At 58.5% G+C, this 55,488-nt stretch carries 50 protein-coding genes; 46 read left to right on the forward strand and 4 right to left on the reverse strand.

All coding sequences use genetic code 11. The features are described 5' to 3' along the window. The first annotated feature begins 190 nt into the window (after nucleotides 1–190). The 9 genes from menC (at nucleotide 191) to hprK (ending at nucleotide 12,112) form a co-directional block, all read left to right on the forward strand. On the forward strand, nucleotides 191–1,324 hold the full coding sequence (gene menC, locus AMA01_RS10555) for an o-succinylbenzoate synthase (RefSeq protein ID WP_067850749.1): 1,134 nt from the start codon (nucleotides 191–193) through the stop codon (nucleotides 1,322–1,324). 169 nt (nucleotides 1,325–1,493) lie between these two features. After that, nucleotides 1,494–2,180, forward strand: coding sequence for a cell division ATP-binding protein FtsE (ftsE, locus tag AMA01_RS10560; RefSeq protein ID WP_067850751.1), 687 nt, complete (start codon nucleotides 1,494–1,496; stop codon nucleotides 2,178–2,180). Then, nucleotides 2,173–3,060 carry a permease-like cell division protein FtsX gene (gene ftsX, locus AMA01_RS10565; RefSeq protein ID WP_269447900.1) on the forward strand — a complete coding sequence of 296 codons (888 nt, stop codon included), beginning with the start codon at nucleotides 2,173–2,175 and terminating at the stop codon, nucleotides 3,058–3,060. Before ftsE ends, ftsX begins: the two co-directional genes overlap by 8 nt. Before the next feature lie 40 nt (nucleotides 3,061–3,100). Further along, nucleotides 3,101–4,390: a PDZ domain-containing protein gene (locus AMA01_RS10570; RefSeq protein ID WP_067850755.1), complete on the forward strand. Its 1,290-nt coding sequence runs from the start codon at nucleotides 3,101–3,103 to the stop codon at nucleotides 4,388–4,390. A 14-nt stretch (nucleotides 4,391–4,404) separates the two neighbouring features. Further along, nucleotides 4,405–5,205 carry a flagellar motor protein gene (locus tag AMA01_RS10575; protein WP_067850757.1) on the forward strand — a complete coding sequence of 267 codons (801 nt, stop codon included), beginning with the start codon at nucleotides 4,405–4,407 and terminating at the stop codon, nucleotides 5,203–5,205. Then, on the forward strand, nucleotides 5,183–5,998 hold the full coding sequence (locus AMA01_RS10580; RefSeq protein WP_067850759.1) for a flagellar motor protein MotB: 816 nt from the start codon (nucleotides 5,183–5,185) through the stop codon (nucleotides 5,996–5,998). Before AMA01_RS10575 ends, AMA01_RS10580 begins: the two co-directional genes overlap by 23 nt. A 252-nt stretch (nucleotides 5,999–6,250) precedes the next feature. Continuing rightward, nucleotides 6,251–8,242, forward strand: coding sequence for an excinuclease ABC subunit UvrB (gene uvrB / locus AMA01_RS10585; protein WP_082744136.1), 1,992 nt, complete (start codon nucleotides 6,251–6,253; stop codon nucleotides 8,240–8,242). A 25-nt stretch (nucleotides 8,243–8,267) separates the two neighbouring features. After that, nucleotides 8,268–11,141 (forward strand): excinuclease ABC subunit UvrA, encoded by a 2,874-nt coding sequence (uvrA, locus tag AMA01_RS10590; RefSeq protein WP_067850761.1) that lies wholly within the window; start codon nucleotides 8,268–8,270, stop codon nucleotides 11,139–11,141. A 23-nt stretch (nucleotides 11,142–11,164) separates the two neighbouring features. Further along, the gene (gene hprK / locus AMA01_RS10595; protein WP_067850763.1) at nucleotides 11,165–12,112 is read left to right on the forward strand and encodes an HPr(Ser) kinase/phosphatase; all 948 of its coding nucleotides are present in this window, start codon (nucleotides 11,165–11,167) and stop codon (nucleotides 12,110–12,112) included. Between the two features lie 86 nt (nucleotides 12,113–12,198). Here the strand turns inward: hprK and argS are convergent, their stop codons facing one another. Next, the gene (gene argS, locus AMA01_RS10600; protein WP_082744138.1) at nucleotides 12,199–13,899 is read right to left on the reverse strand and encodes an arginine--tRNA ligase; all 1,701 of its coding nucleotides are present in this window, start codon (nucleotides 13,897–13,899) and stop codon (nucleotides 12,199–12,201) included. 191 nt (nucleotides 13,900–14,090) lie between these two features. On the opposite strand from argS, the gene AMA01_RS10605 reads away from it, so the two are divergent. The 8 genes from AMA01_RS10605 (at nucleotide 14,091) to AMA01_RS10640 (ending at nucleotide 21,178) form a co-directional block, all read left to right on the forward strand. Next, complete coding sequence (locus AMA01_RS10605) at nucleotides 14,091–15,848, forward strand: tetratricopeptide repeat protein (protein ID WP_231862926.1); 1,758 nt, start codon at nucleotides 14,091–14,093, stop codon at nucleotides 15,846–15,848. Between the two features lie 224 nt (nucleotides 15,849–16,072). Next, complete coding sequence (locus AMA01_RS10610) at nucleotides 16,073–16,594, forward strand: NUDIX domain-containing protein (RefSeq protein WP_269447901.1); 522 nt, start codon at nucleotides 16,073–16,075, stop codon at nucleotides 16,592–16,594. Then, nucleotides 16,591–17,457 (forward strand): RNase adapter RapZ, encoded by an 867-nt coding sequence (rapZ, locus tag AMA01_RS10615; protein WP_067850769.1) that lies wholly within the window; start codon nucleotides 16,591–16,593, stop codon nucleotides 17,455–17,457. The genes AMA01_RS10610 and rapZ overlap by 4 nt, the downstream gene beginning before the upstream one ends. A 3-nt stretch (nucleotides 17,458–17,460) precedes the next feature. Further along, nucleotides 17,461–18,627: a gluconeogenesis factor YvcK family protein gene (locus AMA01_RS10620; protein ID WP_067850770.1), complete on the forward strand. Its 1,167-nt coding sequence runs from the start codon at nucleotides 17,461–17,463 to the stop codon at nucleotides 18,625–18,627. 11 nt (nucleotides 18,628–18,638) lie between these two features. Continuing rightward, nucleotides 18,639–19,628: a DNA-binding protein WhiA gene (gene whiA / locus AMA01_RS10625; protein ID WP_067850772.1), complete on the forward strand. Its 990-nt coding sequence runs from the start codon at nucleotides 18,639–18,641 to the stop codon at nucleotides 19,626–19,628. Between the two features lie 67 nt (nucleotides 19,629–19,695). Then, nucleotides 19,696–19,962 (forward strand): HPr family phosphocarrier protein, encoded by a 267-nt coding sequence (locus AMA01_RS10630; protein WP_195868014.1) that lies wholly within the window; start codon nucleotides 19,696–19,698, stop codon nucleotides 19,960–19,962. Between the two features lie 88 nt (nucleotides 19,963–20,050). Then, entirely contained in the window at nucleotides 20,051–20,578 is a 528-nt protein-coding gene (locus tag AMA01_RS10635; protein WP_231862921.1) for a hypothetical protein, read from the forward strand. A gap of 84 nt (nucleotides 20,579–20,662) precedes the next feature. Further along, nucleotides 20,663–21,178, forward strand: coding sequence for a hypothetical protein (locus tag AMA01_RS10640; RefSeq protein WP_067850777.1), 516 nt, complete (start codon nucleotides 20,663–20,665; stop codon nucleotides 21,176–21,178). Nucleotides 21,179–21,236: 58 nt separating this feature from the next. On the opposite strand, the gene AMA01_RS10645 is transcribed toward AMA01_RS10640, so the two are convergent. Continuing rightward, on the reverse strand, nucleotides 21,237–21,452 hold the full coding sequence (locus tag AMA01_RS10645) for a hypothetical protein (RefSeq protein ID WP_067850779.1): 216 nt from the start codon (nucleotides 21,450–21,452) through the stop codon (nucleotides 21,237–21,239). A 78-nt stretch (nucleotides 21,453–21,530) separates the two neighbouring features. On the opposite strand from AMA01_RS10645, the gene mutY reads away from it, so the two are divergent. The 8 genes from mutY (at nucleotide 21,531) to AMA01_RS10685 (ending at nucleotide 29,340) form a co-directional block, all read left to right on the forward strand. Then, on the forward strand, nucleotides 21,531–22,694 hold the full coding sequence (gene mutY, locus AMA01_RS10650; RefSeq protein ID WP_231862922.1) for an A/G-specific adenine glycosylase: 1,164 nt from the start codon (nucleotides 21,531–21,533) through the stop codon (nucleotides 22,692–22,694). Between the two features lie 35 nt (nucleotides 22,695–22,729). After that, complete coding sequence (locus tag AMA01_RS10655) at nucleotides 22,730–23,383, forward strand: Bax inhibitor-1/YccA family protein (RefSeq protein ID WP_067850781.1); 654 nt, start codon at nucleotides 22,730–22,732, stop codon at nucleotides 23,381–23,383. A gap of 166 nt (nucleotides 23,384–23,549) precedes the next feature. Continuing rightward, nucleotides 23,550–25,955 carry a leucine--tRNA ligase gene (gene leuS, locus AMA01_RS10660; RefSeq protein ID WP_067850783.1) on the forward strand — a complete coding sequence of 802 codons (2,406 nt, stop codon included), beginning with the start codon at nucleotides 23,550–23,552 and terminating at the stop codon, nucleotides 25,953–25,955. Nucleotides 25,956–25,997: 42 nt separating this feature from the next. Then, nucleotides 25,998–26,696 (forward strand): FadR/GntR family transcriptional regulator, encoded by a 699-nt coding sequence (locus tag AMA01_RS10665; protein WP_231862923.1) that lies wholly within the window; start codon nucleotides 25,998–26,000, stop codon nucleotides 26,694–26,696. Between the two features lie 182 nt (nucleotides 26,697–26,878). After that, nucleotides 26,879–27,307, forward strand: a complete 429-nt coding sequence (locus AMA01_RS10670) for a hypothetical protein (RefSeq protein ID WP_067850832.1) — start codon at nucleotides 26,879–26,881, stop codon at nucleotides 27,305–27,307. Between the two features lie 179 nt (nucleotides 27,308–27,486). Further along, nucleotides 27,487–27,690, forward strand: coding sequence for a hypothetical protein (locus AMA01_RS10675; RefSeq protein WP_067850834.1), 204 nt, complete (start codon nucleotides 27,487–27,489; stop codon nucleotides 27,688–27,690). Nucleotides 27,691–27,724: 34 nt separating this feature from the next. Then, a complete protein-coding gene (gene ytvI / locus AMA01_RS10680; RefSeq protein WP_231862927.1) occupies nucleotides 27,725–28,843 on the forward strand; it encodes a sporulation integral membrane protein YtvI in 1,119 nt (372 codons plus the stop codon). Next, on the forward strand, nucleotides 28,840–29,340 hold the full coding sequence (locus tag AMA01_RS10685) for a DUF402 domain-containing protein (RefSeq protein WP_067850787.1): 501 nt from the start codon (nucleotides 28,840–28,842) through the stop codon (nucleotides 29,338–29,340). Before ytvI ends, AMA01_RS10685 begins: the two co-directional genes overlap by 4 nt. Here the strand turns inward: AMA01_RS10685 and AMA01_RS10690 are convergent. Continuing rightward, nucleotides 29,311–29,850, reverse strand: a complete 540-nt coding sequence (locus AMA01_RS10690) for an RsfA family transcriptional regulator (protein WP_067850789.1) — start codon at nucleotides 29,848–29,850, stop codon at nucleotides 29,311–29,313. The two genes, AMA01_RS10685 and AMA01_RS10690, sit on opposite strands and share 30 nt — an antisense overlap. A 165-nt stretch (nucleotides 29,851–30,015) precedes the next feature. Here AMA01_RS10690 and AMA01_RS10695 point away from each other — a divergent pair, with 165 nt between their 5' ends. The 9 genes from AMA01_RS10695 to AMA01_RS13940 all read left to right on the forward strand — a co-directional run bounded on the left by AMA01_RS10695 (nucleotide 30,016) and on the right by AMA01_RS13940 (nucleotide 40,130). Continuing rightward, nucleotides 30,016–32,298: a DEAD/DEAH box helicase gene (locus AMA01_RS10695; RefSeq protein ID WP_067850791.1), complete on the forward strand. Its 2,283-nt coding sequence runs from the start codon at nucleotides 30,016–30,018 to the stop codon at nucleotides 32,296–32,298. 2 nt (nucleotides 32,299–32,300) lie between these two features. After that, nucleotides 32,301–33,554, forward strand: a complete 1,254-nt coding sequence (locus AMA01_RS10700; protein WP_231862924.1) for a ribonuclease H-like domain-containing protein — start codon at nucleotides 32,301–32,303, stop codon at nucleotides 33,552–33,554. 32 nt (nucleotides 33,555–33,586) lie between these two features. Continuing rightward, on the forward strand, nucleotides 33,587–34,240 hold the full coding sequence (locus tag AMA01_RS10705) for a YktB family protein (RefSeq protein ID WP_231862925.1): 654 nt from the start codon (nucleotides 33,587–33,589) through the stop codon (nucleotides 34,238–34,240). A 12-nt stretch (nucleotides 34,241–34,252) separates the two neighbouring features. Continuing rightward, entirely contained in the window at nucleotides 34,253–35,704 is a 1,452-nt protein-coding gene (locus AMA01_RS10710) for a bifunctional metallophosphatase/5'-nucleotidase (protein ID WP_067850793.1), read from the forward strand. Beyond that, on the forward strand, nucleotides 35,692–36,354 hold the full coding sequence (nth, locus tag AMA01_RS10715; protein WP_067850795.1) for an endonuclease III: 663 nt from the start codon (nucleotides 35,692–35,694) through the stop codon (nucleotides 36,352–36,354). The genes AMA01_RS10710 and nth overlap by 13 nt, the downstream gene beginning before the upstream one ends. Before the next feature lie 17 nt (nucleotides 36,355–36,371). Beyond that, complete coding sequence (locus AMA01_RS10720; RefSeq protein WP_067850796.1) at nucleotides 36,372–36,962, forward strand: DUF2140 family protein; 591 nt, start codon at nucleotides 36,372–36,374, stop codon at nucleotides 36,960–36,962. Between the two features lie 81 nt (nucleotides 36,963–37,043). After that, on the forward strand, nucleotides 37,044–38,843 hold the full coding sequence (locus AMA01_RS10725; RefSeq protein WP_067850798.1) for a spore germination protein: 1,800 nt from the start codon (nucleotides 37,044–37,046) through the stop codon (nucleotides 38,841–38,843). Then, entirely contained in the window at nucleotides 38,840–39,964 is a 1,125-nt protein-coding gene (locus tag AMA01_RS10730) for a GerAB/ArcD/ProY family transporter (RefSeq protein ID WP_067850800.1), read from the forward strand. Before AMA01_RS10725 ends, AMA01_RS10730 begins: the two co-directional genes overlap by 4 nt. Next, a complete protein-coding gene (locus AMA01_RS13940; protein ID WP_195867083.1) occupies nucleotides 39,957–40,130 on the forward strand; it encodes a hypothetical protein in 174 nt (57 codons plus the stop codon). Before AMA01_RS10730 ends, AMA01_RS13940 begins: the two co-directional genes overlap by 8 nt. A gap of 473 nt (nucleotides 40,131–40,603) precedes the next feature. Here the strand turns inward: AMA01_RS13940 and AMA01_RS10735 are convergent, their stop codons facing one another. Beyond that, a complete protein-coding gene (locus AMA01_RS10735; RefSeq protein WP_067850802.1) occupies nucleotides 40,604–41,386 on the reverse strand; it encodes a DeoR/GlpR family DNA-binding transcription regulator in 783 nt (260 codons plus the stop codon). A 367-nt stretch (nucleotides 41,387–41,753) separates the two neighbouring features. On the opposite strand from AMA01_RS10735, the gene AMA01_RS10740 reads away from it, so the two are divergent. From AMA01_RS10740 to AMA01_RS13635, 12 genes are all read left to right on the forward strand, one after another. Further along, the gene (locus tag AMA01_RS10740; RefSeq protein WP_067850804.1) at nucleotides 41,754–43,259 is read left to right on the forward strand and encodes a CoA-acylating methylmalonate-semialdehyde dehydrogenase; all 1,506 of its coding nucleotides are present in this window, start codon (nucleotides 41,754–41,756) and stop codon (nucleotides 43,257–43,259) included. A gap of 18 nt (nucleotides 43,260–43,277) precedes the next feature. Further along, nucleotides 43,278–44,105, forward strand: coding sequence for a 5-deoxy-glucuronate isomerase (iolB, locus tag AMA01_RS10745; RefSeq protein ID WP_067850839.1), 828 nt, complete (start codon nucleotides 43,278–43,280; stop codon nucleotides 44,103–44,105). Nucleotides 44,106–44,122: 17 nt separating this feature from the next. Further along, nucleotides 44,123–45,112, forward strand: coding sequence for a 5-dehydro-2-deoxygluconokinase (gene iolC / locus AMA01_RS10750; RefSeq protein ID WP_347401667.1), 990 nt, complete (start codon nucleotides 44,123–44,125; stop codon nucleotides 45,110–45,112). Nucleotides 45,113–45,122: 10 nt separating this feature from the next. Beyond that, entirely contained in the window at nucleotides 45,123–47,033 is a 1,911-nt protein-coding gene (iolD, locus tag AMA01_RS10755) for a 3D-(3,5/4)-trihydroxycyclohexane-1,2-dione acylhydrolase (decyclizing) (RefSeq protein WP_067850807.1), read from the forward strand. Nucleotides 47,034–47,050: 17 nt separating this feature from the next. Next, nucleotides 47,051–47,953 carry a myo-inosose-2 dehydratase gene (iolE, locus tag AMA01_RS10760; protein WP_269447899.1) on the forward strand — a complete coding sequence of 301 codons (903 nt, stop codon included), beginning with the start codon at nucleotides 47,051–47,053 and terminating at the stop codon, nucleotides 47,951–47,953. 35 nt (nucleotides 47,954–47,988) lie between these two features. Continuing rightward, the gene (locus AMA01_RS10765; RefSeq protein WP_067850812.1) at nucleotides 47,989–49,029 is read left to right on the forward strand and encodes a Gfo/Idh/MocA family protein; all 1,041 of its coding nucleotides are present in this window, start codon (nucleotides 47,989–47,991) and stop codon (nucleotides 49,027–49,029) included. A gap of 145 nt (nucleotides 49,030–49,174) precedes the next feature. Then, the gene (locus AMA01_RS10770; RefSeq protein ID WP_067850814.1) at nucleotides 49,175–50,044 is read left to right on the forward strand and encodes a class II fructose-bisphosphate aldolase; all 870 of its coding nucleotides are present in this window, start codon (nucleotides 49,175–49,177) and stop codon (nucleotides 50,042–50,044) included. A gap of 241 nt (nucleotides 50,045–50,285) precedes the next feature. Beyond that, the gene (locus AMA01_RS10775; protein ID WP_067850816.1) at nucleotides 50,286–51,638 is read left to right on the forward strand and encodes an extracellular solute-binding protein; all 1,353 of its coding nucleotides are present in this window, start codon (nucleotides 50,286–50,288) and stop codon (nucleotides 51,636–51,638) included. A gap of 51 nt (nucleotides 51,639–51,689) precedes the next feature. Continuing rightward, complete coding sequence (locus AMA01_RS10780; RefSeq protein WP_067850818.1) at nucleotides 51,690–52,613, forward strand: carbohydrate ABC transporter permease; 924 nt, start codon at nucleotides 51,690–51,692, stop codon at nucleotides 52,611–52,613. Further along, on the forward strand, nucleotides 52,610–53,431 hold the full coding sequence (locus tag AMA01_RS10785; protein ID WP_067850820.1) for a carbohydrate ABC transporter permease: 822 nt from the start codon (nucleotides 52,610–52,612) through the stop codon (nucleotides 53,429–53,431). Before AMA01_RS10780 ends, AMA01_RS10785 begins: the two co-directional genes overlap by 4 nt. 158 nt (nucleotides 53,432–53,589) lie before the next feature. After that, nucleotides 53,590–54,453 (forward strand): sugar phosphate isomerase/epimerase family protein, encoded by an 864-nt coding sequence (locus AMA01_RS10790; RefSeq protein WP_067850822.1) that lies wholly within the window; start codon nucleotides 53,590–53,592, stop codon nucleotides 54,451–54,453. Nucleotides 54,454–54,484: 31 nt separating this feature from the next. Further along, complete coding sequence (locus AMA01_RS13635) at nucleotides 54,485–55,414, forward strand: sugar phosphate isomerase/epimerase family protein (RefSeq protein WP_082744142.1); 930 nt, start codon at nucleotides 54,485–54,487, stop codon at nucleotides 55,412–55,414. The last annotated feature ends 74 nt before the right edge of the window (nucleotides 55,415–55,488 follow it).

Genomic DNA, 55,488 nt, shown 5'->3' on the forward strand with positions numbered 1-55,488 from the left:
TGAACCTCTACAGAGGCATTGTTGTTGTGACAAGTGGTGCTAAGAATGGGCCACGGACGGACACACGACGCGTTGACGTACGCTTGTGTCGTTGCAACATCTCTTGTCTTGAAATATACGTCTACGCTGATTCCAACATGGAATTCTGTTCTGTCTGTGCTTTCCGTGGTGCCACGAGAGAGGGGCCTGTATGCTTCGGACTTGCACTTTGTATCGGTTATCTCTGCCTCTGCGGCTTCCGATGCGTACCGCTCATGGGGATATCCGTGACAAGCAGGCGATTCTTGTCCAACTGAAGGATGACGACGGAATTGAGGGCTGGGCGGAGTGCGTTGCACTCGCCGAGCCAACCTACACAGAGGAGTGCGCCGATAGCGCCTGGACTGTGCTTGTACATCACTTGCTTCCGAGAATGGCGAGATGGCTTCGCGCGGTTGGCGAAGATGTGGATCCTCGGAATGCCTGCGAGGCCTTTCGTGACGTGCGTGGCAACCGCATGAGTGTGGCTGCACTGGAGATGGCCATTTGGGATTGGCAGGCCGCGAGGAAAGGGCAGCCCCTCATCGAACTGCTGGGGGGTGGTCGGGACCGCGTGGACGTGGGTGTGACGCTCGGGATGTCGGAGTCGCTTGATGCGCTCATTCAGTCTGTGGAAACGGCGGTGGAGCAAGGATTCCGCAGGGTGAAACTGAAGATTGAACCGGGCCACGATCTCGCTCCTCTTCAGGCAATCCGACATCGTTATCCCGACCTTGCAATTGCCGCGGACGCGAACGGGAGCTATCGTGCGGAACATGCTCACATCCTCCAACAACTGGATGTGTACAACTTGGAATTCATTGAACAGCCGCTCGCGGAAGATGACTGGTTCGATCTCGCCGAACTACAGGCTACACTGCGGACGCCAATTTGCCTCGACGAAAGTATCCGCTCTGTGAGTGAATTGAGACTTGCTGCGAGGCTTGGAGCGGCCCGGACGCTCAATGTGAAGCCCGGGCGGCTGGGCGGGTTTGCAGCCACGTTGCAGATTTTAGCCGCGGCCCACGAGGCGGGAATTGCCACTTGGGTGGGTGGAATGTACGAAACAGGCGTCGGGCGCTTGCATGGGTTGATGGCGGCGTCGCTGCCATCCATGAATCATGAGACCGATCTCGGCCCAAGCAGTCGGTATTTCGAGCGAGATCTGCTGAAGGAGCCCATTGTTTTTGCCGAGCCCGGCGTCATTCAAGTGCCGCGATGCTGCGGCGTGGCGGACTGGGTTGACCGAGAAGCCGTGCGCCGCTTTTCCACCGCAATCTGGAGCGCCGATCTCAGAACGCTATGAGCCAAGTTCGCATCTTGGACACCATTTGCCAACAGGATTTTTGCTGCTCGGTGTCGAAGTGGGTCAGTATGTGTCGTGGGGGTCAATGTGCGTCGGGGCAAGAAGGTCACAAGAGACGAGAGACAAGCACTTGGTCACTACATCATGGGATGAGGGGTAGATCCGTACAGTGATTGAAATGCAGGACGTCTGGAAGGAGTATCCCAACGGGACCCAGGCCCTGAATGGCATTTCGGTTCACATTCAGAAGGGCGAATTTGTGTATATCGTCGGTCCGAGTGGAGCCGGAAAATCGACCTTCATCAAGCTGATGTACCGCGAGGAGCGACCTACGCGCGGCCACATCTTCATCAACGGATTTAACATTGAGAAGCTGAAGGATCGCAAGATTCCTCTGTTGCGCCGGACCATCGGCGTTGTGTTTCAGGATTTCAAGTTGCTCCCCAAGCTGACGGCGGCTGAAAACGTGGCATTTGCGTTGGAAGTCATCGGCGCGCCCCCCAAGTACATTCGCAAGCGGGTGCGGGAAGTACTTGAACAAGTTGGCTTGGAAGAGAAAATGAGCATGTATCCTCATCAGTTGTCTGGCGGTGAACAGCAGCGGGTGGCCGTCGCGCGGTCGCTTGCAAACAATCCAGCGGTTCTTATCGCGGACGAGCCGACCGGCAACCTAGATCCGGAGACGTCGTGGGACGTCATGCGCCTTTTCCAGCGGATCAACGATCTCGGCACGACCATCGTGATGGCGACACACAACCGAGAGATTGTGAACACCATGCGAAAGCGCGTCATTGCGATTGAGAACGGCGTGATCGTGAGAGACGAGGAGAAAGGGTATTACGGCTATGATGACTAGATGGTTGCGGCACGTACGCGAAGGATTTAAAAATGTCATCAGGAACGGATGGATGTCGTTTGCGGCGTTAAGCGCTGTGATTGTGACACTGGCGGTGCTCGGTTTTTCGCTTATCCTCACCTTCAACGTGGCGCAGATGTCAAACAGCGTCACGGGGCAGCTGGAGTTCAGCGCGTTCTTGAACGTCAACGCGTCCGAACAGCAGGGAGAGCAGGTGGCGCAGGAAATACGCGCGCTTCCTGGGATCGCGTCGGTGCAGATCATCTCCAAGAACGAAGGTCTTCAGCAGATGAAGCAAGAACTTGGCCAGGAATTGAGCGACGTGTTGAACGCGTTCAAGCAAAATCCGCTTCCGATTCAGATTGTGGTCAAACCACAGGATCCGCACCAGATCGACCGGTTGGCCAAAGAGGTGAGCGAGATCCCAGGGGTGGCGGCGGTGCGCGATCCTCACAAGCTCGCGGCCGCCATCTTCCGTACCCTGGCCGTCGTGCGGGACATTGGTATTGTGTTTGTGGTGGGGCTCGTCGTTACGTCTATGTTCCTCATTTCGAACACCATCCGCATGACCATTTTTCACCGGCGCCGGGAGATCGAGATCATGAAGCTGGTCGGCGCCACCAACTGGTTCATTCGATGGCCGTTCATCATCGAGGGCATGATCATCGGGCTCATCGGCAGTGCAATTCCAGTCGTGCTTCTCGTGTATGGCTATCGCTCGCTCTACGTCAAGGCGAAGGGCGTGTTCAGCGGACTGGCATTTCCGCTTGTCCAGGCAGGTCAGATCGAGGTCAAGCTAGCGGTGATCCTGATTGCCATGGGGCTTCTCATCGGCATGTGGGGAGGCGTCATCACCGTCCGGCGCTTTCTGCGCGTGTAAATATGGCTTCACCGCTGGCTAGAGAAAGGGATACGCTTTCATGCATGTGACGGCGAATGGCTGGTGGGCGCTCGTCGGCCTGTTGCTCCTAAGCTTTGTGCTCAATCCTTATCACTACTTGGCGACAGGTTTCGTCATTTGGGACCTGGTGAGAAACGTTCGCCGAGAGCGCATGTGGTTTGGTTTGCGCATCACAAGAATCGGGAAGACGCTCCTCCTTCGCTACGGGCGAGCTGTCGCCGTGGGAGTTGTGGCGAGTGTTGCGCTGCTTGCCGTCGGCGTCCGGGTCACCATCTCTTCGGCGCTGTATGTGTTCGCCGTGTCGATTGTGCTCGGCGTGATCCGATCACGTTTGGCCGCTGCGCCCACCGCCATCTCGATTTCCGTCTTGCTTTCTGCGCTTTTGCGCGCGTATCACGGCTCCGTGCCTGCGGCGATTTTGCCCGTTTGGCGAGCCATCGTGGAGATGCCGCAGGCGGATTGGCTGGCTATCGCCGCCGCCGCGGCGCTGGCCGAGGCTCTGCTGAGCCTGTGGGGGACTCGGGATGCAATCCTTCCGGCTCTTGTGACGTCGCGGCGAGGCCGCCGCATGGGCGCGATGAAACTTCAGTTCGGCTATGTGGTGCCTGTGGCGGTGTGGATTACGCCAGTCGCGCGCCCCGAGTTTGTATTCGTCTCGGGTTGGCATCCCTGGCACGCGCCTTTGGGCCAACCCTTGGAGTGGTTCGCTGTACCATTAGCGCTTGGCTGGCATGCGCTTCTGACCTCGCTGCGCGTGGAGCGCGCGCTGAATCATCTGCGTTGGCTCGACATATTTCGCGGGCTCATTTTGGCCGCGGGTTTTGCGTGCGCCTACCTCTGGCGCTCGCAGGCAGCGCTTTATGCGGCGGGCGCGTCAATCGTTGTGACGGAGCTGTTCCGTATTGTTATACGGCGAATGGATCGGAGCTTGGAGCCTCAGTTTGCCCCGGACAGTCAAGGTGTTCGCGTCCTGTATGTCATCCGTGGTTCGCTTGCAGAACGGCTCGGCATTCGGCCCGGGGAGCTCATCACGCACGTGAACCAAGCACCCGTTCACACGGAGTACGATTTCCACTTCGCGCTGGAACAGAATCCGGCCTATGCCCGCTTTCAAATTGCGGACCATCACGGCGAACCCAGGCTGGTGTCGAGCCCCGTCTTCGAAGGCGAGCGCCACAATCTCGGCCTTATCTTCGTCTTGCCAGGGGAAGAACCAGCTTTTCGGCTGAAGCGCCCGTTCGGCTTTCTTGAGACACTGTACCTGCGCGCGCCGGGCTTGATGAGGCGCGATGACAGATCTCGTTCGTAGAGGGAGGCGTTCCCATGGACCTCGCAACGGTACTCGGATTGCTCCTCGGCATTGGCGGTCTCCTCGGGGGGTATATCCTCGACAAGGGCAACATCGCGGCGCTGATCCAGCCTTCCGCCATGATGATTGTGTTCGGCGGCACGCTCGGCGCCACGATGTTGTCGAGCTCCCTGAAGGTGTTTCTTTCTCTGCCGAAGTACCTGCGAATCGCCTTCTTCGCGCCCAAGCGAGACCCACGCACGCAGATCGACCAGTTGGTCGATCTCGCCGTCATGGCCCGCCGAGAGGGCATTCTGGCGCTGGAGGACCACGTCAACTCGTTCGACGACGCCTTCATGCGCAATGGCGTTCGGCTGATCGTGGACGGGATCGACCCGGAACTGGTCAAGGACATGTTGCAGACGGAGCTCGCGCACATCGAGGAGCGGCACGAGGTCGGGATTGCGATGTTCGAAGCTGCGGGCGGATTCGCCCCGACCATGGGCATCATCGGCACAGTCATGGGGCTCGTGCACGTGCTCGGAAGTCTGAGCGACGTGAGTTCATTGGGACCCGAGATTGCGACGGCGTTCATCGCCACGCTGTACGGCGTCGCGAGCGCAAATATCTTCTGGCTCCCGGTTGCCAACAAGCTGCGGTCGCGATCGCAGGAGGAGATGCTCGAACGCGAGATGACGCTGGAAGGCATCCTGTCCATCCAGGCTGGCGAAAATCCGAACGTTCTGCGGCAGAAGCTGCTCTCGTTCCTGGCGGCGTCCGATCGCGACGAGAAGGAGAAGGCGGGGGTCCAGAGTGGAGCGGCGCAAGAAGCCTAAGCACAAGCAGAACCACGAGCGTTGGTTGGTGACGTATTCCGATCTCATTACGCTTTTGCTCGTGTTCTTCGTCGTGATGTTCGCCATGTCGACCATCGACAAGACTCGGTTTGCGACGCTCGCCGAGTCGCTGTACCAGGCGCTTCATCCAGGCCAGCAGATTCCGCTGAATATGGGGACGACGGCGCTCCTGGAAAGCGGCGACCAGAACAACGGCCAGCAGTTTCCCGACAACCTGCAGAACCCGAACAGTCCTACGAACTCGACGACGCAGAATCAGCAGTCGAACCAGGACCTCACCGACGCGAAGCAGCTCGACATGTTATATCGGGAAATTCAGCAATACATCGCGAACCATCACCTGACGGGCGAAGTGCAGGTAGTGGATGAGGCGCGCGGTGTGCAAATTACGATGCGGGATGTGGCGCTCTTCAACACGGGACAGGCCGTCCTGCTGCCCAAGGCCAAGGCCATCATTCAAGGGCTGATCCCGTTTTTCAAGCAGATATCCAACGACATCGTGGTGGAAGGTTACACGGATACGCAGCCCATCAACACGCCCGTTTACCCGTCCAACTGGGAGCTTTCCGCCGCGCGCGCCATGAGCGTGGTGCGCTTTCTGGCCGATCACGGCATCAACCCCACGCGCCTGGCCGGCATGGGGTACGGACAATACCATCCGGTGGCGTCGAACGCGACACCCGCGGGACGCCAGGCCAATCGCCGCGTGAATATCGTTATCCTGCGCAAGATGTACGCGCCGGGAACTGCCCCGGCCCTCCCTACCAGTTGATGTCCAAAGTCCCCGGTGACGGTGAGAAACTCCGCCTTGCGAACGCGCGCCTGTACAGGCCGAACGCGCGAGAAGAGGCGGGGTTTTCTTTGCACGTGGCGGTGTCCCTTTTTATAATGAACAGGTGATAGCAAACTGACTGCATCGCAACTTGGAAGGGAACGTTTGTTCCCTTTTTCTCGTTCGGTGTGATAGAGTGAAGCTGTGTCCATCTCCGTCCTCGGATGAGTGAACGAGCAAGGAGGGCGTAGCGTGTCCCAATTACCTGGCAAATTTGAGCTCGTGACGGACATGAAGCCTCAGGGAGACCAGCCCCAGGCCATCGAGGCACTCGTCGACGGGTTGTACAGTGGCCTCCGTCACCAGACGTTGCTTGGCGTGACGGGATCGGGCAAGACGTTCACCATGGCCAACATCATTGCGGAGATCAATCGCCCAACGCTCGTCATCGCGCACAACAAGACGCTCGCCGCACAGCTGGCGGCGGAGTTTCGCGCGTTCTTCCCAAACAATGCGGTGGAGTACTTCGTGAGCTACTACGATTATTATCAACCGGAGGCGTACATTCCGTCGACGGATACGTATATCGAGAAGGATGCGAAGATCAACGACGAGATCGACAAACTGCGCCACTCGGCGACGGCCGCCATTTTAGAGCGCAACGACGTGCTTGTGGTGGCAAGTGTATCCGCCATCTACGGCCTCGGCAATCCTGAGGAGTATCGGCACCACGTGCTGTCGCTTCGCGTCGGAGCGCCGATGGAACGCAATCAGGTGCTTCGCAAGCTGGTGGATATGCAATATACGCGCAACGACGTCAACTTTACGAGAGGCACCTTCCGAGTGCGAGGAGACGTCGTCGAAGTCTTCCCGGCGTCGCGCGATGAGAACGCCATTCGCGTCGAATTTTTTGGGGACGAGATCGACCGAATCTCGGAGATCAACGTGCTGACCGGCGAAGTGGTGGCGCGGAGGGCGCATTTCAGCGTGTTTCCAGCGTCGCACTATGTCACATCGCGCGAGCGGTTGGAGAGGGCCATCGAGCGGATCCGAGCGGAGTTGGAGGAACGGCTCTCGGAACTGCGCGCTCAGGGCAAGCTGCTTGAGGCGCAGCGGCTCGAGCAGCGGACCAACTATGACATCGAAATGATGCTCGAGATGGGGTTTTGCTCCGGAATTGAGAACTATTCTCGTCACCTGGAGGGCCGCGAAGCCGGCGAGCCTCCGTACACGCTGCTCGATTACTTCCCGCCGGGCTTCGTCACGTTCATCGACGAGTCGCACGTCACCCTTCCGCAGTTGCGCGGCATGTACAACGGCGACCGGAGCCGCAAGCTGACACTCATTGACCACGGGTTCCGACTGCCTTCTGCGGCAGACAACCGGCCGCTCAAGTTCGAGGAGTTCGAGCGGGCCGTGGGTCAGTGCATTTACGTCAGCGCCACACCAGGGCCTTACGAGCGGCAACATCAGCAGCGCATTGTCGAGCAAATCATCCGCCCGACAGGGCTCGTGGATCCGGAGATCCACGTGCGGCCCATCAAGGGGCAGATTGACGATCTCGTCGGAGAAATTCGCGAGCGCATCCGGCGCGACGAGCGCGTCCTCGTGACCACGCTGACGAAGAAGATGGCGGAGGACCTGACCGATTATCTGAAAGAACTTGGCATCAAGGTCCGCTACCTCCATTCGGACATCAAGACCATCGAGCGCATGGTGATTTTGCGCGATCTCCGGCGCGGCGTGTTCGACGTGCTCGTGGGCATCAATCTCTTGCGAGAGGGGCTGGATCTGCCGGAGGTGTCGCTTGTCGCCATCTTGGACGCGGATAAGGAAGGGTTTCTCCGGTCGCACACGTCGCTCATTCAGACCATCGGCCGTGCGGCGCGCAACGCGAACGGCACGGTCATCATGTACGCCGATACCATCACCGAGTCGATGCGCATCGCCATTGAGGAGACGGAGCGCAGGCGGCAAAAGCAGATTGCGTACAACCGAGAACACGATATCACGCCGCAGACCGTTCGCAAGGCGGTGCGGGACGTAATTGAGTCCACGAAGGTGGCGGAGTCGGAAGAGGACTATGTGGCCGTTGCGGAAAAGGCGCAAACGATGTCGGGCCGCGAGCGCAAGGAGCTCATCGCGAAGTTGGAGCAGGAGATGAAGGCGGCCGCGAAAGCGCTCGACTTCGAGCGCGCCGCAGAGCTTCGGGACATGATCATGGAACTCATGGACGCGTCGTGAGGCGCGAAGGAAGAAGGAAGACGGCATGCCACAGGACTACATTCACGTGCGCGGAGCGCGCGTGCACAATCTGAAAAACCTCGACGTCAAGATTCCGCGCGACAAGTTCGTCGTGATCACCGGCCTCAGCGGATCCGGCAAATCGTCGCTCGCCTTCGACACCATCTACGCCGAGGGACAGCGGCGGTACGTCGAGTCGCTCTCGGCTTACGCCCGCCAGTTCCTGGGCCAGATGGACAAGCCGGACGTCGACGCCATCGACGGTCTGTCGCCGGCGATTTCCATTGACCAAAAGACGACCAGCCGAAATCCTCGATCGACGGTTGGCACGGTGACCGAGATCTACGACTATCTCCGGCTCCTGTTCGCGCGGGTGGGGCAGCCCTTCTGCCCCCATTGCGGCATTCCGATTCAGTCCCAGACCATCGAGCAGATGGTCGATCGCGTCCTCCAATTGCCCGAGCGCACCAGGCTCCAGGTGCTGGCGCCGGTGGTCCGAGGGCGCAAGGGCGAGCATCAGCGGGTATTCGAGCAGATGCGGAAGCAGGGCTTCGTCCGGGTGCGCGTCGACGGCGAAGTGCGCGATCTCGACGAGGACATCCAGCTCGAGAAGAATCGCAAGCACACCATCGAGGTGGTCGTCGACCGCCTCGTCGTGCGCGATGACATCGCGAGCCGGTTGGCGGATTCGCTGGAGACGGCACTCGCCCTGTCCGGCGGCATTGTCGTGATCGACGTCATCGACGGCGAGGAAATGCTGTTCAGTCAGAACGCCGCATGCCCGCACTGCGGTTTTCAGGTGGACGAGTTGGCGCCGCGCATGTTCTCGTTCAACAGCCCTTTTGGCGCCTGCGAGACGTGCACAGGCCTCGGTGTCAACCTGGAAGTGGACGAGCAGCTCGTCATCCCAAATCCGTCGCTGACCATCGAAGAAGGCGCCATCGCGCCCTGGAGCGGATCGTTCTCGAATTACTACCCGGAACTGCTGCGAGCGGCGTGCAGGGCGTTCGGCATCCCGACGGACGTGCCGGTGGCGGAGTTGCCGGATGAGGCCGTACAGCTTCTGCTGCGCGGAAATGGCGAGTCGGTTCGATTCTCGTATGAGAACGATTTTGGCCAGCACAAGACGGCCCACATTCCGTTCGAAGGCGTGATTCCCAATCTGGAACGCCGATACCGCGAGTCGACGTCCGAGTCCATCCGCGAATTCATCGAGTCTTTCATGAGCGCGAAGCCGTGCCCCGCTTGCCACGGTCGGCGTCTCAAGCCGCAGAGCCTGGCCGTCCGCGTGGGCGGGAAAAACATCGCCGAAGTCACGGAGATGACGGTCGGCGAGGCGCTCGAGTTTTTCCGGGGGCTCGAGCTTTCCGAGAAGGAGATGCACATCGCTCGCCAGATTTTGAAAGAGATTGAGAGCAGGCTCGGATTTTTGCGGGATGTGGGCCTCGATTACCTGACCCTGGCGAGATCGGCTGGTACGCTGTCGGGCGGGGAGGCGCAGCGGATCCGGCTCGCGACGCAGCTCGGCTCTTCGCTCATGGGCGTGCTGTACATCCTCGACGAGCCGAGCATCGGCCTCCACCAGCGGGACAACGAGCGCCTCATCCGCACGCTCGAGCACATGCGCGATCTCGGCAACACGCTGATCGTGGTGGAGCACGACGAGGACACCATGCTCGCCGCGAATCACATCATCGACATGGGCCCGGGCGCGGGCATTCACGGCGGCGAGGTGGTGGCGCAGGGGACGCCGGCCGAGATCATGGAAAATCCCGCTTCGCTCACGGGGCAATATCTGTCCGGGCGGCGGTTCATTCCCGTTCCAGAGGAGCGGCGAAAGCCGGACGGTCGCTGGCTGGAGGTGCGCGGCGCGCGCGAGAACAATCTGAAGAACATCGACGTCCGCATTCCCATCGGGCTCTTCACGTGCGTCACGGGCGTCTCCGGTTCGGGCAAGTCCACGCTGGTGAATGAGATCGTCCACAAGGCGCTGGCGCGTGACCTGAACCGCGCGCGCGTCAAGCCGGGCCATCACGACGTCATCTTAGGGCTCGAGTACCTGGACAAGGTGGTCGATATCGATCAGTCGCCGATTGGGCGCACGCCGCGATCGAACCCAGCTACGTACACGGGCGTGTTCGACGACATCCGCGACTTGTTTGCCGCGACGAACGAGGCGAAGATGCGCGGCTACAAGAAAGGGCGCTTCTCATTCAACGTGCGCGGCGGACGGTGCGAGGCGTGCAAGGGCGACGGGATCATCAAAATTGAAATGCATTTCCTTCCCGATGTATACGTGCCCTGCGAGGTGTGTAAGGGCAAGCGGTACAACCGCGAGACGCTCGAGGTCACCTTCAAGGGCAAGAATATCGCGGATGTGCTCGACATGACGGTGGAGGATGCGTGCTCTTTCTTCGAAAATATTCCGCGGATCCGGCGCCGCTTGCAGACGTTGGTGGACGTAGGGCTCGGTTACATCAAGCTCGGCCAGCCGGCGACGACGCTCTCGGGCGGCGAGGCGCAGCGCGTGAAACTGGCGTCCGAGCTGCATCGCCGGTCGAACGGGCGCACGCTGTATATTCTGGACGAGCCCACGACGGGGCTGCACGTGGCGGACATCGAGCGGCTCTTGACGGTCCTTCACCGCCTGGTCGAGAATGGGGATACGGTGCTCGTGATTGAGCACAACCTGGACGTCATCAAGACGGCGGACTATCTCATCGATCTCGGCCCGGAGGGTGGCAGCCGCGGAGGCCAGGTCGTGGCGGCCGGCGCGCCTGAAGACATTTGCCGCAACTCCCAGTCGCACACCGGGCGGTTCCTCGGGCCCATCCTGGAGCGGGATCGCGCTCGGATGGCCGCACGGCGGGCGTTGGATCTGGAAGCGGCCCGCGACTGAGCGCCGGGAAGGGAGGATGGGCCGTGTCGAATCCGCGAGGAGTCAGCGTCAGGCAGCTCGTTCGCGATCTCGATTTGCACGTGTTCAACGAGGACGCGGATCTGGATCGCATGATTTACACGCGCGACATCAATCGCCCAGGGCTGGCGCTGGCCGGCTACCTTCGCTATCACCCGGCGGAACGCGTTCAGATCTTGGGACGAACGGAATTGTCGTTTTTGCGCGGTCTGAACGAGAAGGAACGGGCACTGCGCGCGTTTGCCTTCTGCTCGTATCAGCAGACGCCGTGTATCATCATCACGCGTGGCGACTCGCCACCGCCGATGTTGTTGGACGAGGCGGCTTCGCGCCGCATCCCCGTGCTCGGCACGACCATGGTGACGACGCGCCTGACCGCGCGCATCTCCAACTACCTTGAGGACAAGCTGGCCCCGGAGACGCTGCAGCACGGCGTGTTGGTCGACGTGTACGGCATCGGGATGCTCATCATCGGCTCGAGCGGGATTGGCAAAAGCGAGACGGGGCTTGAGCTCATCAAACGAGGGCACCGGCTTGTGGCGGACGACGCGGTGGTCATCCGGCAGATCTCCGACGATTACCTTGTCGGCAGCGCGCCGCCCTTGTTGCAGAACCTCATCGAAATCCGCGGCCTGGGGGTCCTGAACGCCATGACACTGTTTGGCGCAGGGGCCGTGCGGACGCACAAGCGCATCTCGATGGTGGTGCACCTTGAGGCTTGGCGAGATAACCACGCGTACGACCGCCTCGGGATCGAGACGGAGACCATGAAGATCCTGGACATCGAGCTGCCGAAGGTGACGGTGCCCGTGCGGCCCGGTCGTAACCTCGCGGTCATCGTGGAGGTGGCGGCGATGAACTTCCGCCTCAAGGGCATGGGGCTCGACGCGGCGAAGCAGTTTGCGGCGGAGCTGGAGCAGATGATCTCGTCACAGTCCGAGGGAAACACCTGAGCGGCGCGACGGACCGCACGGTCGGCCAACCCGTCCGCGGTGCGTGCACGGTGCAAAGCAAAAGCGGCGGACATCTCCGCCGCTTTTCACATTTCCTCTGGTGCTTCGATGCCAAGAAGATAGAGGGATTTCGCGAGCGCATCGCGCACCGCCCGCGTGAGCGCGAGTCTCGATCTGCGCGCTGGCTCGTCTGCCTGCAGGATAGGGTGGTCGTGATAAAAGCGATTGAACGCGTGACAAAGCTGCAGAGCGTAACGGGCGATCACGGACGGATCGTACGTATCAACCGCGCGCTCCAAGGACTCGTTGGCCTGCGCGAGAAGGAAAATGAGCGCCCACTCCGCGTCATCCGGCGCATAGCTTGGGTCCCACGCGACCTGGTCCGCCTCCGCCTTGCGCAGTACGCTCGACGCGCGGGCATGGGTGTACTGCACGTACGGGCCGGTCTCGCCGTCGAAATTGAGCACGTCCTCGTACCGAAAATCCACTTCATGAACTCGGTACGTCTTGAGATCGTTGAAGATCACAGCGCCCACGCCGACCTGGCGGGCGATGGCTTCCTTGTCTTCGAGCCCAGGATTTTTCTCGTCAATGATGGCGCGCGCTTCCTCGATGGCCTTCTGCAGGACGTCTTCGAGGTAGACCACGTGCCCGCGCCGGGTCGAAAGGCGCTGACCGTTGAATTTCATCAGCCCAAATTGGACATGCACGCAGTTCTTCGCGTAGTCCCGCCCCATGAGTTCGAGCACCTTGAACACCTGCTCAAAGTGCAACTTTTGCTCCGCGCCCACGACATACAGGAGCGTGTCTGCGCCAAACGCGTGATGCCGATAGTCAGCCGCGGCGAGATCGCGCGTGGCGTAGATGGACGTGCCATCCGACTTGACGATGATGCAGGGCGGCATGTCGTACTTGGACAAATCCACCACTTCCGCACCCTGGTCTTCCATCAACAGCCCCTTGGCGCGCAACTCCTGCACAATGGCGTCCATCTTATCGTTGTAAAAGCTCTCGCCGATGTAATGCTCGAACTCCACGCCCAGGAGGTCGTAGACCTGCTTAAACGCGCGCAGGCTCTCGTCGATGAACCATCGCCACAGGCGTGTCGCCTCCGGATCGCCATCTTCCAGCTTTTTGAACCAGAGGCGTCCCTCGTCTTCGAGCTCGGGCGACGACTCCGCCTCCTGATGAAACCGGACGTACAGGCGGAACAGCTCCTTGACCGGATCCCTGCGCACCTCATCCTCGCTGCCCCACTTGAGATAGGCCGCAATCACCTTGCCAAACTGCGTGCCCCAATCTCCCAGGTGGTTGACGCCCTCCACCTTCCAACCGTCCTCGCGCATCATGCGCTTAAGCGCGTGGCCGATGATGGTGGAGCGCAGATGCCCGACGCCAAATGGCTTCGCGATATTGGGTGACGAGTAGTCGATCACGGCTGTCCGACCGCGTCCCCGTTCCTGTGAAAACAGGTCATGCACCGAGGCGATAGCCTGTCCCACCACGCGCTCCGCGAACGGGGCCCGCGCCAGCCGGATGTTCAAAAAGCCCTTCTCGGCCTGCGCGCTCTCCACGCCATCGACTTGCCGGACGCGATCCGCCAAATCCTGCGCGATTTGCACTGGATTTTTGCGCATCTCCCGCGCGAACTGGAAGCAGGGCAGCGCGAGATCGCCAAGCGCCGGGTTTGGCGGATACTCCAGCATGCGGGCGATCTCGTCCGTCGGCCGCACGACGACCTCTGCAATCGCATGTGCGATGGCACGTTTGATCGATTTCACGTTCATCCCCCTGTACAGTCCTCGAAAAGCGTCTATTCATTATAGCATGTACAAATTTCTTGAGGAACTTCGCCATTTTTGGCCCGCTGTGCTATACTTTTTCCACCAGTTGCGAGCGCGACAAGCGCGTATGCTCGACGACCCTCGAGTGCGTGTGCCGTTGGAAGATGCAAAGGGAGGCGCTGCACAAGGTGCAAATGGACAAACGTCGCCATCGCTACAGCCAGATGGACCGACCCGAGAACGTGATCGCGATGAAGCAGGACGCGTCCTACTTTTTTGAGCGCGGCATGCGCTTTCTGCAGCGGAATGATCTGGCGCGCGCGGTGAAAGCGTTCCAGAGGACAGTCGAGTACGAACCAGACAATCCGGTCAATTACTGCAATCTTGCGGGTGTGCTCGCGGAACTCGGTGACTTTGAAGCGTCGAACGAGTTATTGCACTACGTGCTTGAACATATGGATCCGCACATGTCGGAATGCTGGTTTTACCTTGCCAACAACTACGCCAATCTCGGTGACTACGACGCGGCTGAAGAGCATCTCCTCCGCTACCTGGATCATGATCCGGATGGCGAATACGCCGCTGAGGCCGAGGAGATGCTCTCCATTCTCATCGACGAGTTTGGCGGCGGCAAGGCGATCGAGCGCAGAAGGCGCGAGGAAGCGCGCGCGGAAACGATGCAGGCCATTCAGGACGGGCGCTACTTTCTCGAAAACGGGCAGTTCGAGGTCGCTGTGGAGTGGCTGGAGCAGGTGGTGGAGGCTGATCCATCTCACATCGCGGCGCGCAACAATCTGAGCCTGGCGTATTATTACACCGGTCAGTACGAGAAGGCGCTTGCGATGGCGGAGAGCGTGCTCGATCGCCAGCCGGACAATCTCCATGCGCTTTGCAACCGAGCGATATTGTTGCAACATTTCGGAGATGAAGCGCGGCTCGCGCGAGCGGTGGAGCCGCTCCTCAAGGTCATCCCGCTTCATCCGGACATCGCGTTGAAAGTCGCCATCACGCTCGGGTTTGTCGGCCGCCACGCGGATGCGCTCTTGGCCTTTCGCCGCCTGGCTCGTCTCGTACCGCCGGATCACCCGATGTTGTTGCACGGGTTGGCCGCGGCGCACGCCAACCTGGGCAACCTGCGCGCTGCGGAATCCCTGTGGAGGCAGTTGGTGCGGCTCGAGGACTGCGCGCGCGTCGCGGACTATCACCTCGAGCGGGTGCGGCAAGCGCGGGCGGCGGGTCTTCTCACCGTGAGCGCTGGTTACCAGCTCGACATTCCCGTCGAGATGCAACTCGCCGAAGTCCGAGATCGTCTGCAGACGTCGTCTCCTGACGAATGGAAGCGGGATCCTCTGCTTCGGGCTTCCCTGTACTGGAGTTTGCGCCATGGCAACCGTGAGGTGCGCCAGCGCGTCATTCGCGCGCTCGCGGTGGTCGGGGACAATGACGCCGAACAGGCGCTCAAGTCGTTTTTGGCTCGGTCCGATATTGACGCGTCGCTTCAGGAGCAGACTCTCGTGGCACTCAAGCGGATGGGTGCGAAGGGCGCTGTCCGGATTTGGCGCGCCAACGGGTCCACGGAAATTCGCCTCGAGGATGTCCGCAAAGACATCATTCTCGACCTTCAGCCTCAGTGGCGTGAGGTCTGGGACCTGGCGGAGACGTGGCTCATGGCTCGCGGTCTGCGAGATCTCGTGGGCCAGGCGCGCAGGTTTTGGCTGACGTACTTGTACGACGAGCTGTTCCTCGATCTGAAAAAGCGCATCGTGAAACCCGAGACCTGGGCATCCGGGCTTCTGTACGTCGTATTGCGCTATGCGAGCGTGCCCGTCGTGCAGCGCGATCTCGCCGCGCAATTCAACGTCTCCGCATCGTCGCTCAGCAAGTGCAGCTCGCGCTTGGAACAGGTCGTTCTGCGCGCGGGGTGGCATGCCCGGCGCAGCCGAGAGGAATGAGCAGCGTCGGAAAATGTTCGGCGGTCATCAAAATTTCACGAGGATGTAACACGGTTGAAACATGCGCGGTCTACTCTATAGACGTAGCACATTTGACCCCCTTTTGATATAGAGGTTCTTGGGCACTCGGATTCCGAGTGCCACTTTTTTGTGTCGACCGCATCCCTGGTATACTTTTGACGGAGCATGCTATGCTGTTCACAAATGGGGTGGGCGCCTTGCAGGTGATCGTCAACTGCTATGCACCGTTTGACGGCGGGTTCGTGATGTTGCGCAAACCGCGCCGCGGATGGTGGTACCTGCCGGGCGGCAAGGTCGAACCAGGAGAATCGTGGAGACTCGCAGCCATGCGCGAGTTCGCGGAGGAAACGGGCCTCGAACTCGACGACGCGGACCTTCGCGGGGTGTACGAGATCCACATCGCCGCAGGGCCTGATGAAGGCGAGAAACGGCGTATCATCGCACAGTTCTTCGGCCGAGGCGCCTCGGGGAGTCTCCATACCGTCCATCGAGAGGGCACGCTCGCTGTCGTCACGAAGATGGAACTTTCGAGCCTGCCCATGGACGAAGGAGATCGCATCATGCTTCTGCACGCCATCGCCGCCGAGGAGCGCGGGGATGACCGAGTGTTCTTTGGCAGCTTCTCTTATGACGCGGAGCATCGCCTGCTTCGCTATGAGATGGATCCCGACGGCTATCCGCTGGAGCCGCTGTTTGCGCGCAGCCAAGAGGGGGATGTGCTGTGACCAATCGCTTGCAGGCGATCGTGCTGACCGGGATGTCAGGTGCGGGCAAGTCCACCGCGATGCAGGCGTTCGAAGACTTTGGCTTTTTCTGTGTCGATAATTTGCCGCCTGCGCTCATGCCGCGCCTCATCGATATGGCCGAGCACGCGTCGGGCAAGCTCAGCAAGATGGCGTTTGGCTGTGACTTGCGCGGAGGAGAACTCTTCGAACCGCTGCTGATGACCGTTCAGGAGATCCGAGATCGCAAAGACGTCACGGTCACGCTCGTGTTTCTTGACGCAGACGACGCGACGCTCGTGCGGCGGTACAAGGCTTCTCGCCGCCGCCATCCGCTTTCGATGGGCGGCAGGTTGCTCGAGAGCATCCAGGCTGAGCGCCAGAAGCTCGCGGGCGTTCGGCAGGCGGCCGACGTCGTGATCGACACATCTAACCTGTCCGCCAATCAACTGAAGCAGGAACTGAGTCGCCGGTTTGTCGAACACGCCGTGCGCCTGCCGGTACACGTCGTGTCGTTCGGGTTCAAGTTCGGCGTGCCCCTCGATGCGGATATGGTGTTCGACGTGCGTTTCTTGCCCAATCCTCACTATATCGACCATCTTCGTCCCTACACCGGGGAAGATGAACCGGTGTACAACTACGTGATGCAGTGGCCGCAGACGCAGTCATTTCTACAGAAGGCGGAAGAGATGCTCGATTTTCTGATCCCGGAGTTTCAGCGGGAAGGAAAGAGCCATCTCGTCATCGGCGTGGGCTGCACAGGCGGTAAGCATCGTTCCGTGGCGGTCGCCAAGCACATTGCGGCGCATCTGCGGGATATTGCCGTCGTCGATCTGACGCACCGGGACTTCAGGCGGGAGGATTAGCCCATGCGACAGTGGTGGTTGCTCGCGTGGACCATCGCCTGTTTCGGCATGGGCCTTTTGACGGGCGTTTTGCGGCTGTCGCGCTGGCCGCACGCTGCCGAGATCGGCGTCGCGGTCGTGCTCGCGGCGGTGGTGCTGCTTGCGTTCGGCTGGTGGTCCGACATTCGGCGCCAGCGGCGCATCCAAAAGTGGCGAGAGCGCAGGCTGAAGATTGTGTGCATCGGCGGGGGGACCGGACTGTCGACCATTCTGCGCGGCCTCAAGGAGTACGACGTCGATCTCACCGCCGTTGTGACCGTGGCGGACGACGGCGGGAGTTCCGGTCGACTGCGGCATGACTTCGCCATGCCGCCGCCCGGGGACATCCGCAACTGCCTGGTCGCCCTGGCGGACACGGAGCCGTTGCTGGAGCGCCTCCTGCAGTTTCGCTTTCCCGCGGGTGAAGGACTCGAAGGTCATAGCTTTGGCAACCTGTTCCTTGCGGCGATGACGCACATCATGGGTGACTTTGAGTCGGCGATTCGCGAGACGAGCCGCGTGCTGGCGGTTCGCGGGAAGGTTTTGCCAGCCGTGCGCGAGGACGTTCGCCTTCGCGCGTACCTAGAAGATGGGCGCGTGGTCGAGGGAGAATCAAGAATTCCGGAGGCCGCCGGGCGGATCGAGCGCCTTGAACTCGTGCCGCCGAACCTCGAACCCCTGCCGGACGTCCTTTCGGCCATCGAGTCGGCGGACGCGATCGTCGTGGGGCCAGGCAGTTTGTACACAAGCGTATTGCCAAACCTGCTGGTGCCTGGTATTGCGGATGCCATCGCGTCGAGCCGAGCCTGTAAGATTTACATATGCAATGTCATGACCCAGCGCGGGGAGACCGACGACCTGTCGGCCTCGAGTCACGTGCGCGCGATTTATCGCCATGTGGAGCACCGGCTGTTCAATTACGTGCTCGTGAACGCGGCCCCGTTGCCCGAGGAGGCTCTACGGCGCTATCAGGAGCAGATGAGTTATCCGGTACGGGTGGACATGGAGGAACTGCACAAGCTCGGGCTCAAGGTCATCGCCCGCGACTTCATTCACTACGCGACTTACGCCCGTCACGATAGCCGGAAGGTAGCCGAGCAGATTGTGAGCCTCCTGGGCTATGAGCGGGATGCAAAGCGCCCGACGAGATAGGAGAGGTTACGATGTCGTTTGCCGCGGAGACCAAAAAGGAATTGACGCAGATCGCCTCGGATCCCGCGGCAACTCGGTACGAGCTCATGGCGGTGTTCGCCTTGAGTGCGTCGTTTCGCCCGAAGGAGGGCGGGGGCGCGCTCGTCATTGAAACCGAGAACGTAGCCACGGCCAGGCGCGTCTACACGTCCATCAAGCAGCTGTTGGGTATTCGTCCGGAGGTCGTGGTGCGGCGGAAGATGCGACTCAAGAAGAATCACGTGTATACCCTGCGGTTGAGCCGTGCGCAGGCCGAGCAGGCGTTGGCGGAGCTCGGATACGGCGGCGAAATGGCGGACGGGCCTTTGGCTGCCGCATGGGCGCTGCCGCGTAAGGATGACGCCCGGCGCGCGTTCCTCCGCGGGGCATTTCTCGCTGGCGGCTCTGTGAACGCGCCGGGGAGCTCGTCCTATCACCTGGAAGTTTACGCGCATTCCCTCGATCTCGCCGAATGGCTGATGCGATTGATGAACCATTTCGGCCTGAACGCACGTGTGGCGGGCCGAAAAAAGGGGTACATCGTTTATATCAAAGAGGTCGAAAAGATCGTGGAGTTCTTGAGCGTGATTGGCGCGGTGCGGGCGCTGCTCCAGTTCGAGGACCGGCGGATCGTGAAGGGGATGCGAAATCAGGTGAATCGACTGGTGAACTGCGAAACGGCCAACATGAATAAAACCATCTCGGCAGCCATCCGGCAACTGGAACACATTCGCCGGATCGAGCATACCATAGGCCTGGAGAGCCTGCCGGAGCACCTGCGCGAGGCCGCGTTGTTGCGACTTCAGTATCCGGAGTCAAACTTGCAGGAGCTGAGCGCGGCCATTGGGGGGCGGGTGTCGAAGTCGGGGCTGAACCACCGGTTTCGCAAGCTGGAGGAGATCGCGGATCGGCTGCGAGATCGTTCAGGAAATGGTCACGCGGCTGTCGATAAATCGTCAGAAATGACCCATAAAGAGCCGTGAAACCGCTATCTTTCAGGGTGCGTGGAGTGGTATACTCAAGATCAATCCTGAGGACTTGGTGATGAGAATGTTTGAGAAAGAGACGATTGTCCGCTTGCGCGGCGGTTTGTTTGCTCGCGCGGCCGCCAAGTTCGTTCAAGAGGCGACGCGTTTCAAGTCAGAAGTGTTCGTGGAGAGGGACGGCAAGGCGGCGAACGCCAAGAGCATTATGGGTGTCATGAGCCTGGCCATCCCGCCCGGTGAGCGCGTTGTCATTCGGGCGAGCGGCACAGATGAGCAGGCGGCTGTTCAGCAGTTGACAAAGCTCGTCGAATCCGAAGAATTGTTCGTTTGACGCCGCGTGTCCGCACTCGTTCTCTCCGTCCGTTCCGGTTCATAGAATCCACCCAGGAGAACCGGAGGTGTGGCGGATGGCGAGGAGGATGCGTCTCGGAAACCGGCGGCGGGCGCCTGTATGGCTGATGATTGCCGCAGGCCTGGCGCTTTTCCTCACAGTTTACGAAGGCTACCGCTTGATCATGCCCTTCGTTGCGAGAGATCCCCTGTATCATGAGGTCAACTTCGGCCAGCGCGTGATCGACGACTGGCAATACGAAGGCGAAAATGAAGAGGGCTATCTCCTCTTCTACAACCCCATAAATGGCGACCGCGCCATGCTGCCGCCTCAGAGTCGGCTGTTTGGTGCAGACGGCAAGTGGGTCGTCATTGAACATGCGGACGCGGCCTCGCTGACGTACGCCGAGCCTCTGGAGGCTGCCCCGTGGTACGTGTACTTTCTGCTGTTGGCGGCCTTCGGCGTTGGCGCGTGGTGGGCTGTCAAGCGCGCCCGGGTTGTGCGGGGCAAGCGAATGCGCATCCGCTCGTCCCGCAGCCGTGGCTCCGTTGCGCCTGCAGCCGGGCGGCATGCAAGGCGGAGATTCAAGCCGCGCCGCGGACCGCGGCCGTCGTGACGCCCTTCCTTGGCTTTGTGATTTACGCAACTCATGGTAGTCTATATGGAAAGCGGATCTTATGGACAGGCAGGAGGGGCGTTCGTGGCGCTACGAGAAGGCCGCGTTCAACAAATTCACAAGCGCGAAGAACGCGGAATCGACCGCTCGAATGAGCCTTTCGTGATTGAAAAGCTCGTTCGCAGACCAGGGTTGGTGGTCGTGCAGCGCCCCGCATTCGAACAGGGATACACGAATCACCTGCGCGAGATCTATCCGCAGTGGGGGATTGCCGTCAGCACGTGTATGGACAAGGGCGTACCGGTAAAGCATCCCCGCTTGCGCTTTGACCATTACGTGGATCTCGTCAAGGTGTGGGAAGATCAGGAATGCATTTACGTGGAAGACATGTACGTGGATGTCCTGTTGTACGAGCGGTCGTACTACCACGTCATTGACCTTGAGGAGTTCGGCCAAGCCATTTTCTCAAGGCAAATGAGCCTGGCGGAGGCGAGGCGCGTGCTCGACAACACGCAGCGATTCGTGGACAGTTTCAAGCGCAGCCGTCTGTCGTACCAGGTCTGGAAACACAAATACGGCGTCCATCGGCGTTATCCGTAGCGTCATTGCGGGGCGACTTCGAACAGGCCCGCGTCCCCGTGGGGCGCGGGCCGCAGTTCTATTCGCGGATTTCGTCCATCATTTGTTGGGCAAGCTCCTGTGCGCCGCTCGGCATCGAAGATTTGTTCTGCATCTGGCGCACGGCCTCCCAGGCCGCAATGCCCACGCTTGCGCCGATGAGAAGGGCTGTCATGGTCCCCATTCCGTGATCTCGCCGCCGCCAGTTCATTCTGCCTCGCGCCATCCCGCTCATCGCGTTCATCATGTTCCACATAGCCAGCCACCTCCCCATGCGTATTGTTCTCTTTGGCGGCGGACGGTATGAGGTGAACGCGTTCCAGGGGAGGCGCGATTGGGAAGGAGCGTCATCGACATCGTGCAAGAAAGCTTGGCGGCATTCGCACATACACTAGAAGCGTGGTACGCCCAGTCGAGTCGTGATCTTCCCTGGCGCCACACGGGCGATCCGTATGCCATTTTGGTCAGCGAAACCATGCTTCAGCAGACGCGCGTCGAGACGGTCATCCCGTATTATCTCCGGTTCATGGAGCGCTTTCGCACGCCGCGCCATCTCGCGGATGCCGAGATGGACGACGTGCTCAAGATGTGGGAAGGCCTGGGGTATTACCGCCGCGCCCGCAACCTCAAGGCGGCGATGGAGGTGGTGCGAGATCGCCACGCAGGGCGGATTCCGGATGAACCCGACGAGCTCAAAGCCCTTCCGGGTATCGGGCCGTACACGCTTGGGGCGGTCTTGAGCATCGCCTTCAACCAGCCCCATCCGGCGGTGGATGGAAACGTGCTACGCGTGATGTCCCGGTACCGCGGCATCGAAGAACCGGTCGATTTGCCGACGGTCAAGCGCCGGATCGAACAGGAAGTCGCCGAAGCGTTGAGGCACGGCACACCGCGGGTTCTCACGCAGGCCATCATGGAACTGGGGGCGCTTGTGTGCGTTCCCAACAGGCCGCATTGCGATGTATGCCCTCTGGCCGAAAGTTGCGCTGCGCGAGATCGCGGCCTGGCGCACACATTGCCCAACCGCCTCCCGAAGCGCGCACGCCGCAGGCAGACGGTGGTGGCACTTTGGATCACGCGGGGAGACTCGTTCTGGGCCGAGCGGCGGCCTGACGGAGGTCTTCTCGGCGGAATGTGGCAGTTGCCCGCCGTGGAGCTCGATGAGCCGTCCGCTTCCTTGGAATCGCACGCGCGATCTCGCCTGGCGGAGCTTTGCCTTGGGCATGGACAAGGCGAAGCGGTTCGGGAATTCCAGCCCGTTCACTTCGAGCGCGTGTGCGAAGCGTCGCATGGGTTCACGCACTTGGACTGGACGGTTGTCGTGTTTGCGCCGGTCGGGTATGATCAAACTGAAGGCCAGCGTTTGGAGCTTCATCCGAGCCATGAAGGGGCGTGGGTGAGTTTCGAGGAGATTTCGAACTTCGTGTGGCCTAAAGTATATCAGGACGTTGTGCGCCAATTGATCGCGCGAAATGCTAAGCAGTTAACGTTGTTTTAATGCGACAGTTGCATCCCACTGGAGGTGGTGTTTCGATGCAGCAGACGTATACCATCACGCAAAACAAGATTTTGTCGCGCGTGTTTCTCGGGCTGTGCGTCTCCCTCGTGACGGCCGGGGTCGGCGTGGTCGTGGGCACGCGGCTGCCGTATGGGCTCACGCCCATCCTGTGGCTTGTCGAGCTTGGGATGATTATCTACGCGATGTTCCGCCAGTACACGCGCGCCATCGGCTATCCGTTCGTGTTCGCCTTCACGTTCATTTCGGGCATGACGTTGTCGTACGCGATTCTGTCGTACGCGTCTGTTTTCGGCATGGGGCTGGTTCTGAAGGCGTTGGCTGTGACGGCGGGCGCGTTCCTCGTTGCGTCGCTGGTCGCATCGCGCACGTCGATGGACTTCTCGTTCCTCGGCGGTTTCCTGATGATCGGCACCTTGGCGCTCCTTCTGATGGGCCTGGTGGCCATGTTCACGGGGTTTTCCTCGGCCGCGAGCTTGGTGTATGCATATCTCGGCGTGGCGATTTTCATCGGGTACGTCCTGTTTGACGTCAACCGGCTGGCCCAGTATGGCGTGGCGGAGCAGCACGTGCCTTGGATGGTTTTGTCGCTGTATCTCGACTTCATCAACCTGTTCCTGTTCATCCTCCGGCTGATGGGCATCATGAGCGGCGGGAGCGACCGGCGGTAAACGCCGCACAAAGCGGGGGCGCGCAGGCGCCCCTTTTTTATGAGCTGAGGCCGCGCGAAAAAGGCGGAAGTGGCATTCCGAGTATTTGGCGTCCTATAATACGGGACGAGAGTCTGCATGAGCGGAAGGCGGCCAGGCCGCAACCGATGGCACAGGAGGACAGCCGATGGAATATCGCCCACAAGAAATTGAACAAAAATGGAAGTCTAGGTGGCGTTCGCAAAGCGCGCACCGGGCTCGCGGGAAGAGCGGAAAACCAAAGTACTACTGCTTGGACATGTTTCCGTACCCGTCCGGGAGCGGCCTGCACGTGGGGCATTGGCGCGGATACACCATTTCCGACGTCTGGAGCCGCTACAAGAAGCTGCACGGCTATGAAATTCTCCATCCGATGGGATGGGACGCATTTGGCCTTCCCGCCGAAAACTACGCCATTCAAAATGGTATTCACCCGCGTATTGCCACCGAACAAAACATCGCCAACTTCAAGCGCCAGCTCGAAGAAATCGGCGCGATGTACGATTGGGATCGCGAGGTGAATACCACCGATCCGTCATTTTACAAGTGGACGCAGTACTTCTTTGTCAAAATGTTTGAGCGCGGCCTCGCCTATCGCAAGAAGATGCCCATCAACTGGTGTCCAAGCTGTAAAACCGGTCTGGCGAACGAAGAGGTGGTGGATGGCTGCTGCGAGCGGTGTGGTGCACCGGTCACGCGCCGCGAGATGGAGCAGTGGATGCTCAAGATCACCGACTATGCGGACCGGCTGCTGAACGACCTGGACAAGCTCGACTGGCCGGAGCACGTGAAGCGCATGCAGCGCGCCTGGATCGGCCGAAGCGAGGGCGCACGCATTCGCTTCCGACTCGTCGATCACGACGGCGAGATCGAGGTGTTCTCGACGCGGCCGGACACGATTTACGGCGCCACCTACATGGTGCTTGCGCCGGAGCACCCGCTCGTGTCTCGGATCACCGCGCCGGATCGGAAAGCGGAAGTCGAGGCGTACGTCGAACAGGCGCTTCGCAAGTCGAATATCGAGCGCCAGGTGGTGGACAAGACCAAGACGGGTGTGTTCACCGGCGCCTATGTCCAGCATCCGCTGCTTGACAAACGCCTGCCGGTGTGGATCGCCGACTACGTGCTGATGGACTACGGCACGGGTGCCATCATGGCGGTGCCGGCGCACGACGATCGCGACTTCGAATTTGCTGAGCAGTTTGGGCTCGAAATCGTCGAGGTGGTGCGCCCGCGGGATGGCGCGACGGAGCTTCCGTTCACCGGAGACGGCGTGCTCGTCAATTCGGGCGCGCTCGACGGGCTTTCGGTGGACGAGGCGAAGAAGCGGGCCATCGAGCTCATGGCGGCTGCGGGCCAGGCGGAGCCGGCAGTCTCCTATCGCCTGCGCGATTGGGTGTTCGCGCGCCAGCGCTACTGGGGCGAGCCGATTCCCATCGTCTATTGCGAGGTCTGCGGCACCGTGCCGGTGCCCGAAGACCAGCTCCCGGTGCTTCTGCCCGACGTGGAGCGATACGAGCCCACGGGCACCGGCGAGTCGCCGCTCGCCGCCATCGAGTCGTTCGTCAACACCACCTGTCCGAGATGCGGCGGCCCCGCCAAGCGCGAGACCGACACCATGCCGCAGTGGGCCGGATCGTGCTGGTACTTCCTGCGCTACGCGGATCCGCACAACGACAAGGCGCCGTTTTCGCGCGAAGCCGCCGATTACTGGCTGCCCGTCGATATGTACATCGGCGGCGTGGAGCACGCGGTGCTTCACCTGCTGTATTCTCGCTTTTACGTGAAGTTCATCCACGATCTCGGCCTGATCGACTTCGACGAGCCGTTTCAACGCCTGTTCACCCAGGGCATGATCACGCTGAACGGCGCGAAGATGTCCAAGTCGAAGGGCAACGTGGTGAATCCGGATGACATCATTGCGCGGCACGGCGTGGACGCGCTGCGTATGTACGAGATGTTCGTTGGCCCTCCTGAGGAAGAGGCCGAGTGGAGCACCAATGGCCTTGAGGGCGTCGCGCGCTTCCTGGCCCGTGTGTACCGCCTGTATGTACAGCACCTGGACAAACTGGTGCCGGAGCGCCAGTCCTTGACGAAGCTTCGCCATCGGTTCGTCGCGACGCTCACGGAGCGCATGGAGAGCTTCCGCCTCAACACCGCGGTGAGCGCGTTCATGGAGTACGTGAACAATCTTCAGCAGGAGGCGAAGGACGGGCTGGACCGGGCCACGCTGGAGACGCTCGCCATCGCCATCGCGCCCTTCACGCCGCATCTCGGCGAGGAGCTCTGGGAGATGCTTGGGCACACCGATTCGGTCTTCGAGCAGTCCTGGCCGACTTACGATGAGGCGTGGCTCCGCGACGACGAGGTCGAGATCGCCGTGCAGGTGAATGGCCGCGTCCGTGGGCGTTTGACCCTTCCGGCCGACATCAGCGCTGAGGACGCCATCGCTCGCGCGAAGGAACTTCCGGAAATCGGCGAGTGGCTCGAGGACAAGCAGGTGGTCAAAGAGGTGTTTGTCCCCGGGCGGATTGTCAATCTGGTCGTCAAGTGACGGGGCCGTCGGGCTGCGCTCGACCCGAAGGGAGAGGCGACCATGCGCGAAGCTTCGAGCAAGCTGTACATGGCGATCGCTGAGGAGATTCGAAGGCAGATCGAAGAGGGGGTATTTCGGCCGGGCGATCGCCTGCCGACTCTTCGGGAGCTCGCGGATCGGTTTGGCGTGAGCCGCGCCACGGTCCGCGAGGCCTTGAGCGCGCTGCGCGGTCAGGGGCTGGTCGAATTCCGCCACGGTATGGGCACCTATGTGCGAACGGCCTCAGTGGAGATGTGGATGCAGCCGCTGGACGCGGCGATCCTCCTCAGTTACGACAACGTGCGCGATCTCGTCGAGCTCCAGACGGCTGTGCTGGCGCAGATCGCGTACCGGGCAGCCGCAAAGCGCATGGCGTCTGACTACACCTCGTTGGCGCATGCGCTGTTTGAGCTCGAGGCTTCGCCGCGCCGCAGTGAGCACCGGATTGCGAGTGAACTGAAGTTCTTCAGCGTCCTGGCCGAGCTCAGCGGAAACCGTTTGCTTGAGAATGCCCTGCGTGTTCTGCAGGAGGCGCTGCGTTCGAGCCTTCGGCTTCTAAACCCCAAAATGGAACTCGGTGTTCAGGCGTGCCGTGCGATTTACAATGCGGTGCAGACAGGCCGGCCCGGCGACGCCCGGGACGCCGTGTACGCGTACGGCGAAGCCATTCTGAAAGCGATCGCGGACAAGAGAGGAAACGGGCACTCAGCAACGATGTGAGGTTCCTTTGCCGAGCTGTCTGTGGTATACTGATGATGTAAGCGCTATCAAAACGAATGCGCCGAAATACGAGGATCAACGAGGATGAAATAGATGAACTTGGCCTGTAAAACGGTGCGTGGTGATGCAGGATGAAGCGTAGAAGCCAGGAGACTCAGCGGACAAATGAAAGGTTGGTTTACGTGGGACACAAGCTGTTGATGGTCGCCTGCTCCGACGCAGACCGATGGTTTGTCGATAGGGCACTGGCTGCGGGGCTTGACGTCCGCTTGCTCGTCTGTTTCGAGGATGTTCAGCATAAAATGCGGGCGTGGCACCCGGAACGGCTGCTCGTCGTCCCGGCGCACAAGGCCAGCGTGACGGAAGCAGTGCGCACGGAGGGGTTCGAGGGGGCGCTTGTCTGCGAGCTCGAAGACCCGATTCGCACCGCGCTGGTGGTGCAGGCTATTCGCGATGCGAACGTCCCGCGCGTCGTGGTGATATCGCGCCATCCGGCGCGCACGCAGCTTTACACGAGATCGGGGGCGCACGACGTGCTTTGTGCGGACGACCGCGAACATCTCTGGTCCGCGTTCGCCCATGGCATGAACGTGCGGGAGCCCGCATCATGAGCTCAAGCCAGGAGAACGGCACAAATCAGTTTCGCCGCCGCAGCCTGCGACGGCGACATTTTTTGCTCTTGATCCCCTAATTCGCTCCATCTTGTCGAGCGCGTGGGACTTGTGTGGTATGATGAGAGTGATGTAGCAGTACCCTCTTTTCTCGCGAGATGGGAGGCATCGGATATCACATGTCCGTGCAGATCCGGATTCTGTTTTTTCTCATCGCCCTTTTCACCATGGGCGGCCTGGCCGCTGGTGCGGTTCTCATGGCGCAGGGCCATCACGGCTGGCTTTCCGCCGGGTGTTATGTCGTTGCGCTCTTGCTCGCCGGGGTGGGTTTCATGCTCCGCCGGCGCTTCGTGAAACCGATGGCGGTTGAAAGCCAGCAGTAAATCAGCCTTCGAAGGAGAGCTGCCGTTGCGACGTATGGCACGAGATGCCCAAATGCGCCGCTACCTATGGCGAGTGCTGGAAATCGTCATCTTGCTGGCGTTTATCGCCGCGTTCATTCTGGCGCTCGCATGCCTGATGCAGTACATCTTGCCGTTTGTCATCGGTTGGGTCTTCGCCATCCTGCTCATCCCTATTGTCCGATGGCTAGAGCGCCGCGGCTTGGCGCGGTTGTGGTCCGTCCTCTTGGTGCTCGGCGTGAGCGTGCTTCTCATTGTCGCCATTTCGGCGGGCATCATCATCGGCGCGCTGCGCGAGGCCACGTCGTTCGTCGCGCACAGCCAGGTGTTTTTCCGGGTACAGCTCTCGCAGGTCGAAAGCGAGATTGAAAACAGCGAATCGCTCTATGGACAACTTCCCCCTCAGGTGTCGAATGCGGTTCAGTCCGCGCTGACGCAGTTTGCGCATGGGCTGGAGGGCAGCGTTCACAAGATCATCACGGGGCTCATCGGTATCGTGACTCACCTCCCGGACACGCTGTTTATCGCCGTGATTTCAGTCGTGACCGCGTTTTTCATCCTGCAGCGGCGCGAGCGCATGGTGGCGCGTTTCTACCGGATGATGCCCCCGGGATGGGCGCCGAAGTTGAACGCCGTGTTTGAGGACATGGAGCGCGCCTTTCTCGGCACCATCCGTGTGCAGTTCATCCTGATGTGCCTGTCGATGTTCCTCGGCATGATAGGGATGTTTGTGCTCGGTTTCCCCTACGCCATTTTGCTCGGCATCCTGTTTGGCCTGTCGGGGCTCGTTCCCATCGTCGGATCGGCCATTCTCACTGTGCCGTGGGCCATCGTGGCGCTCATTACGGGGCATGTGGCAGTGGCCGTCAAAGTGTTGGCGCTCCAGGTCGTCATCTCGATCATTCGGCACGCCGTCGAGCCGAAGATCCTGGCAGACAGCGTGGGCCTGGATACGCTGGCGACGCTGTTCGGCTTGTACGTCGGCCTGAAAGTCATGGGCTTCATCGGGCTTTTCATCGGCCCGATTCTCCTCATTGGGGCGAAGGGACTCCTTCGCACGCGATTGTTCAGTGACTTTCTCCCCGCGGAGGCAGGTGCGGAACCTGTTCCAGATCCCGGAGGGGATGAAGGTTGAGGCTCATCAGCCTGCGGTCGGATGGAACCGTGCACCGAAGGTGGTCAGCGGCGGAGCCGGGGAGGTTTGGCGGATGGTGGATCCCGCCTGGAACGCTCGTGGAAGATGATGGCGGTTCGTGGAGTTCGCCCTATCCGGTGGCCGCCATCGCTTGGCCCAAAGCGTGGTTTCAGGTATTCGTGTTGCTCAAGACGGACTCGACCGATTACTACGTGAACATCTGTACGCCACCGTGTATAGGCGCGGACGTCGTGTGGATCGACCTCGATCTCGACGTGCGCGTGGAGGGTGGGCGCGTGTGGGTGGCTGACGAGGACGAGTTTCAGATGAGGAGTCGAGGGTATCCACGAGCCTGGTGCACCGCCGCGCAGCAGGCGGTCGTGGACGTGCAACACGCGGTAAAATTCGGCGCGCACCCGTTTCGGCCGTCGTATGCCGATGCGCTGCGCGCCGAGTGGATGCTTCGATCACGTCCCGGCGGAACGGTTCTCCGCTAGGAGTTTGCGCGCACGCTCCATGATGGCAAACAGCGTGCGCGAATCTTCCTCGAGTTGCTCGGGCGACAGCGGCACCTCCGGCCCTCCTTCGCGCAGTTGCGATTCGAGGGCGCGCACGCGCGCTTCCAGCTCGGCCTTCTCCTGCTCGATGGCCGACACATAGTCGCGTAACCTCTGATACTGTTCGTCGTACGTCTGCAAAAATCGAATAACTTCCTGCATGGACGCCGTAGGCGCGGCGCTCGCCTTCTGCGGCTGTGATTTCATGTGATAGGCTTTGCGCTCGGCCTTTGCCGCCTCAATCTCATCCCGGTATTGCTTGCGAATCACGCCGTTCCAACGGTATCCGCACGCCGCGGCCGTCCTGCCGAGTTGCTCGGCGGCCTCCTCAAACGCCTTCAGCTGGGTGCTGCCGGTGCGAATGTGTCGAAGCACCAGTTGCGCGAGGCGCTCATCGTCCTCAGGTGTCCACGCATCCGAGCGCACAGTGCTTTTCTCGACGGATGCCAAGGTGATTCCTCCCTTGTCTCAGTACTATACTTATGGCCATGGCGTAGACGTTTCATACGCATCCTACCTGTCGCTTTGCTACATGGTATGATTGAAATCTGATTTCGTGACTGAAGAGACAGGCGTTGCAGTTCGTTTCCTCTTGAGTCTCTCTCATAGAAGCGGATGATGCAGATGAACCTGGAACAGCTGTTGGATGAGTGGCGGCGCGACCCGCAGTTTCGAAATCAGGTCTCGGCCTGGCGCGTCGTGCCCGCGCGCATCGGGCGCTACGAAGATTTTCCCGCCGAGCTTCACCCGGAATTGCGCGCATCCCTGGCCGCGCGCGGAATCGAGCGATTGTACGCGCATCAGCGGGAGGCTTGGGACCTCATTCAGGCTGGCCGCGATGCCGTGATTGCGACGCCGACCGCCAGCGGCAAGACGCTGTGCTATAACCTGCCCGTGCTCCAGGCCATCCTGCGCGATCCCAGCGTGCGCGCGCTCTACGTGTTTCCCACCAAGGCGCTTGCACAGGACCAGGTGGCGGAATTGCACGATCTCGTCCGGAACCTGAAGACGTCGGTGCACACCTTCACCTACGATGGCGACACGCCGGTTCACGCGCGCCAGAAGATTCGTGAGGCGGGCCACATCGTCGTGACCAATCCCGATATGTTGCACGCCGCCATCCTACCGCACCACACCAAGTGGCTGCGGCTGTTCAAAAACTTGCGCTACGTCGTGATCGACGAGGCGCACATCTATCGCGGCGTGTTTGGCAGCCACGTGGCGAACGTCATTCGCCGGCTCCTGCGCATCGCGTCGTTCTACGGCGCACGCCCGCAGTTCATCTTCTGTTCCGCGACCATCGCCAATCCAGGTGAACTCACGTCCCGGCTCCTGGGGCGGGAGACGGCGGTCGTCTCCGAATCGGGCGCGCCGGAAGGCGAAAAGCACGTGATTTTGTACAATCCGCCTGTGGTCGATCCGTCGCTCGGCCTGCGCCAGTCGGCGCTGCGGGCGGCGAGGCGGCTCGGCGCGCGCTTGCTTCAACATGAAATTCCGACCATCCTCTTTACGCGCACGCGCAACCAGGTCGAGCTTTTGGCGTCCTATCTGCGGCGCGATGCGCGGGATCGCGTCCGATCCCGCATCGTCAGCTACCGCGGCGGCTATCTGCCGAACGAGCGCCGCGCGGTTGAACGGGGTCTGCGAGAAGGCCAGATCTTAGGCGTCGTCAGCACCAACGCGCTGGAACTCGGCGTCGACATTGGCTCCTTGCAGGCGGCCATCACGGTTGGCTATCCGGGCTCCGTGGCTTCCACCAGGCAGCAGATGGGGCGGGCCGGCCGCCGCAAGGGGACCTCCGCCGCCATTTTCGTAGCCACGAGTTCCGCGCTGGACCAGTGGATGGTGCGCCACCCTGAGGCCCTACTGGACGCGTCGCCCGAGGCGGCTCGCATCTACCCGGACAACCTCCTCATTCTGATGGACCATCTCAAATGCGCTGCCTACGAGCTGCCGTTTTCCGCGGACGAGCGGTTTGGCGTCGAGACGACGGAGGAGCTCCTCGGCTACTTGGTCGACACGCGCGTTTTGCACCGCGCCGCGGATGGCCGCTACTTTTACATGGCGGACGACATGCCGGCGCACGCCGTGTCCCTGCGCAGCGCCGCGCAGGAGAATGTCGTGATCGTCGATCAGTCCGCGCATCCACCGGTCGTCATCGGCGAGATGGACCGGTTCAGCGCGCTGACGATGCTGCACGAGGAGGCCATCTACCTGCATCAGTCGCAGATGTATCAGGTGGAAAAGCTGGACCTCGAGAACGGGAAGGCGTTTGTCCGCCCTGTGGACTGCGACTATTACACGGATGCGGAACTCGCCGTGCACCTGCAGGTGCTCGAGGAGAACCAACACACCGACGAGGGCCCGCTTCGCCATTACGCGGGCGATCTCGCCGTCCACGCGACGCCCACCCTGTTCAAGAAGATCAAGCTCGAGACGCACGAGAACGTCGGCTGGGGCAAGATCTATCTTCCGGAGGCGGAACTGCACACATCGGGCTACTGGGTGACGTTTGACCGATCCGGCTGGTCTGCATCGGACGACGAGTGGGAGGCGGCGCTCAAAGGCTTGGGGCACGTGCTCAAACAGGCCGTGGCGCTGCACGCCATGTGCGCGGCGTCCGACGTGCACGTCGCTGTCGAAGTGCGCGATCCGCAGTACGCACGGCCGTCCGTGTACGTGTACGACGCGTACCCAGGCGGCGTGGGCATCGCGGAGCGCGTGTACCGCGACCGTGATCAGATCTTTGCGACTGCGTTCGACATGTTGCAGGGCTGTCCGTGTGAGTGCGGATGCCCGAGTTGCGTCGGGCCGCCGACGAGCGGGGAGCCGCTCAGACAGTGGGTGGAGGCGCTCCTCGGCTCCGTCGCCGGGGCGGGCACACCGCGGGGGGCGTGACCATGGCGCGGAGTTTGTTGGACAAGCTGAAAGACCTCGAGCGAACCGCGGGGGTGCGCAGGTCGAGCGGCGAAGCTGCGCCAGCGGACGAGGCGCGCGATGCCGCACCCGCGGCGCAGTTGTGCAACGTCGAGAACCATCGCGAGGGCGAACTCGCCGAGGCCGGATTCCAAAAGCTTTCAACCCCCCATGGGCCGGTGTGGGTTCGGGAAACGGGCTTCGACCTCTGCACATCCTACGGAGACCGCCCGTTCGCCGATTTCCTTTCCTGCGATTTCGCCCGCCTGAGCCGGCTGGCCAAGGCCGACGTGGCGCCGGAGCGGATGATGTTTTACGACGTCGAGGCCACGGGGCTCGGGCACGGCGGAGGCACGGTGCCGTTTCTGCACGCCGTCGGCTACTTCGCCGACGATGAGTTCCGCGTGGCCCAGTACTTCGTGCCGGACTACGCGGCGGAGGCCGCGGTGGTGCGGCTTCTGGCAGACCGCTTCGGGCGAGACGGCAGCGTGATGGTCACGTACAACGGGAAGTCGTACGACTGGCCGCTGTTCGTGAATCGATGCGTGCTTTATGGCCTAATCCCTCCCGAGCCCGCGCACCTCGATCTGCTCCATCCTGCGCGCAGGCTGTGGAAGCGCGTGGTGGGGCGCATGAAGCTGGCGGATGTTGAAGCGTTGCTCGGCGTGAAGCGGGCTGGCGATTTGCCCGGCAGCGAGGCGCCACTTCGCTATTTCGCGTATGTTCAGGGGGCGCCGGTCGCCTCCATGGAAGACGTGTTTGCCCACAACCTCCGCGACGTCTGCACGTTGGCGCGTCTGGCGCTCGAGATTGCGGAAGCGCTGGAGGAGCGGCGGTCGTGGCCCCACGCGGCCCCGCACGTCGGGCTCGCGACGTGGTTCGACGCGTGGAGGGAGTGGGAGTCCGCGGACGCGCAGTTTCGCAGGGCCGTCGAGCAGGAGGACGCGGACTGGCGGGCCCGCTGGCTGTTCAGCCTTTTTCTGAAGCGCCGCGGCCAGTGGGACGAGGCGTGCGAGATCTGGCTGGAGCTCGCGAGGGACTTTCCGAATCGCCCCGAGCCACTCGTGGAGGCTGCCAAGTACTTCGAGCATCACCGTCGCGATCTCGCCAAGGCCTTGGAAGCTGCGCAGGCGGCACAGGCGCGGGTGGCGGAAGAATCTCGCGAACACGGCGAGATTGCGCGGCGACTGGAGCGCATTCGACGCAAGCTCAAACGGGGCGCGGCCTTGCCAGGCTGACGCGCGTCGTCTACTGTAGAGGGAGCATACTCGTGGGGAAGGTGCGGGCTGTGTTTGCAGGCTGGACCGCAGAAGATTTTGACGCGATGACGGAGCCGGGCCTCGGTCCGCGGATGGAGCAGATTCGGGCCCGGATTCAGCCGAAGTTCATCCAGTTGGCCGAACACTTTGAGCCGTGGCTGGCGGAGAAGCTCGGCGTGCCGATGCACACGCATGTGGCGAAGCACGCGCGCCGCACCGTCAATCCGCCTGAGAGCACGTGGGTCGCGTTCAGCTCGGATCCGCGGGGCTACAAGAAGCATCCGCATTTTCAGATCGGTCTCTTTGCCACGCACGTGTTCGCGGTGTTTGGCTATATCGACGAGGGCGTCGATAAGGCGGCGTTTGGCGCGCGCGTTTCCGCCGAGAGCGAAGACATATTTGCCATGCTGCCGGGCGATTTCGCCGTGATCGAAGACCACACCTCGCCGCATTTCAAGTTCGTGCGCGATCTCGGCGTGGACGGATTGCGTCGCGTCGGGGAACGATTGTCCGCCGTGAAGAAGGCAGAGATGCTTGTTGGCCGCACCATGCTCCGCGACGATGCGGTGCGCATGACGGGCGAGGCCTTCGTGCGGTGGGTGGAAGCGGCGTTCACGCCCGCGTGCGCGCTGTACAAAACGGCTCGATCCATCGCCCAGGACTAGCGGGGTGTCGACGTGCGCATTCACTTGCTTCACATGAACGACCTCCACAGTCGGCTTGAAAACCACATGCGCATTGGGGCGAAGATCCGCGCGCTGAGAACCGAGTTCGACCGGATAGGCGAAGCGTCGCTCACGTTCGATCTCGGCGACGTGCTGGACCGCGTGCGGCCGGAGACCGAGGCGACGTGCGGCCTGCTGAACGCGGATCTCATGCGCGCGCTCGGCGTGGACGGTTGGGTCTTTGGCAACAACGAGGGCCTCACCATTCCGGTGGAGCGATGGGAGGAACTCGTCGTCCGGTCCGGCGCCATCGCGTATGGCACGAACCTGCGGCGCCCGGGCGGACGACCATTTGCCTTCTTTCGCGACACGCACGTGTACGAGGTGGGCGGGATGCGCATCGGCGCGTTCGGCCTGACGCCGAACTACGACTTGCCCTATCACATGCTCGGCGTCGAGGCGCTGGACCCGCTTGCGGCCGCTCGAAGGGCTGTGAATGACCTTGTGATGCAGCGGGTGGACGCGATTGTATGTCTTTCTCACATGGGCCTTCGCTTTGACCGGGCGTTGGCGCGGGAGCTTCCGCAGATCACCTGCATTCTCGGCGGTCACACCCACGAGACCATGCTCGAGGCGGAGTACGTCGGCCATACCGCCGTCTTTCAGCCCGGAAAGCACGGATTTTCCTTCGGGCACACGGTCCTCGAGCGCTCGGGCGGGCGCGTGGCGGCGCGCTCGGAACGGATCCCCGTCGAACCCTGGGAGCCGCTGGACGCCCGCATGATGCAGGTGTACGCCCGAGAGCACGCGTTCGTCGAACGGCAGCTGGGGCGTGCCGTGGCGGACTTGTCCGATCGGCTGCAGCTCGAGTATGAGAACGAGTGCACCTTCGCCAATCTGCTCACGGACATCCTGTACGACGCATTCGAGGGCGATCTCGCCCTCATGATGGCGGGAGCGCTCAACGCGAGCCTGTTGCCCGGCGCCATCACCATGGAGCACGTGCTCGGCGCGTGCCCGACGCCCACTCGGCCCATCGTCGTGACCATGCGCGGGGCGGACATCCTCGAGGCCATCGATCTCGCCCTGAAGCCCGAAATCCACAATCGCCAGGGAATCGGCTTCGGATTTCGCGGCGGCAGAATTGGCTTGCTCGCCATCTCCGGGGCGTTGGCCGAGATCGAGCGCCGGGCGAATGGGCGGGGGGTGCGCCGCGTCGTGCTCGGCGGGCGGCCGCTCGAGCCGGACCGCGACTACCGCGTCATCACCTGCGAGTATCTGTGGCTGTCTCCCGTGTTTCCGCCGTTTCGCCGCGCACGAGACGTGACCTACCAGCGCCCGTTGGTGCGGGAGCTTCTCATTGAGCACATCGGCGATCCCGGCCGCGTGGAGCGGGCCCGGCTTCCGCGCTATGAGGTCGTGGATCCGGTGAAAGGGAGGGCGAACGGCGCATGGCCGAGCTAGATCGCGAAACGTCGGTGCGCATTGTGGAGCGGCTCCTCGAGGCGTACCCCGACGCGCGCTGCCAGCTTCACTTCACGACGCCGTTTGAACTGCTCGTGGCGACCATGCTGTCGGCGCAGTGCACGGACGAGCGCGTCAACATGGTCACCCCGAGGCTGTTCGCGAAGTACCGCGGGCCCGAGGCGTTTGCGAAGGCGACCCCCGACGAGGTCGCGGAAGACATCCGCGAAGTGGGGTTATTTCGGTCCAAGTCCAAGCATATCGTGGAGACGGCGCGCATCCTCGTCGAAGCGTATGGCGGCGAGGTGCCGAACAGCCGAGATCGCCTGATGGAACTGCCTGGCGTCGGGCGGAAGACGGCCAACGTCGTTGTGTCCAACGCCTACGGCGTGCCCGCGTTTGCTGTGGACACGCATGTGCAGCGCGTGACCAATCGCATCGGTCTCGCGCATTCGAGCGATCCGCTGAAGACCGAGCAGCAGGTGTGCGCGAAGCTGCCGCCTGAACTGTGGACCAAGGCGCATCACGCGCTCATCCTGCACGGCAGGCGGGTATGCACCGCGCGCAAGCCGAAGTGCCACAACTGCCCCGTGGCGGATCTGTGTCAGTACGCGCGCAGTCAGGCGCAGCCAAAGGCGGAAGAAGGGTGACGGAGGGAGGCAGTCCGATGTGGAAGCGGCTTTTCATTGTGCTTGCCGCGTTCGATCTGCTCGCCGTGATCGCGGGACTCCTCGTGTGGACCGGCCTGCCCAGGTCCGGTAATACGACGTCCCCGGCCGTCCCCGTGCCCGCGAACGCGCCCACCGTCCAGGTGGATATCGGAGCCGACGCCATCAACGCCTACCTCGCGTACGCCATTGCGCACGATCCCGAGATCGGCCGCGTGCTCGACGCCGCGAGCGTCCAATTCGGCAATACGTGGGTGTGCAACTTTGGCGTCAAGGTGCTCGATCACGACCTGCCCATGCAGTTCGTCGTGACGCCCATCGTGCAAAGCGGGAATCTCATTCTGCACGTCGACAGCGCGCAACTGTCGTTCCTCCCCATCCCGCGCTCCGTCGTGTTCTCCGTTCTCGAGCGCGCTTCGCTGCCAAGCTGGGTCGAGATCGACGGCTCGTCCCAGAACATCGCCTTGAACTTCAGCGAGCGGCCCGCCAAGCCGTTTGCCGTTCGCGTCGTGCAATACTCGCCTTCCGCACAGAAACTCTCCCTGAATCTTGCGATCCCGCCCCAAACCCTCTCTCAACAGGCGCCATGACCTTCAGTGACTTCGGATAACTTCCGCCTCCTGGAGCAAGCTAAATGTGCGAGGAACCTGTTCGCATAGGAGGTTGCTCCAGTGGATGTGGGAGTTGGAGGCGCGCTGAAACGGCTCTTGACCGTCGATGACACCGTGCTGAACGACGATTTCTCCTTGTCGAGCGACGACGATGACCCGGATGCTGACAAGTACAGCGACGAGCCCGACGTGGAGTCGGTCAACTTCACGACGGCGGAAAACAAGATGGACACTGCCAAAAAACCGGTGTCCATGCGTTCTTTTCTGCGGCGCGCAGAGCGGGAATACGACGAGGCCGTCGAAAAGGCGCACGCCGGTCAGCAGGACAAAATCGAGCTCGATCTCGACGACATGAAGCGCCGCCTTTCCCGCTTCTTTCACCTGCCACAAAACAAGGATATCGTGATCCGCGAGTTTGCCGTCGGGGTCGAGGGCCGCGCTCCGTGGCGCGGGATGGTCGTCTACGTCGACGGATTGGTGGACAAGAACGTCATCAACTGGGCCATCCTTGAGCCTCTGATGGTGTGGTCGCACTTGGCGGACGATCCGAAGCGGGCGCTCACGTACGTGGTCGACCACCTCGTTCCCGGGCACCAGACGCAGCTCATCGAGAAGTGGTCCGAGGTCGTGTTCAATGTCCTGGCCGGATCGACCGTCGTGTTCCTGGACCGGTGCGACGCGGCGCTCGTCGTCGAGTCGAAGGGATGGGAGCACCGAAGCGTCAGCACGCCCAAGATGGAAAACGTGGTCCGCGGATCGCAGGACGCGTTCACCGAAAACTTCCGCACCAACACCGGCCTGATCCGCATGCGGCTCCGCTCCGAGCATTTGGTGACCGAAATTCACGCCGTCGGCAACCTCGCGAAGACGGATGTCGCCATCATGTACATCCATGGCGTGACGAATCCGAAGCTCGTGAAGGAAGTCCGCCGGCGCATCTCGGATATTGACGTCGACTACGTGCTCGACGCGGGGATGCTGGAACAGTTCATCGAAGATCGCCCGAGCATGATGATTCCGCAGGTGCTCGTGACGGAGAGGCCGGATCGCGTGGCGGCGATGCTGGCGGAAGGATATGTTGCGATCTTCGTCGGGCACAGCCCGGTCGCCATCATCGTGCCGGTGGTGCTTTGGTCGCTCATGCACACGTCCGAAGACACGAATCTGCGGATTGTTCCGGGGACGTTTATTCGCGTGATTCGCTGGGTGGCTCTGCTCACTGCCCTACTGTTGCCGGGGCTGTACATTGCGGTGACCAATTATCACTCGGAAATGTTGCCGACGGACCTGATGCTGGCCATCGCGGGAAGCCGGGAACAGGTTCCGTTCCCGGTGGTGGTCGAAGTGTTGTTGATGGAATTCGCCATAGAGCTCATCCGGGAGGCCGGAATTCGCATCCCTTCGGTGATTGGTCCGACAATTGGAATTGTTGGCGCTTTGATCATAGGGCAGTCGGCTGTCCAGGCCGGGATCGTCAGTCCGCTGCTCGTCATCGTGGTGGCGACGACGGCGCTGGCTTCGTTCACGGTGCCGAACTATGAGCTGAGCATGGCGGTGCGCATTCTCCGCTTCGCGTTTCTCATCGCGGGGGCGGTGCTCGGGTTTTACGGCATCGCCATTCTGTTCGTGGTCTACGTCGTGCGGCTCTCCATGCTGAAGTCGTTTGGCGTACCATTCCTGTCGCCCGTGGCGCCCATCAGCGGCGCGGCGAGAGATGTCCTGGTGCGCGGCCCCATCTGGGGCATGAACAAGCGCCCAGCGTTTCTGAACACGCTGAGAAGTTGGAGGCAGAACCCCATGACGAGACCTTGGTCGGCCGCGACACGAAGAGAAGCAGGAGAGGGGGACGGCAACACATGAGCCAGTCCGGCAAGAGGGACGCGAAGGTCCCGGCTGCTGAAATGACCGCGATGCTTATCATTTTTGTGGCCACCAACGCGTTTCTCACGTACCCGCGCTACATCAGCTTCAGCGCGTACGAGGCGGCGTGGATGGAGCCTATCTTTTCCGGCGCTTTGACTTTGGCACTGTTCTACCTGGTTGAATGGATCATGAGGAAGTACTTTCAAAATCTTGACATTGTCGAGATCGCCAAAGAGGTGTTCGGGCGATTCGGAGCCATCTGCATTGCACTTCTGTTTGCGATGTACTTCCTGTGTTCGACAGCCGCAGTGATGCGGGAATTCACGGAGAACGTGGTGAGCACCGTGCTTCCGTCAACGCCATTGCTGCTCGTCGGAGCGGTGTTCATGTTTGCGGTCGGGTACATTGCGTACGCAGGCATCGAGGGCATTTGCCGCACGGCATTCATTTTCCTGCCCATCCTCCTCGTGGGGCTGGTCGGCGTGTGTCTGATGACGGTGAACTGGTGGCGCCCATATCTCTTGCTGCCCCTGTGGGGCACAGGGCCGGTGCGTGTCATGATGGGTGCCATGCAGTATAGTTCCATATTCGCCAATGTGCTGCTGTTGACGATTATCTTCCCGCACGTCAACAACCCGCGCAAGATGCGCCGCATTGGCGCGGTGAGCATCATTGTATCGACGCTGCTGCTCGTGTTTCTGGTGCTGTCGTACCACATGGTATTCCCGGCGGCCGAGACCGGGAAGACGTCGTTCGCGCTCTACCGCTTGGCGCGCATGATCCACATGGGGCCTTTTTTCCAACGGCTTGAGAGCATCTTCATCTTCCTGTGGGTCACGGCGGCCACTGTGCGGATGGCGGTCACCATGTGGGGCTCCGCGTATCTCTTGGCGAAGGCGTTCAGTTGGCCCACCTACCGGCCGGCGGTTCCCGCCATCGTCCTGCTGTCGTTCTCACTCGGCATGTGGCCGCAGAACTGGATGGACGTGATCGAATTCGACGGAACGTACTTGCTCAAATGGGGCTGGATTGTGGTGTTCGCGATCCCGGTGGCCGTGCTCCTCAGTGGCTGGGTGAAACGATCCCGCCACCGTCACAGGAGGGTTCGACATGTTTAAGTACCTGTTTGCGATGGTCATACCCGTGTGCATCTTCATTTACACGTTATCGTTCATGCGCTGGGCGGGGCGAAAGAGCGGCGCGGTGGCGTCGGTATCTGCCGGCGCCTTGGCCATCATTTCGTTGCTGGTCTCGGGGGCGACGCTCTGGAGAGTGTTGACGTGAACGAGGGGGATACAGACAGCCTAGGTCTGTGCGAAATTCACGACAGTCGTGTCGTGAGAATCGAATGCCGTCGTTCGATTCCTGTTTCGATACTGGGTACGTTCTCAGCTATAAACTGAGATCGATTCTTTGAATTCCATATATAAAATAATTCCATTAATTGGTGAAGATGCCCATGGGTTTTAAAATTTCATTCGCCGCGCGCAATGGGGTGATTTTCTCGTTCATGCATCGCTTGCGCTTCTGAATCTCAGAGAATGCTGCTACGTATGAACGCTCCGCTCACAAAGTATCCGACACGCGGTTCTCATAACCCCCTTTAATGTTGAGAAATTAACTTTGTCCATAATTATCCTGGGAGTAGAATGGCATATTCTGTAGATACATATCCAAGTAACGTTATGGTTTGGATACCAACTAAAAAAGCTCGAGAGCGGGCCGCCACGGCGAACGGGCGCCTGGGCTACATATCGTTATCGGTCGTGTGAGAGGACTGGTGAGGGATAGATAATTTGGATATGGTGTTCACTTGCGTAGCGAAGATATCCCTCATTGGGTTGCGAATCGGTAATTAAGTAATCAATATCTGAAAGTTTGCAGTATGTCATCAGTCCGAACTTGTCGAACTTATGGCGATCGACGAGCAGATAGGTGTACATGCTTCGTTCGACGGCCTCACGTTTAATATCGGTTTCCAAGGCCGACGCGTTAGTCACACCTGTGTCGAGACTGATTCCCGTCGACGCCATGAAGGCCTTGTTGATGTTGTATGTCGAGAGGACTCCCGTATCCTTCAGAGACACGAATGAATTGGTGCGCCGCTCCAAGATGCCGCCGACCGTTATAACAGTAAGGTTAGGATACGGCATGCATCGAACAATGAAATCAAGATTCCCCGTAATAATGGTAATTTCGCGATGTTTAAGGTGATCGAACATTTCGAGTGTTGTTGTGCCTGAGTCCACGAAAATAATATCTCCATCAGTTACAAACTGCGCTGCGAGTTCCCCAATGAGCTCCTTCTCTCGCTTGTTGCGAATTTGTCGGTCCGAAAAGGGCACGAGAGGGGATGGATCGTGGTTCATTGCGACGCCGCCATAAACCTTTTTGATTTCTCCGCTGTCGACCAGTTCCTGAATATCGCGGCGGATAGTATTCTTTGATACGGCAAACTTCTCCACTAACTCGTCAAGGGACACAACCTGGTGTTGGGCCACATACTCTTTAATCTGCTGTATCCGTTTCGACTTCATCATGTACTTCACGCACCTCAATATCGGGATGTCGTCAGTTCGGTCATGATAAACACTACTCGGATTATATCATATTGTTAGCTTGTTGTGATTAACATTTGGTCATCATCAGGTAAAAACTGACCTCGACGATTACACAGCGATGAGGAGTCAGATGTGGCCATCCCGTAGGGAACAGCGTGACAGCAAGAAACGACAGTCTGCAAGTAGATCATCAATATGTATTCATCATGTTATCAAAAGTGCTTGACGCATCTGTGTGTGTTGTGTACGCTATACCTATCTAAAGCATGTGAATGTCCGCAAAGTGATGTGTGTGCGGACGGTTGTGAAATTTGTATTAGTTAAAGTGTAACGAGTGAGACATGGTGTGCACTCGCATTCGCGGTCGCGCGGTGGCGGAAGGAGACGTGATGAGGTGGAGAGGCTAAAAAACTTCATTGCAGGGGAATGGGTGGAAAGCCGGACGTCCGTGTATGAACAGGTCGTGAATCCGGCGACCCGGCAAGTGATCGCAGAGGTTCCGCTTTCAACAAAGGAGGACGTGGCGGCGGCGGTTGCTGCAGCGGAGGAGGGCTTTAAGGAGTGGAGCCGAGTTCCCGTGCCCCGTCGGGCTCGCGTTCTGTTTCGCTATCACGACCTCTTAACGCGGCACCAAACGGAGCTCGCGCGCCTCATCACAACGGAGAACGGTAAAAATACGACCGAAGCGGTGGGGGAAGTTCAGCGCGCCATCGAAAACGTCGAGTTTGCCGCTGGCGCTCCGTCGCTTATGATGGGGGATTCGCTGTCCACCATCGCCACCGACATCGAGGCGGTCAACTACCGGTATCCGCTCGGTGTGGTTGCGGGAATTACTCCTTTTAATTTTCCGATGATGGTGCCTTGTTGGATGTTTCCGATGGCCATCGCGCTCGGCAACGCGTTCGTGCTCAAGCCTTCGGAGAAAACTCCGTTGTTGGCCAAGACTTTGGCAGAACTCCTCGTGGAGGCGGGCGTCCCGAAAGGCGTCTTGAACATCGTGTATGGCGCGCACGACGTGGTGAACGGATTGATTGAGCATCCCGCCGTCCGAGCCATCTCGTTCGTCGGTTCGAAGCCGGTTGGCGAGTACATCTACCGAAGGAGCGGAGAAAATCTGAAGCGCGTCCAAGCGCTGACGGGAGCGAAAAATCACATCTTGGTGCTCCGCGACGCCGACTTGGAAGAAGCGGCGCGAAATGTCATCGCCTCGGCATTTGGATCGGCTGGAGAGCGCTGCATGGCTTGTTCGGTCGTCGCTGTCGAAGAGGCGGTGGCCGACGAGTTTCTGGATATTCTTGTGGCTTGTGCCAAGGAAGTGGCCATGGGTAACGGACTGGACGACGGGGTCTTCCTCGGTCCCGTCATTCGTGAGGAAAATCTCCGCCGTACGGTGTCGTACATTGAGAAAGGCATCGCAGAAGGCGCGAAACTCCTGCTTGATGGGCGCGATCGCATGGATGAGCAAGGCTACTTTATAGGGCCTACCATTTTCGACAATGTGACGCCGGAGATGACCATCTGGAAGGACGAGATTTTCGCGCCTGTGCTCTCCGTGGTGCGCGTGGCGAACCTTAAGGAAGCAGTCGAGGTCGCAAATCGGTCCGAGTTTGCCAATGGGGCGTGCATTTTCACCAACAACGCCTCGGCGATCCGCTACTTCCGTGAGCACATCGACGCCGGCATGCTCGGGATCAACATCGGGGTACCGGCGCCCATGGCGTTTTTTCCATTCTCTGGATGGAAGTCGTCTTTCTACGGGACGCTTCACGCGAACGGCAAGGACAGCGTGGACTTCTTCACGCGCAAGAAGGTTGTCACCGCAAGGTACCCTGTGCCGGATTTCGCTGATTGACGCAAAGGATGATGCTGCATGCAATCAAATCTTCTGAAACGGCCGTTGAGTCATGCGGCGGGCGGATCCACCATCACGATGCTGCACGATATTTCGTGGGACACCACAGAGATGGCCTACACAGGTCTTCGCGTTGTCGATTTGAAAGAGGGTGTGGAGTACGAGGAACACCATCGTGATCGAGAGTCGTGTGTCGTGCTGCTGGCTGGACGTGCGGACGTGAAGGTGTCCGGTGTCGCCTACGAGAACCTCGGTCGGCGCAACAGCCCGTTTGACCGCGTACCGACGGACAGCGTGTACGTCCCTGCCGGACACCCCTTTCGCGTTCGTGCGCGTACTTCCCTGAGTATCGCGATCGCGTACGCGCCGACGACGGAGGGCGGCTATGCGCCGCGCTTGATTCGAGCCGAAGATAACCGCGTTGAACGGCGGGGGAAATATCAGAATCAGCGTCTAGTGCACAACATTCTGTCCGATCAAGATCAGCACGCGCACCGTTTGCTGGTGGTTGAAGTGTTCACGGAGGGTGGCCACTGGTCCAGCTACCCACCCCATAAGCACGATCGCGATGCCTTGCCGGACGAGTCATTTCTGGAAGAGATTTATTACCATGAAATCGACCCTCCACAGGGATTCGTGTTGCAACGCGTCTATACTGATCAACGGGATATCGATGAGACCTTCGTGGTTCATCACAGGGACGTCGTGCTGGTTCCCCGTGGGTACCATCCGGTCGGGGTTCCAGACGGCTATGCTTCCTACTATCTCAACGTTATGGCTGGGCCTGTGCGAATCTGGAAATTCTACAACGACCCCGCTCATGAATGGATTCTGAAACGCGCGTGAAGAAGGGGGCGCTCGACGTGAGTATCGCGTTTCCCGCCGACAGGTCTTTCGACGTAATCGCCCTAGGAAGAGCGTGCATTGACCTGAATGCGGTCGACTACAACCGACCGCTGGAAGAAACGCGCACGTTCGCGAAGTACGTTGGGGGGAGTCCGGCCAACATTGCGATCGGTACCGCGCGATTGGGCCTGCGCGTTGGGTTTATCGGCAAGGTTTCCAATGACGGCATGGGGAAATTTGTGGTCTCATACTTGAACCAAGTGGGCGTGGACACATCGCACCTCGTTTTTGATCAAGAGGGACACAAGATCGGGCTGGCGTTCACGGAAATCAAGAGCCCCACGGAGTGCAGCATTCTGTTATACCGCGACGAAGTCGCCGATTTGTATATCAAGCCTGAAGAAATGGATGAGAACTATATAGCATCTTCGAAGGTGCTGCTGATCTCCGGGACAGCTTTAGCAAAGAGTCCGTCACGTGAGGCGGCATTTCGCGCAGTCGAACTAGCGCGGAGGAACCAGGTGGCCGTGGTGTTTGAACTCGATTACCGTGCGTATTCCTGGCGCTCCCCCTATGAGACGGAGGTTTATTACAGATTGCTGGCGAGATTGTCGGACATCGTAATCGGCACTCGCGAGGAATTTGACATTCTCGAGGGGCGTCCGGGCTCGGACGAGGCGACGGTGAAAGCGCTATTCGAATTTCTTCCGAAGCTCGTAGTCGTCAAGCGCGGGGTACAAGGCTCCGCTGCGTACCACCGCGATGGACGAGTGTATAGCGCGCCGGCGTTCCATACCCAGGTTCTGAAGACATTTGGCGCAGGCGATGCCTACGCGTCGGGGCTGTTGTACGCGCTGCTTCAAGGCGAGGATGTTGAAACTGCTCTCACCATGGGGAGTGCGGCCGCAGCCCTCGTGGTGAGTCGGCACAGCTCGTCCGAAGCCATGCCGACGAAGGACGAGATCGACCACTTTCTGCAGGAATACTCCGAGCGATCAAGAGGTTAGGTGAACAGGAATGAAGACGGTTCGATTGACGACGGCGCAAGCCTTGGTTCGATTTCTCAATCAACAGTATCTGTGGACGGACGGCGAAGAGATTCCGTTTGTCACGGGTGTGTTCCACATCTTTGGGCACGGAAATGTGCTTGGTATTGGCCAGGCCCTGCAAGAAAACCCGGGGCGACTTCAGGTGATTCAAGGGAAAAACGAACAAGGCATGGCACACGCCGCTGTCGCATTTGCCCGCCAGTCGTTGCGGAGAAAAATTTGGGCGGTCACGACGTCAGTCGGTCCTGGCTCGGCAAACTTGGTGACGGCCGCAGCCACTGCGATGGCGAACAACATTCCGGTACTCTTGTTGCCGTCGGACACATTTGCCTCGCGCCAACCAGACCCGGTTTTGCAGCAAATCGAGCAGGAGTACAGTGTAGCCATCACCACGAACGACAGCCTGCGCCCTGTCTCGCGTTACTGGGATCGTATCACACGTCCTCAGCAACTGATGTCCAGCCTAATTCGCGCATTTGAGGTGCTGACGAATCCAGCGCTTGCAGGACCAGTGACTTTATGTATTTGTCAGGATGTTCAAGGTGAGGCTTTCGACTTCGATGAGCGGTTCTTCAACAAACGCGTGCACTATCTGGAACGCCGAACGCCTACAGAACGCGAACTGAACCAGGCCATATCGCTGATTCGGAAAAGTCGGCGCCCTCTGATTATCGTCGGGGGCGGTGCCAAATATTCCGGAGCTGCCGAGGTATTAATGGAATTATCGCGCAAACACCAAATTCCGTTGGCCGAGACGCAGGCCGGTAAGTCCACGGTGCCTAGTTCCTTCGAAAACAATCTTGGCGGCATTGGCGTTACCGGGACTCGTGCGGCGAACGAGATCGCGGCTCAGGCCGACTTAATCATCGGCGTGGGTACTCGCTACACGGACTTCACTACATCCTCGAAGACGGCGTTTGCCTGGCCACAAGCGGCATTTCTCAATATTAACGTGAACCGTATGCAGACTTACAAGATGGACGGTGCACAGGTCGTGGCCGATGCCAAAGCGGCGTTGAAGGCGATTGCAGATCAATTGGGCGATTATCGGAGCAACTACGGAGACCAAATCGCGCGTATTCGTGATAAGTGGTGGGCAGAGCGCGAGCGCTTGGAAAAGGTTCGATTTAAGCGCGAAGGCTTCACGCCGGAGATTGAAGGACAGTTTAGTCAGAAAGAGATGAATGAGTATGCTGACGCATTAGGCACGGAACTCACACAAACCGCAGCTCTGCTCGCCTTGAACCGTGCTGTTCCAGTCAATAGTGTGATCGTTGGTGCAGCTGGATCGCTTCCTGGGGACCTGCAGCGCCTTTGGCATACGGATGCAGCTAACGGCTATCACGTCGAGTACGGATATTCCTGCATGGGATATGAAATCGCAGGGGCGCTCGGAGCTAAGCTGGCGGAACCGGATCGTGAAGTGTATTCGCTAGTTGGTGACGGTTCATTCCTCATGTTGCACTCGGAACTGGTCACGGCCTTGCAGCATGGATACAAAATCAACGTGGTAGTGTTTGATAATTCGGGTTTTGGTTGTATCAGCAACTTGCAAATGGAACACGGGATGCCAAGTTACGGCTGCGAGTTCCGCGATCGCGACGGTCGTGTGATGAACATCGATTATGTGAAAGTTGCGGAGGGCTATGGGGCCAAGGCGTACCGCGTGCGAACGCTGGAGGAATTGGAACAGGCTATACATGAAGCAGTTGAGGATGACGTTTCAACACTCATCGAAATTAAGGTGCTGCCCAAGACGATGACGAAAGGGTATCTAAACTGGTGGAATGTAGGGGTTCCTGAAGCGGCTGCAAATCCGAAAGTGGTCTTAGCCACCGCGAAGCACAAGGAGATGGCCAAGGAAGCCAAGATGTACTAATGGCTGGAGGGCTAGCTGTGAGCGTTGAAGGGATTCGATGGGGCATTTCCCCCATCGGCTGGCGAAATGACGACATGCCAGAGTTGGGCGCGGAACACTCGCTGGGACACGTACTGAGTGACATGGCAGTGGCGGGTTTTGAGGGCACGGAGGTCGGGGGGTTCTTTCCCGAACCGGAAGTTTTGAGGCGAGAGCTCGAACTGAGAGGGCTTGATGTCGCCGGGCAGTGGTTCAGTTCTTACTTGCTCCAAGACGGTTTCGAGCGCGTGGACGCGGCGTTTCGGCGGCACTGTGCGCGGTTGGCGGCGCTCCGGGCGGATGTTGCGGTGGTATCAGAACAGACTCACAGTGTGCAGGGACTGAAACTTGGTGTATTCGACCACAAGCCGAAGTTTACGGCGGATGAATGGGATACGTTGGTCAATGGTCTCAATCGGTTGGGCGCGACCGCAAAAGAATACGGACTTATGCTTGTGTACCATCCTCACCTCGGAACAGGAATTCAGACTCGCGACGAGATTGACACGCTGATGAGGCGCACGGACCCCGAGACTGTGCATCTGCTGTACGACACGGGCCATCTGTTTGCTTCCGATGAGGATGTTCTGACTGTGCTCGCGCTCCACGGTGCTCGCATTCGCCACGTGCACTTTAAAGACGTTCGGCGTGACGTACTGGCGGCGTGCCGTAAGAAGCACCATCCGTTTCTGAAGTGCGTCTTGGACGGCATCTTTACGGTCCCCGGTGACGGATGTATCGACTTCGTACAGGTGTTTAGGAAGCTGCATGACTTCGGCTACCAAGGATGGATTGTAATTGAAGCGGAGCAGGATCCGGCACGAGCCCACCCCCTGGAGTATGCCCTCAGAGCCAAGCGGTATGTTGACGAGTTGGTTAAAGGCTTGTGCGATCGCAGCTAAGAACTGAGCAAACGCGCGACAAGGAGATGGGAACAGTGACGGTAAGGTTTGGCGTGATCGGAACGGGCGCGATCGGACAAGAGCACATTCGACGTGTGGAGAAGCGCTTGTCGGGCGGTAAAGTGGTGGCCGTTACGGATATTTCGTTGGATGCGGCTCGGCATTGCATTGAAGCTCTCGAGCTAGATGCACAGTTGTGCGACTCGGAGGACGAAATTTTACAAGATTCATCAGTTGATGCCGTCATCGTCACGAGTTGGGGGCCAGCCCACGAAGGCAGTGTGCTAAAGGCCATCGCCGCAGGGAAATACGTGTTTGTCGAGAAGCCACTGGCGACGACGGTCGACGGTTGCCTGCGGATTGTCGAAGCGGAAGCACGTATGGGAAAGCGCCTGGTGCAGGTGGGCTTCATGCGCCGGTACGACGCGAGCTATGTGACATTGAAACGGGAGATCGAGAGCGGTCGTTACGGGGCGCCGCTGATGGTGCGGTGTGTACATCGGAACGCGTGTGTAGATCACCGTTACACGACCGACATGGCCGTTCTTGACACGTTGATTCACGAGTTGGATGTCACTCGATGGCTACTAGGCGACGACTACACCTGCGTGCAGGTGTTGTATCCGAAAACCACGAGACATGCGCCCTCAGGTCTCCAGGATCCGCAAATTTTCAACCTTGTCACACAGTCGGGCGTAGTGATTACGGCGGAAGTGTTCGTGAATTGCCAGTACGGCTACGACATTCAATGCGAGGTCGTGTGTGAGGACGGGGTGGTATCGCTTGCTTCTCCTCAAGCCGTGGACATACGTCATGCCGGATTGCATGCACAGCCGGTCATGCAGGACTGGAGGTTCCGCTTTTCGGACGCTTATGACGCTGAGTTGCAGGACTTCATAGATCATGTTGCACGGGGAGCGGAGCCCTCAGGGCCTAGCTCGTTTGACGGATATGTCGCAACAATGGTAGGGCAAGCTTGTGTTTCTGCACAGGGGAGGGATGAGTGGGTGACAATTTCAGTCCAAAAGGATCTAACTATAGGTTTTATTAGAAATAATGGTAATCAACGAGAGTAACAGGCTTTGCGCAGACACGCGAGAATCAGAGGGCTAGTCCACTGTGTTGTGCATTAACCTTCATCTCATGTTGCTGGCTATGTAGATTATATGGTTTATGGGATTTTTATGTATTCATTCGATGCGAAGTGAGGTGTGTTCTGATATGGGTCTCATCTCAATGAATCCCCTCTTGAGAGAGGCAAAGAATGGGAATTATGCTATAGGACAATTTAATATAAATGGATTCGAGTGGTTGGAAGGGGTGCTTACAGCGGCTGAAGAAGAGCGTGCACCGGTCATTCTAGGCGTGTCCGATAGGCTAGTAGATTACCTCGGTGGATTTCGGGCGATTTATCAGACAACCGTAGCATACATGAATCGCTTTAAAGTCACTATACCGTGTGTGCTCCATTTGGACCATGCTCACACGTTTGAGCGCTGTGCTGAGGCTGTCGACGCGGGATTTACATCGGTCATGATTGACGGGTCTCATTTGCCTTTTGAGGAAAATGTAAAAGTGACAAGTCGCGTCGTCGAATACGCGCACGCTCATAAGGTTTCGGTTGAAGGTGAGGTCGGACGAGTGGGAGGGATGGAAGACGGTGAAGCTTCAGAGATGCGCAACGCAGACCCAGACGAGTGCGTCGAGTTTGTCAGTAGGACGGGTGTAGATGCTTTGGCGGCGGCTTTGGGTTCAGTTCACGGATTTTATGAAAATCCCAACATTGACTTCGCGGTGTTACGGAGCATCGCAAGACGGGTACCTACGCCCTTGGTTCTGCATGGGGGCTCGGGAATATCAGGCGACTCCTTGGCTGAGGCTATACAATCTGGTTATACAAAAGTCAATGTGAATACTGACTGTCTCATTGCTTGGCGTGATGCAGTGAAGGGCTTTATCGACGGTCACCCCGAGATTTATGAACCATACACAATTCTTCATCAAGGGAGTCGAGCAATTTACCAAGTCGTTCGCCTGAAGATTCAGGAATTTGGCTCAGGTCGAAAGTCAGAGCATTTCTTGTTCCAGTAGGATGGCTAACTTCGGTGTAAGTATCATCATAGTTATATCATCTTGTGATCATATAAATATTATTTATTGATAAACTTATCGTGAGTTTAGTTGATCTTCGGGCTTGTCATTCTATATAATTAATCAACAATGATTTTTGAGGGGGTGTAAGCGAATTCGCTCATAATTGAAGAATTGAAATATGTGTTTATTGGTTGATTGTATCTGTCAAGTAATAGTGTTTATTGGAGAGTGGGGGTACATGATGACAAGCGAAACCAAAGGCGCGAAAAAGATGTGGATTATGTTACTTGGATTCTCCCTTATTACACTTTCCGTCACGGGGTGTGGCACCGCGAATCCTTCTCAAGCATCGGATCCGCAAGAGAATGCGTCCGTGTCAAAAACAACACTTAATATCGCCATTTTTAGCGGTCCTGAGGCGGATGATATAGCAAAATTAGCCCCTGAATTTGAGAAACAGACGGGCATACACATTAATTTCGTGAAGTTGTCCTATGACGACTTGTTCTCCAAAGAGCTTGTTTCAGCATCCTCTCGGGTTGGGACGTACGATCTGTTCTTTATGGATGATCCTTGGATGCCCACATTTGCTGGGGGGGGATATTTGTATCCGCTTTCTACGTTCCACTATACGCCGACGGGCTTCATGAAAGGAGCTGTGCAGGTAGACCTTTGGCCCCCGTCTCCTCCATACAATGCGCCGGTTGGAACGACGGGACCGCAGAGGTACTATGGTGTGCCTGTGACAGGGAACGTTCTTACGCTCTTCTACAACACCAAAATGTTGAAAGATGCGGGCATTCACGCGAATCCGGGTCAGTTGACCTGGGCAGACATAAACAAGTTAGCCCAAGCGTCTTATCATCCGACTGAGGGACAATACGGTTTTGTTCTCCGTGGTGATGGCGGGAACGACTCTGTTGCCGACTTCAGTCCTATATTGTGGGCATTTGGTGGGGATTATTTCAACAAGAATTGGACTTCAGCGTTGAGCACACCTCAAGCGCTAGCGGCATTGAAAGAATGGTTGTTGCTTTATCATCAAGGTCCATCTGGTCAAACCTCGTTTGGCGCAAACCAGGTTGGTGCATACATGCAGCAAGGGAAGACAGCGGCCGCGTTGGTTTGGCCCAGCGGGTGGGCTCCGGAGATGCCGTCGGATGTGAAAGTGACTCTTGTTCCTGGAAATTATGTAGGAGGACACGTTAGACAGGCTCCGGAAGTGGGAGTTTGGTCACTCGGTATACCCAAAAATGCACCTCATCCGCAGCAAGCATTCGAGTTTCTCAAGTGGATTAGCGCTGAACAACAGCAGATGCAGTATGCAAAGGATGGACTGGACGTACCGACTTTAGAGTCTGTGATTACGAATCCGGCGTTGGATGCCAAGTGGCCTTACTATACCGTGGTCGAACGCTCTTTCAAAATCGGCCATATGAGGCCACGTACTCCGGCTTGGCCGGAGGTGGAGACTGTTTTAGGAACGGAAATCGTGCAGGCTGAGGAAGGGAAAGTAACACCGCAACAGGCGTTGAGCTCTGCTGCACAACAAATCAACCAGTATATGAAAGAGCATCATTTGAGTCAGTAATGCGGAAGACGACTGGGCACCGCGAGGTGCCCTTCCTGAGGAGGTGTGAGTGTGGCTGTGAAGGATGAGGTCAAGCCTAGAGTAACTTTTGCAATCCGTCCACGACCTCGTGTCCGCAGGAAAGAGATGTTCAAATATGTTTTGTTGATCCCGATGTTCGTCCTTTTGCTTTTGCTTTTCGTCTATCCGATTGTCTATGCGCTACACAGCACGTTCGAAGGTTACATGTATGGGCGTGCGACAGGGTACGTAGGCATAGAGAACTGGAGTGACGTGTTTCATGATGTATCGTTCTGGGCTTCGCTCGGGAGGACGCTTATCTACTCAGTAATCGCTATTCCTATCGAGCTTGTATTAAGCGTGGGGTTAGCTCTCGTTTATTCGCAAATTACCGGGATCATCGGAGGGATGCTGCGCACAGTAGCGATCTTGCCCTTTATTGTGATGCCTCTTGTTACAGGTATAATATGGAAGTTGATCTTTTTGCCCAACTTTGGGGTCGCGGACGCCATGGAGGTGGCGATGGGGTTAAAGCCTGTAGATTGGTTGGGAACCAATAAAGGAGCTGTGGCTGCGGTTATCATCATGGATTTTTGGATGTGGATACCCTTTCTGTTTCTGATCATCTTGGCGGGTCTTCAGGCCCTCCCGGAAGAACCGTTCGAGGCGGCGCTGGTCGACGGCGCGAACGCATGGCAACGCTTCGTCAAAATCACATTGCCATTGTTGCGGCAAACACTGATGGTAGCCGTCATTTTGCGAGTGATTGATGCGTTTCGCATCTTTGATCAGGTTTACTCCATGACCGGTGGCGGTCCCGGTGTTGCCACCCAGTTTTTAAGTCTTCACGTCGCCGATGTTGCATTTAATCAGACGGATTTCGGCCACGCATCCGTGCAGCTGTTCATTATCTTTGTCATAATGCTATTTTTGGTGTCGATTTTCTATGTCTTGTCGGAGAGGGATGCAAAATGATTTTATTCCAGAAATGTATTAAATGGGGGGTCGTCATCCTTTTTAGTGTTTGGACCCTGTTTCCTCTCTACTGGTTGTTGATTACATCATTAAAGACTAATGCAGAAGTACTTACGGATCCGCCTACATTCGTGCCGCTACATCCGACGTTCGCAAGCTATCACTATGTGGTTGATAACTTTGGCGTGTATTTTGTGAATAGCTCAGCCGTGTCGGTCGGGTCTACGCTTTTGTCTCTGTTAATAGGCGTTCCAGCCGCTTATTCCTTGGCGCGGTTTCGGTTTGCCGGCGGTTTTCGGACGGTTGTTTCATTTATCGTACTTTCTATACGCATGATGCTTCCAATTGTCTTCATTGTCCCTTTGTTTCAAATCTATCAGAACACTGGACTCTACAATACCAAACTGGGCTTGATATTTGCCTATAGCTTGGTCGACATGCCGTTCGTGGTTTGGATGATGCGTTCGTATTTATCGGAGATTCCTGAATCTCTAGACGAGGCGGCGATGGTCGACGGATGCGGACGTATTCGGACCATGTTGAGGGTGGTGCTCCCGCTTGCGGCACCGGGACTGGCAACGACGGCGGTTATGACAATGATTTTTACATGGAACGATTTGGTGTTTGGTTTGTTTCTGACGGCCAATTCCTCCGCCGAGACGTTGCCGGTAAGTATTATCGGATTTCTTTCTCAATATCAAACCTACTGGTCGCAAATGGCCGCTTCCGGCATTCTAGCCATCCTGCCGATGGTCATATTCTTGCTGTTCGTTCAGAAATACTTGGTCCGAGGGCTTACCGCTGGAGCAGTGAAATAGAGGCTGAGGTAGATCACAGATATGGTATGGAAGATTTCAGATCTCACATGTGTGCGATACTCAATTACACAATGTGTGTAAACCGATCGGAGTGCTAAAATCGGCGGGAAGGACTTGATGTGAGACGGGCGTCATCTCGCGTAGGAGGAGGTAGATTTATGAAAATTGCACTAGATCCAACTATGTACACGGATTTGTCACTTCGTGAGTTGGTGGAAAAAGCAGCGAAACTCGGTTATGAGTACATTGAGTTGTCACCTCGGGAGGACTTTTGCCCATTTTACAAATATCCGAGAGCTGATCGAGATCGAATTCAAAAATTAAAGCGCTACTTGCGTGACGCCGGTGTGAAAATTTCCTCGCTGTTGCCCCTCTATCACTGGGCAGGCCCAGAGGAAGAGCGGAGACAGGCAGCGGTTCGCAATTGGAAGCGAGCAATCGAAATTGCCGTCGAACTCGAGGTTGATCTTGTGAATAGCGAGTTTAGCGGCACAAAGTACAATCCAGTGGTGTGCGAAGAAAAATTTATTAAGTCGATGGATGAGCTGATTCCGATCTTTGAGCGTGAAGGCATACACCTCAATTTGCAGGCTCACCCGTACGACTTTATCGAGACGAACAAAGAGGCTGTTGATATGATACGTGCGCTCGATAAGCCATGGATCAACCTAGTGTACTCGACGGCACACACGTTTTATTACGACGATGGCACAGGTGACATTGAAGCCATGTTCGATTACGCGGGCGACTTGCTTCAGCATGTTCTTTTCGCTGATACATTCAATCACAAAGCGGCTGGCGGGCTTCGCTACATAGTCAATCCGCCAGGGGCACAAGTGACCGTTCATCAGCATCTGAACATTGGCGAAGGTGAGGTGGACTTTCTGACTATCTTTAAAAAACTAAAACAAATGAATTTTGATGGCATTGCTACCAATTCTGTATTCGCATGGGCGGATAGACGAGATGAATCAAGTAAGGACATGTTAAGAAAAATAAAGGAAGGGTTTTCTCTCGAATAATACACTTGCTTAATTTCCGGGGGTGGAGCAGATGGAGAACATACTACTAGCTACGGCTCCGTGCACATTTGGTGTCGATAGGCCATCGGGATCTGAGCTCATTAATTGGATTGATTTTTTAGATCGAGTATCAGAGTTGAAAATAGGCGGCGTGGAGCTTGGGCCTATGGGATACATTCCTATAAGTAATGCCGAATGGGTCCTTGACGAGTTTTCAATGCGCGGAATTCATATTGTTGCAGGCACCGTCTTTGATGATTTAGTATCTCGTGCTCGTGTTAATGAGTTAAAAGAGGATATTGCACAGTTGTGTAAGTTCCTTTCCCGAGCGAAATGTAATTTAAAGACTATAAAAGGTCCATATTTAATCATCATAGATTGGGGACACAAGGAAAGAAGATCTACAATTGGGAATTATCGTTTAGCTCCTCGGCTTGACAGAGATTCATTAAGACAGTTAGTGGAGCATATTTGCTTAATCGCTAAGTTGGCAGAAGACGCCGGTGTTATACCTTTGATTCATCCACACGTAGGAGGGTATATTGAGTTCCATGATGAGATACAAGAAGTTGTGGAGTATATATCTAAAACTAACATCAAGCTTTGTTTAGATACAGGTCACACTTTCTACGCAGGGATGAACCCTGTGAATGTTATCTCGAATTACTCAGAGTTAGTCGAATATATCCATATAAAGGATTTTAATTTGGGTGTTTATCTTTCCTCTATACGCAAGAATCATGAGTTCTTTGAAGCATGTGCGAACGGACTGACTTGTGCAATTGGACAGGGATGTCTAGATTACCCTAGCATAATCAAAACTCTCCTAGAGATTAATTATAGTGGTTATTTAACGATTGAGATTGAAAAATCACCTGCACATTGGCGTCAGGCTACATTCCAGTTAACGAGCAGCGGAGATTATCTTAATCAGCTACTGAATTACAACTCGCGGATATGATCCAAATTAGAAAAGTGCAACATGGGGTACTGTGTAGGCTGCGTTTGTTTATTGATTGTCGCTTAAATATTTGA

The sequence above is a fragment of the Alicyclobacillus mali NBRC 102425 genome (genome assembly GCF_001570745.1).
GTDB classification, from domain to species: Bacteria; Bacillota; Bacilli; order Alicyclobacillales; family Alicyclobacillaceae; genus Alicyclobacillus; species Alicyclobacillus mali.

Excerpts from the sequence above, each read along its gene's own strand:
- menC (WP_067850749.1), top strand. The coding sequence starts at position 191 with ATGCTTCGGACTTGCACTTTGTATCGGTTATCTCTGCCTCTGCGGCTT.
- ftsX (WP_269447900.1), top strand. The coding sequence starts at position 2,173 with ATGACTAGATGGTTGCGGCACGTACGCGAAGGATTTAAAAATGTCATC.
- AMA01_RS10570 (WP_067850755.1), top strand. The coding sequence starts at position 3,101 with ATGCATGTGACGGCGAATGGCTGGTGGGCGCTCGTCGGCCTGTTGCTC.
- AMA01_RS10575 (WP_067850757.1), top strand. The coding sequence starts at position 4,405 with ATGGACCTCGCAACGGTACTCGGATTGCTCCTCGGCATTGGCGGTCTC.
- uvrA (WP_067850761.1), top strand. The coding sequence starts at position 8,268 with ATGCCACAGGACTACATTCACGTGCGCGGAGCGCGCGTGCACAATCTG.
- argS (WP_082744138.1), bottom strand. The coding sequence starts at position 13,899 with ATGAACGTGAAATCGATCAAACGTGCCATCGCACATGCGATTGCAGAG.
- AMA01_RS10605 (WP_231862926.1), top strand. The coding sequence starts at position 14,091 with ATGGACAAACGTCGCCATCGCTACAGCCAGATGGACCGACCCGAGAAC.
- AMA01_RS10620 (WP_067850770.1), top strand. The coding sequence starts at position 17,461 with ATGCGACAGTGGTGGTTGCTCGCGTGGACCATCGCCTGTTTCGGCATG.
- whiA (WP_067850772.1), top strand. The coding sequence starts at position 18,639 with ATGTCGTTTGCCGCGGAGACCAAAAAGGAATTGACGCAGATCGCCTCG.
- AMA01_RS10630 (WP_195868014.1), top strand. The coding sequence starts at position 19,696 with ATGTTTGAGAAAGAGACGATTGTCCGCTTGCGCGGCGGTTTGTTTGCT.
- AMA01_RS10635 (WP_231862921.1), top strand. The coding sequence starts at position 20,051 with ATGCGTCTCGGAAACCGGCGGCGGGCGCCTGTATGGCTGATGATTGCC.
- AMA01_RS10645 (WP_067850779.1), bottom strand. The coding sequence starts at position 21,452 with ATGTGGAACATGATGAACGCGATGAGCGGGATGGCGCGAGGCAGAATG.
- AMA01_RS10655 (WP_067850781.1), top strand. The coding sequence starts at position 22,730 with ATGCAGCAGACGTATACCATCACGCAAAACAAGATTTTGTCGCGCGTG.
- leuS (WP_067850783.1), top strand. The coding sequence starts at position 23,550 with ATGGAATATCGCCCACAAGAAATTGAACAAAAATGGAAGTCTAGGTGG.
- AMA01_RS10665 (WP_231862923.1), top strand. The coding sequence starts at position 25,998 with ATGCGCGAAGCTTCGAGCAAGCTGTACATGGCGATCGCTGAGGAGATT.
- AMA01_RS10675 (WP_067850834.1), top strand. The coding sequence starts at position 27,487 with ATGTCCGTGCAGATCCGGATTCTGTTTTTTCTCATCGCCCTTTTCACC.
- ytvI (WP_231862927.1), top strand. The coding sequence starts at position 27,725 with ATGGCACGAGATGCCCAAATGCGCCGCTACCTATGGCGAGTGCTGGAA.
- AMA01_RS10695 (WP_067850791.1), top strand. The coding sequence starts at position 30,016 with ATGATGCAGATGAACCTGGAACAGCTGTTGGATGAGTGGCGGCGCGAC.
- AMA01_RS10700 (WP_231862924.1), top strand. The coding sequence starts at position 32,301 with ATGGCGCGGAGTTTGTTGGACAAGCTGAAAGACCTCGAGCGAACCGCG.
- nth (WP_067850795.1), top strand. The coding sequence starts at position 35,692 with ATGGCCGAGCTAGATCGCGAAACGTCGGTGCGCATTGTGGAGCGGCTC.
- AMA01_RS10720 (WP_067850796.1), top strand. The coding sequence starts at position 36,372 with ATGTGGAAGCGGCTTTTCATTGTGCTTGCCGCGTTCGATCTGCTCGCC.
- AMA01_RS10730 (WP_067850800.1), top strand. The coding sequence starts at position 38,840 with ATGAGCCAGTCCGGCAAGAGGGACGCGAAGGTCCCGGCTGCTGAAATG.
- AMA01_RS13940 (WP_195867083.1), top strand. The coding sequence starts at position 39,957 with ATGTTTAAGTACCTGTTTGCGATGGTCATACCCGTGTGCATCTTCATT.
- AMA01_RS10735 (WP_067850802.1), bottom strand. The coding sequence starts at position 41,386 with ATGATGAAGTCGAAACGGATACAGCAGATTAAAGAGTATGTGGCCCAA.
- iolB (WP_067850839.1), top strand. The coding sequence starts at position 43,278 with ATGCAATCAAATCTTCTGAAACGGCCGTTGAGTCATGCGGCGGGCGGA.
- iolD (WP_067850807.1), top strand. The coding sequence starts at position 45,123 with ATGAAGACGGTTCGATTGACGACGGCGCAAGCCTTGGTTCGATTTCTC.
- AMA01_RS10770 (WP_067850814.1), top strand. The coding sequence starts at position 49,175 with ATGGGTCTCATCTCAATGAATCCCCTCTTGAGAGAGGCAAAGAATGGG.
- AMA01_RS10775 (WP_067850816.1), top strand. The coding sequence starts at position 50,286 with ATGATGACAAGCGAAACCAAAGGCGCGAAAAAGATGTGGATTATGTTA.
- AMA01_RS10785 (WP_067850820.1), top strand. The coding sequence starts at position 52,610 with ATGATTTTATTCCAGAAATGTATTAAATGGGGGGTCGTCATCCTTTTT.
- AMA01_RS10790 (WP_067850822.1), top strand. The coding sequence starts at position 53,590 with ATGAAAATTGCACTAGATCCAACTATGTACACGGATTTGTCACTTCGT.
- AMA01_RS13635 (WP_082744142.1), top strand. The coding sequence starts at position 54,485 with ATGGAGAACATACTACTAGCTACGGCTCCGTGCACATTTGGTGTCGAT.